Genomic DNA, 57,671 nt, shown 5'->3' on the forward strand with positions numbered 1-57,671 from the left:
CGTGATGTCATCACCTTGCCATAAATAGTGCCATATTCATCACAAATAACAGCACAAGTTTTTGTACCTCCTCCATCTATCGCTAGTACATACATCCTATTTGCTCCTTTCTATATGAAAAAGGATTAAGCACATACAATTGTCGGCTTAATCCTCCTATTAAGTTCAATTATTTTGTAAATCCGAATGACGCCCATGGTTGAATTTTCGCTAGTAAAAAGCGTTCTTCCTCAACTACTTTGGCAACTACATTTGTAGAGCCAGCATTCGGCATTTCCTTTAAAACTACTTGTAGTTCACCTTTATAGCGAACATCTAAATTATTATCGATTGTGACATCCCCTGGTTGCAATGCATGCGTATCATGAACTGGGAAATCACCATTTTTATATTTCACTCGCGATTGTGTACTACGAATAACGTAATCCGATACATCACCTCGATTAAAATGAGGCTCTTTGAATAAGACTGCTTCTTCTAACACCGTTGTTTCAGAGGATGGTACAACTTTCAGCTCCAACTTATGCCGATTTAATTGTCCTAATGCCTTTAGTTCTTCCTCTGAGGCATACATATTGCCAATAATACAATCATCGATTAAGCCTGTATGCCATAAATCTTTCGCTTGCACAGTAATCGGTAAATCGCGATGCTCTTCAAGTGTCGGTAGGCCATACTCAGTTTTTTCCCAAGGACCGTACAGTGCATGCTGCGATGAAATCATCGCAGCTGTCCTTATATGGTTGGCTTTAAAATTTTGAGAGGTTGCAAGAAAATGCTGACGTGAAAGACCTGTAAATCGTCTTGGATAGAAATTATGACAGCCTATAATATGGTCTCGGTTCGGTTGGTAGGATAGTATGTTATCCACATACTTCGTTCCATTACTTATATTGAGCTCAATTTTCAACTGACTATCATCGAATGACATTAACGCTTCCTCTTGACCTGAGAATCCCATGTCTAAACGCAATGCGGCCAGATGGTAGTGCTCTTTAAAGTAAGCAATATTTTTATACGTTAAGCCTAAATCTTCAAAAACAGCTGGTGCAATATCAGCAGAAATATCAAAGCCTAGCTGTTTTGCAAAATAATTGATTTGCTGTAATTTTAGTTTTTCTTGTTCATCGTTTAAAGACAAAAGACATGTAAAAATCCGATCAAAACCATTATCGTGTGCTAGCTGAACATATTGTTGCATTTCTTCTAGCGTGCTGTGCTGTGGATAGAGTGAAATTCCTAATCTTCTCAAAATGACAATACCTCCAATGCTAAGCTATTACACTTCTACTTTTGGATTCTCAGCTGTAATTTCAGCCTGTAGCTCTTGTGTTTGCTCTGCCTTTTTTTGGTCTTGTTTAGCGATACGGTTTGCCATCGCTAAGAATGGAAGGTAGATACAAACTGATATAACAATTAACGCAAGACTTAAAACAGCTCCAGTCCAAGATTGTGTCACTAAAAATCCGTTAATTACCGGCGGTGTAGTCCATGGGGCTGCAACAGTTGCCGCAGGAACCCAACCCCATTTTGTGACAAAGAAAGCAATTGTTACGTTTACCATTGGCGTTAAAATAAATGGAATAAATAAAATTGGATTTAAAACGATTGGTAGACCAAATAGTAACGGCTCATTAATATTAAATAGCCCTGGTGCCGCGGATAATTTTCCAACGGTATTATATTGCTTATTTTTCCGTGCAATAATGAAAATCGCGATAATAAGTGCAATTGTCGTACCCGATCCACCCATATTAACGAACGCATCAAAGAATGGCTTATTTACGATATAAGGTGCAACTTTGCCAGCAGAAATTGCTGCAACGTTTGCATCAATCGCAGGTAAATTAATCGTTTGCATAAATGGTTCGATAATGTTAGCACCATGAACACCTAGCGTCCATAAGAATGCTGGAATAAAGGCTAAAATTATGGCAGCAACCCATGTATTTGTTAAGCCCATAAACGGCTCCTGAATGGCTGAATAGAATGAACCAACAATATCCGGAATACCAAAACCTGCAGAAATAATTGTACGAACTAATGCAAAAACACCAATTGTAATAATAGCTGGCAGCAATGCTGCAAATGATTTCGAAACTGCTGGCGGTACCCCATCAGGCATTTTAATTAGTAGCTTACTATTACCTGATAACCTACAAAATACTTCAGTAGACAACAAGGACACGATAATGGCGATAAATATCCCGCCGGTTCCAGTTGTTAAACCTGATAAACCGCCTTCACCAAATGTACCGAATGTCAAATAACTTGAAAGACTAATGACCCCAGCTGAAAGACCGTCTTTGTTATAACTTTTTGCTAAATTATAAGCAATTGCGAACGCGAGTAACAGCGACAGAATACCAAATGTCGCACCCCACATATTTCCGCCCCATTGCGTCCATGTTTCATGCTTCCAAATGGAGTCCAGTGCATTTTGATAAAAGTCAATTGGTAAGTTATTAATTAATACAGCTAACGAGCCTACAATTGTCAATGGCATAATTGTAATAAAACCGTCACGAATGGCAACTAAATGACGCTGACTCCCAACTCTTGCAGCTACCGGTACAAATTTTTCTTCTAAAAATCGGAACATTCCACACACTCCCTTTGCTTTTTATTGTGACATCAAAAACTGATGTTACTCCCCTTTGATTTGTTCATATAGTTCGATCATTTCTTGCGCTAAATCACGAAACGTTATTGCATTCATTAAGTGATCCTGTGCATGAATTAATAGCATCGATACTTCGACTTTTTCTCCCCTTGCTTCCTGCGTTAACAATGCTGTTTGTGAATGATGAGCCTCGACTAGCGCTTCATTTGCTTGCTTTATTTTTTCCTTTGCTTCGTTAATTTGCCCCTTTTTGGCTAGCTGAAGTGCTTCCATACATTCACTTTTCGTATTACCACTATGGATAATTAATCCCATAATGGACTGCATCATTGCTGTTTCTTCCACTGTCTTACCTCCTCACCCAATCAGCTTTAATGCCTGTTTTAAGACATTATCACCGTTCATCATGCCGTAATCTGCCATATTGATTACATCAATTGGAAAATTCAATTCCTTAAATTTTGTTTCAAATGTTGATTTTAAGTAACGTACTTGCGGTCCAAGTAACAGTACATCCGCCTTCTTATTCGCTAAAATTTTATCTACTTCACTTTCGGCTATAGCAAAAATATCAGCCTCAATATTTTGTTCCTGAGCAGCCTTCTGCATCTTCGAAACTAGTAAACTCGTACTCATCCCTGCAACACAAACTAACATAATATTTTTCATCGTCAGCACTCCTTCATTGTCTTTTTTTAATTTAGTACCTTTTAACGATTTGACGACTATAATGAAATCGCTTTCTTATATTGAGAATAGCACCAATTGGTATATACCACAATATACTTTTTTAGTAATTTTATACCTTTTTGAAACTAATAAATAATTGGGCTATTGCTCGATACTTGCTAATAAATGGCTTTCCCTAACTGGTATAGTCCAGAAAAAAATTCAAAAATTTTTCATTTTTTTGCTGTTGCTGCCTGCACCAAGTTAAAAATATTCATAAAATGCTGCTCGCTTTGCTGGAATAGCCTGTTGCCAATAACGTACTTGTTCGTCACCTAACTCTTTATTCGCAAACGTCATTGCATCTTTTACACTAAGATAACCGACCATCATTGCAGAAAATAAATTGATTGGTAATGTAAGCATATGCTTTTCAGAGATGGAATTTTCCTCAATTATCGAGATATCGCCATCTTTATTTATCATGTAAATATGTTCATTCCACGGACAAAAGTGATCCTCTAGACGAACGTACAAAGTTTGCTGTAATTCTCCCCATGGATAGCGTTGCATAAAGGCAAAAGCATCCACGATTCTGACCATGACATCTTGTATAATCTTTTTTAGAAATTGCGGATTTTCAAAATTAAAACCAAAATGGCTATCATTTGCCGTAATTCCTTCGATCGTGTGTACACTTGCTGCATGTGATGTAATAAAGCGCCATAGTGCTTGTTCAGCTAAATGACCCTTCACAATAAAATCATGAATTGTAAAGATGCCATCTTGAATGGTATAGCGGATATACCCTACTATTTTTTGTTCCAGAAAACACGCAGCAAAATGACTTTCAGGTGACCTTCTTTCAATGCGTTTCCACCATGCTGCGTCACGTAGCATCCCACCATTTGTAACGCTTGCCTGTGCATTATGAAATTGTTGAATTGCTTCAAACAACGTACTATCCGGCCATTCAAAGCTCATACGCTTTACCACATCTAACTGTTTGCCGAAATGAGGAAACTGTGAGTTAGGAATAGCATAGTGGAGTTTGTCAAAAAATAATTCCCAGCCAAAATAACGGTAAAAAGAAACGGAAAAGGGTGCAAGTACTGAGATGGTTTGCCCATGTTGTCGCATTTCCTTTAGAGAAGCCGTCATTAGCTTTTTAATAATTCCTTGCTGACGGTACTCAGGATATGTTGCCACAAATCCAATACCACCCATTTCATAGTTTTCACCATGTATTGTCATATTAAGCGGTAATATTAATAGCTGCCCAACAACCTTATCGCCATCATAAGCGCCTAAAGTTGTACTATGCTCAATCCAATAATGAAAATCATCGCGCCGCGCACAGCTATATTTATTTGGAAAGCAATAATCTCGTAATCGATGAATTTGTTGATAATCATTTGCCGGAACGTATTGTATGTTCATGACGCCCTCCTTATTTTTCAGAATATTCAAAAATAAGAACTTAAATACCTAGATGTTTTTTACATATGCTTCAACATCAGATGCAGTTGATAGCATTAAAAGGTGCTCAATATGGTGGACTAACCGTTCCTTTGAAAGCTTTGCAATATGTGCCCTCGTTTTGAGAATGGAAGACGCATTCATGGAAAACTCATCTAAGCCTAAAGCAAGTAAAATAGGTATTGCTATTTCATCTGCTGCCATTTCACCGCACATACCTACCCATTTCCCCTGCTTATGTGCTGCATCAATAATATTTTTTATAAGTCTTAGTACTGCTGGGTGATATGGTTGATATAGATAAGAGACATTTTCATTCATACGATCTGTTGCCAAAGTATATTGAATTAAATCATTTGTACCTATCGAGAAAAAGTCTACTTCTTTTGCAAATAAATCAGCAATCATCGCGGCTGCCGGAATTTCTACCATTATTCCGAGTTCAATTGCTTCAGCTATTGCAACCCCTTGTGCTTGCAAATGTGCTTTTTCCTCAATCAACAATTGCTTTGCCATTCTCCATTCATCTAACGTTGCAATCATTGGAAACATTATTTTCAAGTTGCCATAAGCACTTGCTCTTAATAATGCACGTAGCTGTGTACGAAACATTGCTTGTTGGTCTAGGCAAATACGAATCGCTCTATAGCCTAAAAATGGATTCATTTCAGCTGGTAGCTTTAAATAAGGGAGATGCTTATCACCACCAATATCTAATGTCCGAACAATCGTTGGCTTTCCCTGCATTTTTTCAAGGACTGTGCGATACGCATGAAACTGCTCATCTTCAGTTGGGAGCTCTTGCCGTCCCATATACAAAAACTCAGTTCGAAATAAGCCAATACCATCTCCAGCTGCATCTATTACCTTTTCCACATCTTCAGGCTTGCCGATATTGCCCGCAAGCTCAACACTATGTCCGTCCGCACTTACGCTTGACATTGCTCGATATTGAAGGAGCTCGTGGCGCTGCTGCTTGAGCATCTGTTGCTGTTGCTCATAAAATGCTGACACATCTGGTGTAGCATCAATAATAATATTGCCATTTGAGCCATCCATAATAATTGGTGTGCCATGTTTAATTGTCTTTGTAGCCGTTTTTGTTCCAACGATTGCTGGTATATCTAGTGAGCGTGCGAGAATAGCAGAATGAGAAGTTTTCCCACCAATATCTGTTATAAATCCTTTGACATATTTAGTATCTAGCTGTGCCGTCATTGATGGTGTTAAATCTTCAGCTACGATGATGACATCTGTTGATAATCGGCTCATATCTAATAGTTCAACATTTAATAAATGGGCTAATAAACGCTTTGATACATCACGAATATCCGCTGCACGCTCTTGCATATAAACATTGTCCATTCCTTCAAACAGACCGATAAACATATTGGAAACTTCATGTAAGGCATATTCCGCATTACTGCCTGTTTTAATTTTCTCTTCAATAGCTGCTAACATTTCAGGGTCTTCTAGCAATAATAAATGCGCAGCAAATATAGCCGCCTTGTCCTCGCCAAATTTATTCTGAGCGAGTGTTAAAATTTCTTGTAATTCCCTCTTCGATTGCGCGAGTGCTACTTTAAAACGATCCAATTCTGCCTGTATATCTGTTATCGTTAATTTCTCAAATGATAAATCTGGTTCCACTAAACAAAAAGCATTAGCAAAGGCAATGCCTTCAGAAACGGCAATACCCTGTATTTCTAACATTCTTCACCAATTCCTTTAGTAACAATCACTTCTGTAACTGTTTGCATTAGCTGTTCTGCATCTGCTCCTTGTGCAGAAACCGTAATAGTACTTCCCGTCACGATGCCTTGCGCCATGACCCCCATGATGGACTTTAAATTGACAGACTTCTCATTGTAGGTTAACTGAACGTCACTCTCAAATGGTGTGACAGCACTTACTAATAGCGCGGTTGGCCGAGCATGTAAACCTTCTGGTGTTGTGATTTTAAATGTTTTTTTCATCGTTACCCCTCCAAATTTCACTCAAAATTAATGCGAGATTGATAGTTTGCAATCATCAATTCGTTATGATGTTTATTCGATTCAACATTGTTACTTTCAAAAACGGGCAATACTTCCTGACAATCAGCCAATGACTCAATAACATGACTGAATAGCGCTTGAAGAATTGCAGAACCAATCACCGTCGACGCAGGTGCGTATTGCATCTGTTGATGGTGCAATAGACCATCCCCTACAGGAATATGTGTGTTGATAACAACATCGACAACATCCTCTAAACGTTTTCCACTAATATGCCGTGTTGGTTGTTCACAATACTCAAGTGATTGCATAGACATAACAAGGATACCCGACTGTTTCGCTAGTAATGCCGCTTCTATTGGGGCATTATTTCGACCAGATGTGGAAATGACGATGCAAATATCATTTTCCTGAAATTGAAATTCATCTTTATGACGTACGATAATCGTTGGGTCCTTTTCATTTTTTGAAGATGTTAAAGCCCCTGCATGTAAAGTTAATGGCTCGATCGTAATTGGACGTACAGGCACAAGTCCTCCCGCACGATAAAATGCATCTTGTGCTAAAAGATGTGAATGTCCACAACCAAACAATTGGACAATTCCACCACTTTGAAGACGTGAAACAATCATTTGTGCAGCTTCTGCTAATAGCGTATTTTCCTGCTCTAGCACAAGATCTAATAGCCTTTGTAGTTCATGAAAATAAGCACGCATCATATCACCTTTTAATTTCACTTATAAATTTGTATCGATCAGCTCGATAAGTACTTCGCACAAGTTCGAATGGCACGCCATCTGCTAAATAACTTGTACGTTTAATAATTAAAACCGGTGCAGTATTATTAATTTGTAAATATTTACTATCTTCTTTTGCTACAATTGCCGCTTCCATTTGCTGAATGGCATTGCCAATTTTCTGATGGAATTTCGCTTCAATAAGCGCATACAACGAACCCATAATTTTCTTATCATCTAATTCAGGATATACTTTCACTGGAATATAGGTTCTTTCAATCGCCATTGGTTTGGAATCGGCACTTCGTATCCTTGTTACGAAAAATACTTCCTCACCCCGTTCTAACATTAAATCTCCTGCAATATCTAACGGTGGTACAATTTTTTCAAAACGTAGTACTTTACTAGTTGGTTCCATACCTCTTGCACGCATATCCTCCGTAAAACTTGTTAATCCCATTAATGGTTGTTCCAACTTTGGATTGGCAACATAAGTACCTCTGCCTTTTTCACGATACAGCAATCCACTATTTACTAAATTGGTAATCGATTGACGGACAGTCATTCGACTCACATCAAATTGAACTGAAAGCTCTCGCTCTGATGGAATATTTTCGCCAATTTTGTATTCCTCTAAATAAATCCGTTGCTTTAATACTTCTTCTATTTGTATATAGATCGGTATATGAGAATTTTTATCTAACACGCCTTGCACCATCCTATCGCATTTTTTACTATTATTTCTCAAATACAACTTTTCCCCGACAAATAGTTTTTTCAATATTTAAATGTTGATCTAACAAAATTACATCTGCATCAAAGCCTTCTGCAATACGACCTTTTGTGCGCAATTGTAATTGTTCCGCAGCATTTGTTGAGGACATTGCAACAAGCTCTGACAACGAACAATTTGTGACCGCTTTCATATTTTTCACTGCTTGTTCCATCGTCAATACACTTCCAGCTAATGCTCCATTCGGTAAATGTGCTCCGCTTTCTGTGACATGGACTGTTTGACCACCTAAATCATAATCGCCATATTGTAATCCTTTTGCACGCATAGCATCTGTAATTAAAATAATACCTGCTGCCCCTTTAACTCGGTAAGCAAGTTTTACAGACATAGGATGGCAATGCACAAAGTCTGCAATGATTTCAACTTTAACAGCATTTTCAACAAGTACTCCGCCTACAACGCCTGGATCTCGATGATGGAATGGTCGCATTTGATTGTATAAATGCGTTGCCTGTCTGACACCTAGTGCTACTGCTCTCTCTACCTCTTCAAACGTTGCATCTGAATGACCGATTGATACAATAACCCCTTGCTTGTAAAGCTCTTCAATAAAAGGAAAGCCACCTTCCAGCTCAGGTGCAATGGTTATTTGTTTAATGCGGTTGTTACTTAATGCTTGCCATTGCGCAAATTGTTCGATAGATGGCAAAATCATATAGTCGATTGGCTGCGCTCCAGCACGCTTTTTCGATACATAGGGTCCTTCTACGTGCACACCTAATAAACTGGCCTCATTGTCACCATCTTCAAACTTCGAGATTGTCTTTAAGGCATTTTCAATAGCTTCTGGCGCTTGTGTCATCGTCGTTGCAAGAAAGCCTGTGACACCTTCTTTAACTAATGACGCAGCCATATCATGAAGCGCTTGCTGTGTAGCATCCATTGCATCATTGCCTGCCGATCCATGAATATGCATATCAATATAGCCAGGAAACAGTAACAAGTCTTTCCCCTTGCCTTCAATATATTGCTCTGCCTTATCGAATAATTCTTTACCTACTTTAATTATCTTGCCATTCTCAACCAATACGTCACCTTTATAAGGTATCTCGTTATGGTTGACGATCGTTACATTGGAAATTAATAATGTACTGCTCAATTTAACACCTCCGCTGTCTATGTTTTCACGAAGCTTACTTTTTAAAGTTAGGACAAGCTATGTTATTTGGTATAGTTGTCTATACCAATTATAGTATGGAAATTCCAAAATAAAAAGTAAATTTTACAATTTTTATTATTTTTCGTTTAATTTAGTAAATAACTCCCCTATGCTTTTTAGGCGTTAAAAAGCTGGGACAAAAGAGAAAAAGTGTTAGATTGACTTTCCTCAATCTAACACTTCTTTGTTGTAAACGTTAAGGTTCGCTACGGCAGGCACTATTCGACATACCCTAGCCCTAGACTCTAGCATGCTATGTAATGGACGAATCCCGATTGTGCCGTAATGCCAATGAAACATTCGTTTTGAACCCGCAATTTGCAGGTGGGTGCCCGCTTTATAGCTTTAAACGTCCCTCTCCAAAATGGGGCTTGTTTGCCACTACAAAATTAGATGGCTCCCGACGATATAGTGTTCGGTCAAAACTGTTAAATAGAAATAGCAGTTAGACAAACACATCAGGATTCGTATTACAGTTATAATAACACCATATTTCAGATAATTCAAACGATTTATAGCGAAAAAATAAATTCTTTCAAAAAACGCAAAAAATACCTAGATTCCCAACATTTTTTGTTAGAGAATCCAGGTATTTTGCATTACTTTTATCTTTTAAATGTTTTAATCGCTAAACTTAATTCGCTTAATTGATCTGGAGACACTTCACTTGGAGCATCTGTCAACAAGCAACTTGCACTTGCTGTTTTCGGGAATGCAATTGTATCACGTAAATTATTACGACCAGCAAGTAACATGACGAAGCGGTCAAGACCAAATGCAAGACCTGCATGTGGAGGCACACCGTATTCAAACGCTTCTAATAAGAAGCCGAATTGAGCTTGTGCTTCCTCATCTGAGAAACCAAGTAATTTAAACATTTTTTCTTGTAAATCGCGCTCATAAATACGTAATGAACCACCGCCAAGCTCATAGCCGTTTAATACGATATCGTAAGCTTGTGCACGAACTGCAGCAGGGTTTGTATCCATTAATTCGATATCTTCGTCAAATGGACGAGTGAATGGATGGTGCGCTGCTTTGAATCGGCCATCTTCTTCAGAGTACTCGAATAAAGGCCAGTCCGTAATCCATAAGAAAGCAAATTGTGATTCATCGATTAAGCCTAAATCTTGACCTAATTTTGTACGAAGAGCACCTAGAGATGCTGCAACTACATCAGCTTTGTCAGCTACGAATACTAAAATATCACCAATTTCAGCACCCATACGCTCGATTAATGCAGCAGCTAAAGCTTCATCAAAGAATTTTGCGATCGGTCCATTTAATCCTTCTTCTGTTACTTTCAACCAAGCAAGACCTTTTGCGCCGTAAATACCAACGAATTTTGTAAGCTCGTCCATATCTTTACGAGAGTATTTATCAGCTGCACCTTTAATGTTGATACTTTTCACTTGCTTGCCTTGCGCTACTGTATCAGCAAATACTTTGAAATCACAGCCATCAAAAACTTCGTTTAACGCTACTAATTCTAAACCGAAGCGAACATCTGGTTTATCTGAGCCGTAACGATCCATTGCTTCTTGGTATTTCATGCGTTGGAAAGGCGCAGGAATATCGATGCCTTTTACATCTTTCATAACAGCTTGAATTAAACGTTCGTTCATTTCTAAAACTTCTTCTTGTGTTAAGAAGCTTGTTTCGATATCCACTTGTGTGAATTCAGGTTGACGGTCAGCACGTAAGTCTTCGTCACGGAAACAACGAGCAATTTGGAAATACTTTTCAAATCCAGCTACCATTAATAATTGTTTAAATAGTTGCGGAGATTGTGGTAATGCATAAAACTCGCCTTCGTGTACACGAGATGGTACTAAATAATCACGAGCACCTTCTGGCGTTGATTTTGTTAAAATAGGCGTTTCTACTTCTAGGAAGCCCTCATTTTGTAAGAAGTTACGAATTGTACGTGTTACGTCTGAACGCATTTTGAATGTATCGAACATTGCAGGACGTCGTAAGTCTAGGTAACGATATTTTAATCGTAAATCTTCTGATACATCCGTACGATCTTCAATTTGGAAAGGAGTTGTCTTTGCTGTATTAATAACAGTTAAGCTTGTCGCTTCCACTTCAATTTTACCGTTCGGCACATTTGGATTAATTTGATCTTCCGAACGAAGAATAACTTTTCCTTCAATTTCAATTACGTATTCGCTACGTACTTTATCAGCTAAAGCATGTGCTTCTGCTACATCAGGACTAAATACAACTTGTGTAATACCAGTACGGTCACGTAGGTCGATAAAGATTAATCCACCTAAATCGCGACGACGTTGTACCCAACCTTTCAATACAACGTGTTCGCCTTGTAACGTTTCAGAAAGCTCGTTACTAGCATGTGTTCTTTTTGCCATTTTGTATTTCCTCCAAAATCATTTATTTAATAAGTAGTTCACTAATTCTGAGAAGGCTACTTTTTGCTGCTCCCCAGATGCCATATGCTTTACTGTTGCTGCTTGCTCTTCTATTTCTGTTTCACCTAAAACGATTGTATATTTAGCACCTAAACGGTCTGCAGATTTCATTTGTGCTTTCATTTTACGATCTAAATAATCCATATCAGTAGAAATACCTTTTGCACGGAATGAGCTTGTTAGCTCGACTGCTTTGAGCTTCGCTTCATCACCCATAGCAATCATGTAAACTTCTAGTGCTGATTCTGTATCAAGCTCCACCGCTTCCGCTTCAAGTGCTAATAACAAACGCTCGATACTTAACGCAAAGCCAATACCCGGTACATTCGGACCACCAATTTCCTCTACAAGCCCATTATAACGACCACCACCACACAGTGTTGTGATTGCGCCAAAGCCATCAGCTGTTGACATAATTTCAAATGTCGTATGGTTGTAGTAGTCAAGGCCACGTACTAAATTCGGGTCTATTTCATATGAAATACCTAGCGTATCTAGATACGTTTTAACCTGAGCAAAATATGCCGCTGAATCCTCTGTTAAAAAATCAGTTAATGCAGGGGCAGTTGCCATTAATGGATGCTCACGGTCTACCTTACAATCTAAAATACGTAATGGGTTTTTTTGCAAACGATTTTGGCAATCAGAGCAAAACTCATGGATATGTGGCTCAAAATGATTAATTAATGCTGTGCGGTGTGCATCACGCGTTACTTTATCACCAAGTGAGTTGATGACTAATTTCAAATCCTTTAAGCCTGTTGATTCATAAATGTCCATTGCTAATGCTATCACTTCTGCATCGATTGCAGGGTCAGCAGAGCCAATAGCTTCAACACCAAATTGTACAAATTGACGGTAACGACCAGCCTGTTGACGTTCATAACGGAACATTGGTCCTAAGTAAGATAGCTTCACTGGTTGATCGGGTGCACCAAACATTTTATGTTCAACATATGCACGAACAACCCCAGCAGTATTTTCTGGACGTAATGTTAATGAACGACCACCTCGGTCTTCAAATGTATACATTTCCTTTTGCACTACATCAGTTGTTTCTCCAACACCGCGCGCAAATAAATCTGTTTGTTCAAAAATAGGTGTACGAATTTCGTTATATCGATACACACGACAAATATCACGAATAATTGCTTCGACCTTTTGCCATTTTTCTGATTGACCTGGCAATATATCTTGGGTCCCTCTTGGCACTTTAAAACTCATGTAAATACCTCCTTTTCAATTGCTTATGGCAAGCCTTCGTATGTAAAGCGCGAAACAGCAGTACAGAGCGACTTTTTTAGAGAAATCCAACAAAAAAAAGCCCTCGCCACCTTGCAAAATTGCAAGGGACGAGAGCTGTATATGCTTCCGCGGTTCCACCCTAGTTGACGCACAAACTACATTGCGTCCTCCTCATAATCGGGTAACGGCCGATTCCGTTTTTTCCTACTAAGTATTCCTTTTCAGAAAAAAGCCTCTCAAGTGTTATTCGCCTTATACTTTTTTGTAGGAAAGATTGCAGCCTAAGTCTTTCCCTCTCTTTTCCAATAGAGGTATACGCTACTTGCTTGGTCATAAGCGGTTAATCATTTTTTGATTACCCTTTATGTTAGTCACAACGCATGGTAATGTCAACTGTTTTCTTATTTTTCACAAAGTAGTTATTAAAATAATGATTTCCGTTACCTTTTTCCCTCGAATTTTAACATGAAAACATGGTAAAATAGCACAAGAAAAGGAGGGGTCCAATGACGACAAAACTTATACATAAAACCATTATCTTTGTCCTATTATTAACATTTTTGTTTCCAAGTATCAACAATAAAGAACTAGTATTTGCCGATTCGAGTGATTTAAAAGTTACTGGAACTATACTTCATTTACGCGAAGGACCTGGGCTCTCTTACCCGATTATTACAACATTAGATGAAGGTGATTTGTTAACATCCATCGGTCGCGAAGGTGATTGGATTCAAGTAAAAACAGACGATTATGAAGGATGGGTAGCGTCTTGGCTAACAGCTTCTATAAATGAGCAACAAACAATTGATAAAACGGTCATATCCCAAGTTGATCGCCTCAATATCCGTACTGAACCGGATATTTCATCACCAGTCCTTGGGCAACTGTCAACAGGCAATCAAGCAGCACTAATAACAGAAAATGGTGAATGGGCAAAAATTAATTGGAATGGACTAGTCGGTTGGGTATCTGCAGACTATGTGACAATTAATGAAACAACAGAAAAAACAACAACTGACCAAGTAGTAGAAGTATCTACGACAACCGAACCTAAAGGTACTACATTTACTATTTTAGTCGATACGTTAAATGTCCGCAAAAAGGCAGATTTAACATCAAAAAAAATAGGGACTGTTTCGAATGGACAATCTTTTAAAGTACTATCACAAGAACATAATTGGGTTCAAATTCAGTACAGTAACAAAAAAACTGGTTGGGTATACAGCTTCTACGGGACATTTTCTGATACGGTAAAAACGACTGCGAAAACTTCAACGTCATCATCACCATCATCATCCTCGCTTGAATCTGTCACAATTATTTATAATGGGACAAACTTACGTACTGACGCGACCACAACTGCGGAGGTTGTTAAACGTGTAGATGCTGGCGAAACCTATCCAATTGTAGGTGCTAAAGATGATTTTTACGAAATACAATTAGAAGATAAAACCGCATTCGTCGCAAACTGGGTAGTCTCCACTTCACAAAGCACAGCGGTAACAACTAGCTATACAAAATCTGAGCCTCGGAAAAAAGGAACTTTAAACGGGCTTACAATTGTTGTGGATGCTGGTCATGGTGGAAATGACCACGGTACAACTGGTCAGCGAGGAACTGACGAGAAAGATATAACATTGAAAACTGCGTCTCTTCTCGCATCCAAGTTAAGTGCAGCTGGTGCAAATGTTGTGATGACACGTGAATCAGATGAATATGTTGCACTTCGTAAACGTGTATCCGTTGCCCATCAGCATGATGCAGATGCTTTTATAAGTATTCACTATGACGCAACTGATAATAGTTCGGTTTCAGGTTTTACTTCCTACTATTTTAATAACAATCAAAAAGGGCTTGCTGAAGCAATACACAACGGCCTTGCTAGTAAAATTAACATTAAAGATCGTGGTACACAGGAAGGAAATTACTTAGTACTTCGTGAAAACCGACAAAAAGCAGTGCTTCTCGAGCTAGGTTTCCTAAGTAATTCCAATGAAGAACGGATCATTACAACGGCTAAATTCAGAGAACAGGCTACACTCGGCATTTATCAAGGCATTTTAGATTACTTTGATGCAAACATAATCGAATAAAAAAGAACCTTCATTTTCTTATTAGAAAATGAAGGTTCTTTTTTATTTAAAATTAATATAGAAGTGATGACTACTGCCGTTGATTTCCACTACGGGCGGGCGCTTTCCGCGGGCACATCGTAAGACGCAACCCCCGCTAACGCGCGGTCTGTTGCGTCTTACGTACTGTGCGTTCTGAGCAGGAGTCGCCCGCCCGCCCTCCGCTCCAATCACTTTATATGTATTGCTAGCAGTCTACTATAATGGCTACTTGGACATGGTCAACAGCTTCATAGAGAGGGGATGCTCGAAGCGTATGGCAAGACGAAAGTAAGAACCCATTTTTTACAATAAAAATAACAAAAGGGATTAAGAATAGAAATCTTAATCCCTTTTGTCGACAAGCTAGAACCTTCATTTTCTTATTAGAAAATGAAGGTTCTTATTTGTTTATGTTTATTTTGTTGCCAATGTAACCCATATAATTTCCTCCATACGAATAAAGAAGGGTGTATGATCAATCTCGATAACGATATGGTCAGATAATACAGAGGTTAAAATACCTTGCTGGATACTTTTCTCTGTTTGCACTACAATTATTTGGCTAATCATCAATTTAAGTGTTTCATATAAATAAGGATTCGATAACCTTCCTATTTGCGTCATCGACGATACACTTCCTTCCTACAAATTTTGCCATTCTTTTTAGTATATGTAGGAATGATAGGAAATGTACCTCTATTTGGACTCAAGTAGGATCGTGACTGGACCGTCATTCGTCAATGCAACGTCCATCATAGCACCGAAAATACCGGTCTCTACTTGTAAGCCGTATCCACGTAAAGCATCATTAAAAGCCTCCCACAACGGTGCAGCTATTTCCGGTCTTGCTGCACTTGTAAAGCTCGGACGATTGCCCTTTTTTGTATCTCCATACAATGTAAATTGAGATACAGATAAGATTGCGCCACCATGCTCTAAAATGGAATGATTCATTTTCCCTTCACTATCTTCCCATAAGCGTAGATTAGCGATTTTTTTTGCTAGGTATGCGACGTCTTCTGCTGTATCCTCATGTGTAATACCAACGAGAAGCACATAGCCTTTATCAATAGCACCTGTAACTTCCCCTTGTACCGTTACAGATGCGGCTTTACTACGCTGTAAAACTACTTTCATAATGTTTAACCCCTCAATCCATCAAAATCCGTTCCATCTGTCGTTTTAACTGAAGTGCCCTTGCCGTATGAATATTAGCACTTCTAATTAATCACACGTTGCACAGAGTAAATATCAGGTGTTTGTTTAATGCGTTCAACAACCTTATGCAAATGTGAAATATTTGAAATAGAAATTGTTAGGTGGATGGTCGCAATTTTATCACGATCTGCGCGGCCACTCACAGCTAAAATATTCGTTTTTGTTTCGCTAACGATTTGCATGACTTCATTTAATATTCCAGGTCTATCAAAGGCAGAAACTTCGATGTCGACAGGATACTCTTTTTTCTCTGGTGTAAGCCCATGCTCCCATTCAACTTCGATTATACGCTCCTGCTCATCCTCTATTAGGATATTTGGACAATCCGCACGGTGTACTGATACGCCTCGACCTTTTGTAATAAAGCCGACGATGTCATCACCAGGAACAGGTGTACAGCACCGGGATAGTCGAATAAGCATATTATCAATGCCTTTCACAATAACGCCTGACTCAGTACGCTTTTGTGGAATCGGATTTTTCATTTTTTGTTCGATTTTTTCAAGTGCTTCTTCTTGCTCACGCTCTTTACGGCGTTTTTCGGCTAAACGATTTACAACTTGTTGTGCCGTAATACCATTCATACCAACAGCCGCATATAAATCCTCTTCATTCGTGTAATTAAATTTATCGCAAACACGTTTTAAGTTTTCCGATGACATTGTTTCTTTCATATCAAAATCTTGTGAGCGTATTTCTTTTTCAATCATCTCTTTACCTTTGATGATATTTTCCTCACGCAGATGACGCTTGAAAAATTGCTTAATCTTATTTTTTGCTTGTGATGATTGCGCAATTTTAAGCCAGTCACGACTCGGACCAAATGATTGCTTTGATGTTAAAATTTCAATGATATCACCTGTTTTTAATGGTGTATCAAGCGGTACCATCTTACCATTAATTTTGGCTCCGATTGTACGATTGCCGACTTCTGAATGCACACGGTATGCGAAATCGATAGGTACAGAACCAGCAGGCAATTCAATAACATCCCCTTCAGGTGTAAATACGTACACCATATCCGAGAATAAGTCGAATTTTAATGACTCCATGAACTCTTCTGCGTTAGAAGACTCATTTTGGAATTCTAATATTTCTCTAAACCACGTTAATTTTTGATCGACATTTTGTTTTTCAATATCAATCTTTTTACCTTCTTTATATGCCCAGTGAGCTGCGATCCCGTACTCTGCAATTTTATGCATTTCTTTTGTACGAATTTGAACTTCTAACGGGTCACCATATGGCCCAATAACGGTCGTATGCAATGATTGATATAAGTTTTGCTTTGGCATTGCAATATAATCTTTAAAACGTCCAGGCATCGGTTTCCATAAAGTGTGGACTATTCCTAACACTGCATAGCAATCTTTTATGCTATCAACAAGTACACGAATCGCTAATAAATCATAAATTTCATTAAATTGCTTTTTTTGTAGCACCATTTTACGATAAATGCTGTAAATATGCTTTGGACGACCATAAACATCCGCATCAATTTCGACATCAGAAAGTTGAGATTTCATTTCCCCCATGACATTGTCTAAATAAGCCTCACGTTCATCTCGTTTCTTCTTCATCAGACTGACAATACGATAATATTGCTGTGGATTTAAATATCGAAGTGCAGTATCCTCCAGCTCCCATTTTACTGTCGAAATCCCTAGACGATGTGCAAGTGGTGCAAAAATTTCAAGCGTTTCTTTCGAAATACGACGTTGTTTTTCTGCAGGTAAATGCTTTAACGTGCGCATATTATGCAGACGGTCAGCAAGCTTAATCAAGATGACGCGAATATCTTGAGCCATTGCTACAAACATTTTGCGGTGATTTTCCGCCTGTTGTGCTTCTTTCGATAAATATTTTATTTTCCCAAGCTTCGTTACTCCGTCAACAAGTACCGCAACTTCTTCGCCAAATTCACGAACTAAATCATCTCGTGTAAATTCCGTATCTTCAACAACATCGTGTAAAAAGCCTGCTGCCACAGTTTCTGGATCCATTTGTAATTCAGCTAAAATACCGGCAACTTGCACTGGGTGAATAATATACGGTTCACCAGAGCTACGGAATTGCTCAATATGCGCATCTCTTGCCAATTCATATGCTTTTTTCACGAATGCGACATTTTCCTCATTCATGTAGGATTTGACTAAATCAAAAACGTCCTCAGGAGTCAAAATTTGCTCTTTCGCCATAACATGTCCACCTTGCTCGTCAAATTTTTCAGATTAGATATAAACTTAATTGTATAAAAAATAGAGGTCGATTGTAAAGGGACTGTGTCATATAGTTTAGATAATATCGTGAACACTTCGTATTAAAGGGTAAAAAATACATTATTATAGATAAAAAGACCCTTTGCAAGGCAGGTGTGCTTCGCAAAGAGTCTATAATTTACTAGTTAGTTTGCTTTGTTGTAGGCAACAGCAATTTTTGCACCAACTACTGCATTGTTTTTCACTAATGCGATGTTTGCATCAAGGCTCTTACCTTCAGTTAATTCTTTTACTTTGCCAAGTAAGAATGGTGTTACATTTTTACCTTGAATACCATTTTCTTCGGCTTCTTTTAACGCTTTTTCGATAATGCTAGTGATGAATTCGTGCTCAAGTGCTTCTGCTTCAGGAATAGGATTTGCAATAACTGCTCCACCTTGTAAGCCTAAATCCCATTTAGCACGTAACATTGCTGCTACTTCTTCTGGTGTATCAAGCTTAAAGTTTACATCAAATCCACTTTGACGTGTGTAGAATGCAGGAAGCTCCGGAGTGCCATAACCTACAACAGGTACACCTTTTGTTTCAAGATATTCTAGTGTTAAACCGATATCTAAAATAGATTTAGCACCTGCACAAATTACAGCTACATTTGTTTGTGCTAATTCTTCTAAGTCAGCTGAAATATCCATTGTTGTTTCAGCACCGCGGTGCACACCACCGATACCACCTGTAACGAAAATTTCAATGCCAGCAAGCTCAGCACAAATCATTGTTGCAGCAACTGTTGTCGCGCCTAATTTTTTCGTAGCTAATAAATAGCCTAGGTCACGGCGAGAAGTTTTAGCAACACCTTGTGCATTCCCAAACATTTCAAGTTCTTCGTCAGATAAACCGATTTTAATTTTACCGTCAATAAGCGCAATCGTTGCAGGTACCGCACCGTTGTCACGAATAATTTGCTCTACTTCACGTGCTGTTTGTACGTTTTGAGGATATGGCATACCATGTGAGATGATTGTTGACTCTAATGCAACAATTGGTAGTCCTTTTGCTTGTCCAGCTTTTACTTCTTCTGATAATACGATGAATTCTTTCATGTGTTATTCCTCCATTTCACTTTTTAACAATTCTTCTGATAATTCAGGTCTTACTGTGTACGGGGATGCGAGTGTATTTTTAGCATTCGTTAAACCTGCATCAATGCACACCTCAAACGATTGTCCCCTTAACCAACTATGGATGACAGCACTTACAAAAGCATCACCCGCGCCAGTTACATCTTCAATTTTAGTGATTTCCTTAGCAGCAAAATGACTTGGTGTACTAGTTGTAGATGCAGCATAGACACCTTTGCTACCTGCAGTAATAATGACATGCTCGGCCCCTAATTGAAGAAGCTTTTGAATAGCTTTTTCATAGTTTGCATCGTTTTCAATTTTATGACCAACGATTGTTTCTGCTTCATCTGTGTTACAAATAAACCATGTAACCCCTTGCAATGTATCTGGTAATCGATTCATTTTTGGCGAAGATACCGGTACAATGACAAACGGAATAGCTCGCGCAATCGCTACTTGTTGGATGTAGGCTACCGTTTCTTTCGGGCAATTTAAATCCATAATAAAGCAGCCTGCATTCATTAACATTGGCTCATATTTCTTCAATAAACTTGGCAATAATAAATCATAAACTTCCATGTTTGCAACAGCTAATGCAAGTTCACCTTGCTCGTCCATAATCGCAGTATAGGAACCAGTTGAAGCATCTGGTAACTGTTCGACATAGCGTAAATTCATAAATGATTCGGATGCTTCTTGGATTACTTGCCAATCCGCATCCTTTCCAGCTGTCGTGAGTAACGTCACCTCATGATTAAGTCGACCTAAATTTTCCGCAATATTTCGACCAACCCCACCTACACTGAATGAGGAGCTAGCAGGATTAGAAGTTCCTAATTGCACGGTCCCTCTTACATGAAATTTCCGATCGAGATTAGCTCCACCGATACAAATAATTTCATTTTCCTCAGGTAAAATATAAGCACGGCCAACAATTTTCCCTTGCTTCGTTAAGCTCGACACTAGGTTTGCAAGTACTGGACGGGACAGATTCATCTTATCTGCCATCTCTTGCTGAGACATAAACGGATTTTTACGAATTAAAGCCAGTACCGCTTGTTCTCTTTCATTCATAGCATCACCTTTTATTATATTTGTTTATATCATAAACTTTTGTTTGAATAAAGTCAAACATTTCTCTTATTTATGCATCTTACAAGGTTTTACAACAAAAAATAGCACGCTAGAATACTTCCTAGCATACTATTTGTACTTTTCATGTCGTTTATACTATTATGTTCAATCAGTTCTGTTCATTACTATAGAATTTGTTTTAATGTGCTAGTTTATTCGGAGATTGCTTTTTCACGATGATAACAAACAAACTAGCTAAAACACATAATACACCAGCTAAGAAAAACGCCCATGTGTACGAGTTGAAAAATTTATAAATGAGACCTCCACCGTATGCTGCGACTGCAGCACCTGCCTGATGGGATGCAAAAATCCAACCATAAATAATACCACTTTTTTGCGTACCAAAAATTTGTCTTGAAATACTAACAGTTGGCGGTACAGTTGCAATCCAATCTAATCCATAGAACGCGGTGAAAATAATGAGTAATGTTAGAGAACCTTGCATTAAGGCATACGGCAGTAAAACTAAAGAAGCACCTCTTAAAAGATAATACCAAAATAGTAACCAACGATTATCGAAGCGATCAGATAACCAGCCTGATAATGTTGTTCCGACTAAGTTGAATATTCCCATGAACGATAGAAACGAAGCAGCCGTTACTAACGGTACACCGAAACTAATACAATACGATACAAAATGCGTACCAATTAACCCGCTTGTTGATAATCCGCAAATAAAAAAACTACCTGCTAAAAGCCAAAATTCTTTCACTTTTATTGCAACGAATAAACCATTAAAAGCAATAATAATTGGGTTTTTCTTATTTTCTACTACACTTTCCGCTTTTTCTTCCTCAAGTCCATATGCAAGAAGCCCAACGTCCATCGGTTTATTTTTCATAAACAATAAAATAACGATAAACATAATGGAACTTAACACCATTATTAAAGCAATTGCCCATCGCCATGAAGAATTTTCGATAATCATTGCTAATATCGGGAGAAGAACTAATTGTCCTGTTGCAGTACTGGCAGTTAATATACCTAAAGCGAGTCCTCTTCTTTTTTCGAACCAATGATTCGCAACAAAAGGACTTAAAACGGTTAAAAAGAGGCTAGCCCCTAGACCAATAATAAAACCCCAAATAATCATCAATTGCCATGCTTGCTGCATTAACAATGTGAGCGATATGCCTATAATTAATATCCCCATAGCAGCTAGCATCATTTTCTTTAATCCCAGAACTTCGAGTAATGCCGCCATAAACGGACCGGAAATTCCATATAGAAAAAGACTAATGGCAAAAGCCATTGCTATTACCGAACGATCCCACCCAAATTCATGTTCAAACGGACCAATAAAAACACCTGATGAAGATAAAGTAATGCCTGCTACAATAATTGAAAAAAATGTTATCATTAAAATAAACCAACTGTAATGAATACGTTTCATAACGCCACCTACATTTCCAGAAAAATGTAAAACGATTGTTTTTATATGAAAAAAATTTAGAATACAGGTATGCTAAAAAATATATGTATATACATATATAATAATGACTCGCTATTTTAGATGTCAAGAAAATAATTCCATTTTAGTGGTACAATATAGTTTAACGAAAAACTTAAAAGGAGATCTAGTTATGGAGAGAAATTACACAGACATTGACTATACTCAAATTTGCGTATGTGCGAATCTTAGAAAAAAGACTAGGGCCGTTACGCAGCTATATGATAAAGCTCTTGAACCTACTCATTTAAAAGTTACTCAATACTCGATGCTAGCAAATATTGCCCATCATAAAGCAGTTTCAGTAAGTCAATTGGGTGATATTCTATTACTCGATCAAACAACGATAACTCGTAATGTCAATCTATTGAAGAAAAATGGCTATGTGGATGTTACGCGTGATATACAAGATGGCCGAACTAAGATAATTTCTTTAACGGCTATAGGAATTGAAAAATTAAATGAAGCAGCGCCAATTTGGATGGACATACAGGAAAAAATCATAGAAGATATTGGACTTGAAAAATATATAGACTTTTATGAAACGCTAAAAAAAATTCAAAAAGTAGTGAAATCCTACGACTAATATTGTCAGAATTGTTTGGGTGCCTGACACTTTATAAAAAAAGGCTGTCCCAAAATTCGGGACAGCCTCTTTCGTTTATTAATATTGAATTAATGTTTTCATGCTTAGATCGCCAAGTTTTGCACGACCGTTTAGTTCGATTAGCTCAATTAGGAATGCACAGCCAACAACTTCTCCACCTAATTGTTGAATTAGGCGAACTGTTGCCTCTACTGTACCACCAGTTGCAAGTAAATCGTCACAAATAAGCACTTTTTGACCTGGTTTGATGGCATCTTTATGCATTGTTAATGTATCTTTACCATATTCTAAACCGTAATCTGCACTAATTACTTCACGTGGCAATTTTCCTGGTTTACGAACTGGTGCAAAGCCAATTTCAAGCGCATAAGCAACTGGGCAGCCTATAATGAAACCACGAGCTTCAGGACCTACAATAATTTCTGCGCCAACTTCTTTAGCGTATTCAACGATTTTATCTGTTGCATATTTGTAAGCTGGACCGTTATCCATAATTGTTGTAATATCTTTGAAGCTAATGCCTTCTTTTGGCCAGTTCTCAACTGTTGTCACGTATTGCTTTAAATCCATAGTTCTTGCTCCTCCTACGAAATTGTATTCGTATATAAATTTAATCGTTCATCAAACCATTGCTTTAGCTCTATATATGGTGCATAGACAAGTTTTTGCTCTATTTCAATCTGTTCTGAACGTTGTTTGTAAGACGGCGCCTCAGTTAATGCCGTTTTCGGCGCATTCACGTTGACAGTCGTCAGTCCACTCTCCATTCTAACAAAATTGAGCTCAAAAAACACCTGTGTCATAAATTTTAATGCTTCTAACGGCCAACCCGTATGCTTTGCTAAATCCGTTAAATGCATATCTAATGGAAATGCAGGGCGTTGCTTTAGAAATTTATAGTACCAGGCAAATTGTTCACGCGTAGGCATTCCGTTGAAGTACTGGGAATCTGGCATATAAAAATGAGCATAAATACGGGAAGGTGCAGTTTTTAGTAATACATTTTCTAATAATTGAACGTTGTGTGGTAAATCAAGCAACACAATATAATTTGTTTGCTCTACATTGGACAGTTCAGCATCAACTAAGTGAATTGGCACACCTAGCAATGAGTGATAATAGCTCATCGTCTCCGGACGGAACGCATAAAAAACAGCTTCCTCTTTTGGCACTGTATGCAACCAACGAGATGTTTGACGAATTCCACGAATATCAAATAATTGCCACTCTGTGGTTTGAACATCCTCAATCATAAATTGTGGCTTTTTACGTCCTTGCCACTCATTAATTTGAAGATCGCCAATAAACGATACTTTAATGCCGTATGTCAGCTCATTATACAAATGCCCTTTATTAAAACCTACACTATCCAATTTCTCAAGGCCGTCGGTTAATTCCATTTTAATGTGATTTTCAGCAGCACCAATTTTACGCATCGAAGCAATTTCCACATCCTCAAGCACATACACTGGCTTCTGGAAATCTGTGCCGAACGGGCCGAGCGTCGCAATTTCTTCTATGGCATCCGCGGAAATCTCATCAATTTTAAGCGGAATATCAATTGAAACAACCGGCGTTAATTGCTCTTCTGTTAAGCATTCTCTTGCTTGTGCATCCAATCGCGCTCGCAGTTCATCCACATGCTCCAATGGTAACGTCATTCCCGCTGCCATCGGATGTCCGCCGAAATGTGGTAAAATATCTCTATTTTTCGCCAATTCATTATATAAATGGAACCCTTCAATACTACGTGCAGACCCTTTTGCTGTCCCTTTCTCCAAGTCCAGTGACAGTACAATTGTTGGACGATAATAAAGTTCAACAAGTCTTGATGCAACAATACCTACAACGCCAGCGTTCCAGCCTTCCCCTGCTACAACTAAAACAAGTGAATCCCCAATCTTTTCATCTGCTTCAATTAAGGCAATCGCCTCATCTGTAATACTTTTCACGATATCTTTACGTTCTGTATTACATCCATTCAGCTGTTTAGCTAGAGCTGTCGCCTTTGGTGCATCCTCTGCCATTAGTAACTCAACAGCTGGAGACGCTTCGCCAAGTCGCCCAACTGCATTTAAACGTGGCCCAAAATAAAAGCCAATCGTTTCTTCATTGATTGTGGCTTGCTCTGCACTTGCTACTTCGCACATTGCCTGTATCCACGGGCTAAGTGAACGTCTCATTTCCTCAATGCCACGTTTTACAAGATAACGGTTTTCGTCGACTAGTGGTACTAAATCGGCCACGGTACCAATTGCCACAAACTCAAATAAATGTGTTGGCAGCTCACCATATAGGGCATGCGCTAATTTAAATGCCACACCAACACCCGCCAGCTCACCAAACGGATAATGACCTTCAGGTACTCGTGGATGTAAAATGATATCCGCTTGTGGTAACTCTTCACCAGGCTCATGGTGATCTGTCACAATCACATCCATTCCAAGTTCCTTTGCTACTCGAATCGGTTCAATACCTGAGATACCATTATCCACCGTTATAATTAATTGAATGCCCTCTTCATAGGCTTCACGAAATAATGCTTCGTTCGGACCATAGCCATGTAAAAAACGATTAGGTATTTTAAATGACACATCTACTCCAAGGTCTTGTAGTACATTGAGCATGACCGTCGTACTTGTCACACCATCGGCATCATAATCTCCGTAAACTAAAATTTTCTCATTATTTTCAAGCGCTTTCTGGATGCGCTCTACCGCTTCTGCCATACCATGCATTAAAAACGGATCATGTATATTTGCTTCTGTCATATTTAATAAGCTTTCTGCATCGGCTGATGTTGAACAGCCTCGGGCCACCAAAATTTTCGCCGCAATAGCAGAAAGTTGTAAGTCATTTTGTAATGTTTGTACAAGTTGTGCGTCTGGACGCTCAACCTGCCATCTTTTTTTCGATAAAATCATATTTCTCACTTCCTCACGAAGGCTATTATACCGAAAATCGAGCATGTTCGCACTATCCACTAGCTTACTAGATTTATCCTGATTTAATAGATTGTCTATTTCTTCGTTATTTCTAACATACAGGACACTTTCCTTCCACATATTAAAAAGCCTACTCTAAGAAAGAGTAGACTTCGGAGTGGACGGCGACAAATAAAGTGCCAGGCACTCAAACAATTTCAGTTGATTAGAGCAGACGACGGCGATGAATGCACCGCAACAGACCGCCCGCAAGCGATTGTTGCGGCTTACAAGTGCGCAAGCGAAGTGCCAGGCACTCAAACAATTTCAGTTCCTTTCGAGGCAGCGACTAATGCTTCGATTTTAGCCACATTTCCTTCATGCAAAGCCGCCACTATTGTACTGCCTACAATTACGCCATTGCCAAGGGCACCCATGCTCACCACTTGTTGAGGCGTTGAAATACCAAAGCCCGCTAACACAGGTATGTGACTCATATTACGCAAACGTGTAAAATGACCTTCTAAATCATCTGCAAAGCTTGCGCGAGCCCCAGTAATACCGTTTACAGTTACTGCATAAACGAAACCTTGACTAGCCGCTGCTATACGGGCAATTCGCTCTGGTGGGCTTGTTAACGATACAAGTTGTACAATATCAACACCATGGGGATTTAAAGTTTGACGAAGTATTTCACTTTCCTCTAGTGGTACATCAGGAACGATTAATCCTTTTATCCCCCCTGCTACACAAGCAATGGCAAATTGCTCTAAACCATAAGCTAAAACGGGATTAAAATATGTCATAACGACTAATGGAACGGTAATCTCTTGACGGAATGAGGCAAGCGCCTCTAGAACTTTTCGCAATGTTACACCTTCTGCTAAAGCTCGTTCTCCTGCTTGTTCTATCGTAGGACCATCTGCAACAGGATCGGTAAACGGAATACCAACTTCAATGGATGTCACACCCATTTTTTGTAATGACAAAATAGTTGGCTTTAACGTTTCAAGCCCACCGTCTCCTGCCATAATATAGGGCACAAATGCTTTATTACCAGTATTGTTCACTTGATCAATTGCCTGCTGTAATGTTGTCATTATTTATCACCTCCAAGTACTGCACGAACAGTATGGACATCCTTATCACCGCGGCCTGATAAACAAACAACGATGATGTCATCAGCATTCATTTCTTTTGCAAGCTTTGCTGTATACGCAATAGCATGTGCACTTTCCAGAGCCGGTAAAATACCCTCTGTGCGACTTAGTAATTGTAGACCTTCAAGTGCCTCATCATCTGTAATAGAATCAAAATTTGCGCGTCCGATATCATGCAAATAACAATGCTCTGGCCCCTTCCCAGGGTAATCAAGACCTGCTGAAATGGAATGTGCCTCCTGAACAAAACCATTGTCATCTTGAAGTAAATACATGTAAGCTCCGTGAAGAACGCCTAACTGACCGCCTGCAATGGCAGCAGCGTGTTTCCCTGTATCAATACCACTTCCAGCTGCTTCTACACCATATAACGTTACCGATTCATCATCGACAAATGGATGGAACATGCCAATAGCATTACTACCACCGCCTATACAAGCGACAACGGCATCTGGTAAACGTCCTTCTTTTGCAAGGACTTGTGCTCTTGTCTCCACACCAATGATACGTTGGAAATCACGCACGATTTTCGGGAATGGATGAGGACCTAGTGCTGAGCCTAAAATATAATGTGTATCTTCGACATTCGTCACCCAATATCGAAGAGCAGCATTCACTGCATCTTTCAGCGTTTTCGAACCTGTTTCAACTGACTCTACCTTTGTGCCAAGTAGCTCCATACGGAAAACATTTAATTGTTGTCGCTTGATATCTTCAGCACCCATAAAAACAACACATTCCAAATTTAGCAATGCACATGCAGTCGCTGTCGCTACACCATGTTGTCCTGCTCCCGTCTCTGCCACTATTTTCTTTTTACCCATGCGCTTGGCAAGAAGCGCTTGACCAATAGCATTATTAATCTTATGAGCGCCTGTATGATTTAAATCTTCACGCTTCAAATAGATTTTGGCTCCACCAAGCTCTTTTGTTAAATTTTCAGCATAGTACAGCGGTGTCTCACGACCTACATATTCCTGTAAATAATAAGCTAGCTCGTTTGTGAATGTTGGATCTGCCATCGCCTCATCAAAAGATGCTTCTAATTCTATTAATGCCGTCATTAATGTTTCTGGAACATACTGGCCCCCAAATTTCCCGTAGCGCCCTTGCTTCGTCGGTACACTATTTGCGATTGAATTTGTCATTATGCTCTCCCCCTCTTACTGCTTGTAAAAATGCTTCTATTTTTTTCGAGTCTTTGCTACCCTCTGTCTCAACACCGCTTGAAACATCTACCATAGAAGGTGATACAAGTGACAGCGCCTCTTGAATATTTTCTAACTTTAAGCCACCTGCTAGTATTAGCTTGTCACGTTGGATGCCGGCTGCCTCAAGTAATGTCCAATCAAACGTATGACCACTTCCGCCTTTATAATCCGTGCCAGGAGCGTCGAATAAATAATAATCAACATCATAGTTGGTCGCCGCCTGCACGTCCTTAGCGCAATGGACAGAAAGAGCCTTAATCGAAGGATAGCCTTGCTGAACAATAAAGGCCGGCGTTTCCTCGCCATGATACTGCACATAATCCAATGGCACACTCGAGACTGCCAGTTGTAATTCCTCAGGCGTTGGATTAACAAAAACTCCTATTTTCATAATTCCTTCAGGTACATGCTGTGCCAATTGTTGCGCCTGTTCTATGGACACTTGGCGTTTACTTGGTGCAAAGACAAAACCGATGGCATCCGCTCCTGCTTGTACCGCCGCTTTCACATGTTGTACTTCTTTCAAACCGCAAATTTTCACCTTCGTCATACTGATGCCCCCACTTTATTTACCTGTAATTGTCGAAGTGCACTCCCTGCATCGCCACTGCGCATTAATGATTCTCCTACAAGAACAGCGCTTACGCCCATAGCCGCAACCTTTTTAGCATCCTCATTATTCCAAATACCACTTTCACTAATCAGCACCCGTTGCTCCCCAAATGGAAAAGCCACTGCAATTTCTTTCGTACGTGCTAAATCTACTTCAAATGTGCGTAAATCTCGATTGTTGACACCAATTAACTTTGCACCTAGAGCTACTGCCCGTTCAAGCTCTTCAACATCGTGAACTTCTACTAACACTTCTAGTCCCAAGCTTGTTGCAAAGCTAAATAATTCTTGTAACGTTGCATCGTCAAGTGCTGCAACAATGAGTAAAATAATCGATGCACCAGCAGCCTTTGCAAAGCGTATTTGCACTCGGTCAATCATAAAATCTTTACATAAAAGCGGGGTTTGAACAGACTTCGCAACCGCTGCTAAATCTTCAAACGAGCCTTGGAAAAATGCTTTGTCCGTTAAGACTGAAATAGCTGCTGCACCTGCTCCAGCATAAATTTTCGCCTGTTTTACAGGATCAGCTCCTTGTGCAATAAGTCCCTTCGACGGAGAAGCACGTTTCATTTCCGCAATGACTTGCAAAGTGTCAGCAGTGTTTAACGTTGCAAAAAGAGAGTGGCGCTTTATTTCGTTGAAATCGGCTAATGGATCTGGCTGTGTAAGTAAGTCGGCTACCTCTATTTTTTTCTGTTCTATAATTTTAGTTAATATATTCATTGCCCAATCTCCACCTCTTTAATTTTCTCACTATAAGCGGCTACTGCCTCTAATTTTTGTAATGCACGTCCACTGAAGATACTATCCCTAGCAATGGCTACACCTTCTTTGACGGTTTGCGCAATCCCATGGCTAAATAAACCAATTCCAGCATTTAGCAATACCGTATCAAAATAAGCACTTTGTTCACCTGCCAGCAATTTGCGCATAATGGCTGCATTGTCGTTAGCATTGCCACCTCGAATCGCTTCTAAAGGTGCATAGTGAAGTCCTGCGTCCTCTGCTGTTAAGGCAAACGGAATCAAATCTCCCTTATCTACTAAGACAAATGTATTTTGACCAGCAAGTGACGCTTCATCTAAACCCATCGGACCAGAAACAACTATCGCTCGCTGACGTCCGAGCATTTGTAAAACGGAAGCATATTCCATCACAAAGTTTGGGCGATTAATGCCAGTAAATTGAGTTGATAATGGCACTGGATTTGTCAGTGGCCCGACAAGATTAAATATAGTTGGCTTTCCTAAGGCACGGCGTACCTCTCCGATACGCTTCAATTTGGGATGTACATTTGGAGCATATAAAAAAGCAATACCTTCTTTTTCTAAAAGCTCTACCGTCTGCGGAATAGAAATATTTGTATGAATACCTAATGCCTCTAACACATCCGCACTACCTGATGCAGATGAAATTTTACGATTACCATGCTTAGCCATTTTGACACCTGCCCCCGCTAATACAAAGGCCGATGCAGTACTAATATTAAATGTATTTAATCCATCACCACCTGTACCACAGTTATCCATATAGACACCTGCTTTAGCTGGTACTTCCAGTGCAAATGAACGCATAACCGTTGCTAATGCCGTCACTTCATGAGCCGTTTCGCCCTTTGCCGATAAGCTTAATAGAAAATTAGCTATTTCTTCTTTCGGTGTAGTTTGTTGGAACATCCATTTTGCAGCTTCTATCATTTCCTCGTACATTAAATGCTGACGCTGCTGAACCTTTCTTTTTATCATTTCCATCATTTTATCTCACCTTCATTTTTCAAATGTTGTAAAAATAACTGTTCTTCCGCTGTTACTTGTTTCAGTACATTTTTCACATTTGAATATTTTGTTACCGTTATCGTGGATTGCATATGCATTGTGTTATTTTCAACAACAATTGACTTACCTGTTAATGCAAAATCTAAATGCCCATTAAATCCTATAAATCCTATAGCACCACCAAAAACACCTGCTGTTTGAGTTGTGTTTGCTATATTACTTTCGGTTTGTTGATTTGACATACTTGTAGATGAAAATGGCGGTATTGTCGCAGCTAAGACATCTATTGCATGTAGCATCGGTAATAGTTGCCCTTCTACATAGGATGTCATATGCAGCTTCTGCTTCGAACGCTCAATTCTCATCGCATCGATCACTTGAATGGAATCACGAAAACATACATTTGCTAGCTCTTGTTGTACAGCCGTAACAAGAACTGCATGCGATTTCCTCACTTCAGTATTTTCGTACAGCTTACGTTCATTTTCTCTATCTTCTAAGTTGGTTGTGCCGCGTGGAAAAGAGCCCTCAGTAGGTGTCGCAATAACGCGTTCCCCCTTTACTTGAACCAAACTTTCAGGCGATGTTCCCATCACAATATGATCATCAAATGTTACGTAATACATATATGGGGCAGGATTTTTCTTTCGTAATTGACGATATAATGCAAAGGCATCTCCATGCATAGTAGCCATAAAGTGTTTGGAAAGAATAACACGTGTATGCTCCTCGCTTAACGTCTCTGTTATGTTTGTAACAGATGTTGCAAATTGTTGTTCTGATAACGGCTTTAGCGCTTGATAGCTCCATGTTGTATCTTCAACTTCTTTGCCTGTTAATAACTGCTGAGCCAATTCCTCTAAATTCGGCTCTTTATTTTCTGCATCGATGTTTGTATGGATCAATGTAATTTCATCCGTTAGATGGTCAAAAACAACGATCGTTTCATAAACATGAAAATGTATATCTGGTCCCTCTAAAATTTCTTGATTTCTTGGTACGTTATTTGTAGCACTACTGCCAATAAACCCTATTGCACCACCTGAAAATGGAAATTCAGTCGTATTCGAAATACGAGGCATCAAGCGTTTCAACAATACGAAAATGTCGCCTTTATGTGTATACGTTTTTCCCGTTTTATAGGAGTATTCCGTAATCTCATCGCCTATACCTTTATATGTTTTTCGAGGATTGGCACCTATGAACGAATAGCGTCCTGCCCCTTCATGCTGTGCTGAACTTTCTAGCAAAAATTTATGTGTACCTTGCAAGCGTCTAAAAATTAATATTGGCGTTAACGAATCCCCATTTATTTTCTTCACCTTTGTTCTTGAACTGGTTGTTTGCATATCGACTAAACTCCTTTTAAACATTAATTTTACGTTTCTCGATTTAGCAAAAGCATAAAACAAAACAAAAAAAGCCCTCTGCAAAAAGGAAATTTCCTAATTACAGAGGACGATCATGACCGCGTTGCCACCTCATATTAGAGCTATAAAGCTCTCACTTATGTGCATCATTACCTATAGCAAATAAAATCTATCGCAGTGTTTTTTGTGCGAAAGATTTATAGGCATATGTCTAATAAACAGTTGTGTAGCTAACTGTTTAAGATGAAGCACCCCCGATAACGTGGGGAATCCGTTTGCTATTATACATAGCAACTCTCATAAGTCCATTCACATAAGCTACAAATCAGTTTTCACCAGCCACTGACTCTCTAAATTGCACACTTAAGCTACTACTCTTATTCAACAATTTCTCAGCTATTCTCGTCTATGCTCTGCTCATCTGTTCTAGGCTAATCTCGCTCCCGAGACCTTCTACCTTATCCGAACGAAAAGTTAGCCTTATTCTATGCCACCCTACAATAATTGTCAACCAATTCTGATTAAAAGATTACAAAGTTGCTTATTTCTTTTCACATTTGTTAGGGACTTTCATTATTTTAAGTAGATAAAATAAACCAACGAACAAAAATATAACTCCTAAAAAATTCAATACAATATTTTTAAGTAATTCATCTTTTACTGTAATATTTAAAAATAAAGAACCAACCAGCACAATAAACAAACTCAATACAATTTTCAGCAATTTCATTAATTTTCCCTCCTATAAAATCACTTGTTAGTTTAATTTATTTCCTTTTCTATATATAATTTATATATCATATTTATAGTCTTTTAAAGAAAGGAGTATAATCATGAAAAAATTTCTAAACCTTACAGCGTTAATACTACTAGTAATATTTACTCTCAATCTCCCCTCAGCTAATGCAGAAGTATCATCAAATAATAAAAGATTTATTTTAACTGACTCTGCAACAAAAGAAAGTTTCATCGTAACAATAAATACTGACAACGGCATAAAAACGGTGATTGTAGACGACGGAAACACAACTGAAAACATTGTCTACGATACTAAAAAAAATGAAATGTTTTTAAACGGTGAAAAACTTTCAGATGAAATAGTAAATTCTTTAAAAAAATTTGCTGAAATTGAAAATGAGCATACATCAATCAATAACCATCAATCTATTCACTTGCAAAACAATAATCCAACACTTTTATCAGTTGATCAAGGTGCTGGATTTGGTACAACATGGGTTTATGAATTTACAGATTATGGACAAATTAATGTTTCTGGCTTAACTAAAGCTGCACTAATAGGTGTCCTCGCAGCCATACTTACAAAAAATGTAATAGTAGGTGTTCTAGCTTCTATAGCAACTGCCATTTTTTCTTCAGTCTCTTCTGAAAGAGGCAGTGTATATTATAAGCACATCAGATATACAAAACCACACGAACAGTTTCCCTTACTATATAAAAGATATAAAGAAGAGGTATATTTTTACAAATATTCACAATATACAGGGCTAATAAGACATGAAACTATCTATCATTAACACAATAAAAGATTATTATTAGAAACACTAAAATTTTCAACAAAAATTCTCAATAATTAAGTTATTTGTAAAACACTAATCCTAACCATACAAAAAAAGAGCCATCTCAACATCAGTTGAGAACGGCTCTTTTAAATATTTTATTAAACAGTAGGTTCGTCTGTTCCCCATTTTTTTTTCTCTTTTTTGCGTAATTGTCCATCTGATTTTTTCATCTCACGCACTTTTAGTGAGTACCAGATTTGGGCTGCAATACAGATTGAAGAATACATACCTGTAATTAAACCAATTAATAACGCAATTGAGAACGTTTCAATCGACGGTGCACCGAAAATAAGAAGTGACACTACTACGATAATTACAGTTAAGACTGTATTTACCGAACGTCCCATCGTTTGACGTAACGATTTATTGACAATATTAGCTAAAACTTCTCTATCTTTAATCGTATCATACTGCTCTAAGTTTTCACGCATGCGGTCAAATGTAACAATTGTATCGTTAATGGAGTAACCAACAATTGTCAGTACGGCTGCAATAAACGTAATGTCCACCTCTAAGCGCATAAAACTAAAGACAGCAATGATAAGGAATACGTCATGCAGAAGCGATACAATCGCGCCAATACCCATGCGCCATTCAAATCGAATCGCTACATAAATGATGATTCCAAGTGCCGCAAGTGCTAATGCTTTAATCGCATTTTTCACGAGCTCTTTACCGATAGTTGGAGATACAGTACTTACCCCAGGCTCATGACCATATTTCTCCCCTACTACCTTCTTGAATTTTAAAATTTCACTTTGTGATAAGTCTTCATTATAACGGATAACCGCCATTTTATTTTTCTCACCCGAAAGCACAATATCATCAGATGGGAAACCGATGCTAGCCACATATTTTGAAACTTCTTCTTTCGTTAATGTTTGATCCGCTTCAATTTGCGCTCGCGTACCACTAGAGAAGTCAATCCCAAGATTTAAGCGGAAAATTCCAAGTACAACAATCCCTGCAACTAAAATAGCTAAAGAGAGTGTATAGAATTTTTTACGGTTGTGTACAAAGTCAAAACGATCAAATTTCGTTGATAAATCTAATGTACCGATTTTTTCATCCAAGCTATGTTGTTTAGATTTTGGTATACCAAACCATGCTGGATTATTAAAGTAACCGCTGTTTACAAGTAATCCTAGTAGCACACGAGAACCCCAAACAGCTGTTAGGAAGCTCAATAAGATACTAATGATTAATGTTGTTGCAAATCCTTTAACAGAGCTTGTACCGAAGTAGAATAATACACCTGCAGCTAATAATGTTGTGAGCTGCGCATCGATAATCGCCGATAAAGATTGTTTAGAACCAATCTGGAATGCTTGTTTTACCGAATAACCTACACGTAGCTCTTCTCGAATACGTTCTGCTGCTAGGATATTCGCATCTACTGCCATCCCTATTCCGAGCACGATAGCTGCAATACCTGGCAATGTTAACACGGCATTAATCCAATCGAACACAACAAGCACTAGGAATGTGAATATAGCAAGTGTGATAATCGAAATAAAGCCAGGTAAACGGTAGTAGAATAGCATAAATAGGAATATAACTATTACGCCGACAATACCTGCAAATACTGTACTTTTTAATGCTTGATCACCGAATTGTGCGCCAACTGATGTAGAGTAAATCTCATCAAGTTTCACAGGAAGTGCCCCTGCATTTAAAATACCTGCTAAATTTTTTGTTTCATCAACTGTAAAGCTACCACTAATCATTACATCTGTAGTATTCAACGTTTGACTAACTGTTGCTGCAGAAGAATAGCGAGGTTTCGCTTTTTGTGATTCCGCTTTATAAGAATCGACACCTTCTTCAAAGTCTAGCCATACAACAAGTAAATTTTGGCCTTGTGGTTTGGCAGCAATTTTACTCGTAATATCCGCAAATTTTTTCGCATCTTTTAACGTTAGCGAAACAATTGGACGGTTTTGTTGGTCAAAGGAAGCTGACGCACCATCAGCCTTTAAATCATCACCATCTAAAAGTAAATTATCATCGACATCACGGAATGTTAAATTCGCCGATGTAGATAGCATTTTACGAGCAGATTCTTGGTCTTCAACCCCCGCTAATTGCACGCGAATACGGTTTTTGTCTTCAACCTGTATGCTTGGTTCACTTACCCCAATTGCATTGACACGGTTACTAAGAGCTGTTGCCGTTGCCGTTACAACCTCTGGTGTGATTTCTTGTCCTTCTTTTAATTCACTGACCTCATAAAGTACCTCAAACCCGCCTTGTAAATCAAGACCAAGCTTAATGTCCTTTAAGACGCCATTTACAGTCGTACTCATGGAAGCTGCAAATAGCACCAAAAGTAGCACGAATGCAACAATTCGACTTCTTAATTTCATCTATAAATCCTCCTCGAATTGGTGCAAGGGCATCCCTTACACTGCAAACAAGTATACTAGCAATACCTTTTGAAACCTGTATTCCTCCTTTTCCTTAGAATAATTGTAGCTCGTGCTTCAAAAGGGTTGCTTTACTTATTTTAATCGTTCAATAACGCGCAAATCCCGTACTAATAGAAGATGCGTCTCCCATTTCATTATGAATAGTAAGCGGAACATTTATGTAGGGAAATCAAAATTCCTTACAACTTTTTACAGCCTTTTTTTTAATATGGCTTGTACAAAGTAAAAAAGCGCAACACACTCATTATGAAACACGTTGCGCTTGGTGTCAATTCAACACTGTAGTATTCTTATTAATCTTTTACAGAACCGACATATTCTGCTTGTGTTTTCAACGGACCAAGCAATGATTTTAGTTCCTCTGTGTTTATTTCTGCAAACCAATCATCACTTTGCAAAAACTCTACTTGGTTGAATGAGACAATATCGGACGGTGATACTGCAAAAATAGTAGCAATAATTTCATATAAGCGCAATTGCTCTACATTTTTTTTCCGCCATTTTTTTTCTACGCAAAAACGCCATAATTCTTCTGCTGTAATCGCATCATAATTATAATACTTAAATTCTGCAATCTTACTATCAATTGCCGGACGAATTTTTTCAAATAGTTGTGCATGTTGCATACTCATTTTGAATCATCTCCAATCAAAGTTGTATCGTAAGAAGTGTTTGCATACAAATAGTGTAAATGAATTTTTGCGGCTTGAGAAGGGACGGATGGCATGAGTTCTTTTGTAAGAGGTACACTATTTTTAATGTTTGTGATTTTCTTATCTAAACTCTTTGGCTTCTTTTATAGAATGCAGTTTATGCGTATCGCTGGTGAAGAGGCAGTCGGCATTTATATGACCGCCTATCCTGCATTTATTTTCTTCATCTCACTCATTCAACTTGGACTACCTATCGCTGTAGCAAAAATTGTAGCTGAATTACTAGCAAAAAATAAACGCGAAAGCATTTTTGGCGTGATGCGTACGGCAATCCTTTGGTCATTTATTGGTATGATTGTATTTATGCCACTCGTTGCACTGACAATACCTTATATCTCTACTACGCTGTTACATAATGAACAAACAACCTTTACACTTTGGATTGCACTCTTTGCTGTGCCAGTTTCGGTTGGTTCAGGATTACTCCGCGCTTATTTACAGGGCGTTGCTAAAATTACACCAACTGCATGGGCACAAATGCTTGAACAAGTTGTTCGTATCGGGTTTATTACCTTCATGTTACCATTGGTTGCTGCTTATAATAATGCTTCGATAACTGCAGCTTCTGCAATGGGTATTACACTGTTAGCTGAAGTAGTTGCTTTCTTGTATTTATGGCTACATTATACGGTATCAAAGAAAAAAATATTGCCAAGAAAAAGCAAAGTGGAGTCCTATCCTGCTTCACCTATGTTGCGGGTTGCCGTACCTTCAGCAGGAAGCAAACTATTTGGCTCTTTCACTTGGTTTTTAGAACCAATTATCTTTTTAAAGGCATTAACAATGGCAGGATTGACTGCATCTGCTGCGACTATATTATACGGAGTTATTTCAGGTGTTTTAGTGCCCCTGCTATTATTCCCAGCCTTTGTATCCACAGCACTTTCAATTGTCCTTATTCCTGCTGTTAGTGATGCAGTTGCGCGTCAGCATAACGCTCTATTACAGGAACGTATATCTGTTTCTCTACGCTTATCTTCATTGGTAGGCTGCGTCGCTGCCACATACTTTTTCGTTCATGGCGACGACTTAGCAATGAAATTATTTCACTTAGAAGAAAATAGAGGCTATGTGAAAATTTTAGCACCCATTTTTTATTTTTATTATATTCAAAGTCCATTACATTCGATTTTACAAGCTGTCGGTGAAGCTCGTGCTGCAATGATGAATTCAATATACGGTGGTCTTGGCAAATTATTCGTCATGTTTGTACTAGCCTCTCAACCTGGGATACAAGAAAAAGGTGCTGTTGTAGCAATTGGCTTCGGTGTTTTACTAACATCGTTCTTGCATATCGCTACAGTTAGACAACGCAAAAATTTACGCGCAGGCTTCCGTATGTTTGTTGTACCTTATAGCTGTTTTATTGGCGTTTGTATTGCGCAATATTTCTTCATGCAAATTATGCCATTACCATTCCTATTAAGTAGCTGTGTTACATTATTTTTACTATTTACACTGCTATTAATGACCAATCAATTACGCTTTACAGATTTCCTTTATATTCGTAAATTAGCCAAGAAGGTTTAAAATTCCTTTAATTGAATATGAAGTCGATTGTCTTCCCATATACAAAAGAACACTGTACTACTATCCTGAATATTATTTTTAGCTAGCTCAGCCATTAACCATTCTTCATCTTTATGAATAATCATTAAATGTCTATCTTGAATATCACCATCAATTATAAGGGGATAGATAAATGCCTTCTCATCCTTTTTATAAACGGAGAGGTTGCCAGAAGGCTCTAAGTAAGCATAAGCAATTTCAGTAACAGAAGCGATGCCATTTTCTCGTAGTTGCTGACATAGATCATCCAAATTATAGCGCTGCTTCCTCATTTCACTTTCTTGGATAATTCCATCCTTCACGAGCAGTGCTGGTTCACCGTCAACTAAATCACGTATCTTTTTATTTTTTAACGATAAATACGCACTCAATATTTGAATAAAGAGCAAAATAATAATTGGTAATATGGCATTAAATAAAGGATTTTCGTAATCATCAAGTGCAAAAGCAGCAACTTCCGCAATTAATACGAACACGACTAAATCGATGACAGAAAGTTCACCTACTTCACGTTTACCCATTAAACGAAAAACAATGAGTATAAACACATATAAAAAGCACGTTCTAAAAATAATTGTTAAATATTCTTCCATACAGACACCCCCACAATATCAAGGTGACCGTATTAGTTGCTTTTTATACAAAAAAGCTGTGTCAAAAATGCGCACATTTCGACAAAGCTTTTAAAATTGCAAAGGCGTTGTCCAAAAATTATTTGGGACAACGCCTTATATTATTATACTTGGTCATTTACGACACGTCCGATTGCTTGACGGTCAAATTTAACGCGAACATTATCAGCGATAACTAAAGTGATAGCAGTGTCCTCGATTGAGTCGATAACACCATGTAAGCCACCGATTGTAATAACTTTATCACCGCGCTGTAAGCTACCTTGCATATTTTGCGTCTCTTGCTGTCTCTTTTTAGCAGGACGGATTAAAATGAACCACATCGCCACGAACATCAATATAATAGGCGCAAATCCTAAAATTGATTCCATATTCATATTGTTAGCCCCCTTTCCAAATCTCACTTTTTTAGTATAGACTATTTCACCCTAAAAAAGCGATGGACAAGCCCAAAATTTTTCTATATTATCAATAGTTTTTCTATAACAGGTAAATTTTCGCTAAGATGCATTCCATTTTTAGAAGTTTTTAGCATCCGGTCCATTGAAACCGTACTTCTCGAAAAATTCTTCACGGAAATCACCAAGACGATCCTCACGAATAGCCTCACGCACTTGCTCCATTAGCTTCAGTAAAAAATGTAAGTTATGATAAGAAGTTAAACGTATACCGAATGTCTCTTCCGTACGAATTAAATGACGGACATACGCACGAGAATAATTTTTACATGTGTAGCAATCACAGTTTGGATCGATTGGACCGAAATCACGTGCATATTTCGCATTTTTAACGACTAAACGGCCTTCAGATGTCATTAATGTACCATTACGTGCAATTCGTGTTGGTAATACACAGTCAAACATATCGATCCCTCGAATAGCGCCGTCAATAAGAGAATCTGGCGAACCAACACCCATTAAATAACGCGGCTTATTGGATGGCATTAACGGTGTCGTAAACTCTAGCACTCGATTCATCACATCTTTAGGTTCGCCTACTGATAAGCCCCCTATTGCATAACCAGGAAAATCAAGCTCTACTAATGCTTCAGCAGAGCGACGACGTAATTCCTCGAATTCCCCACCTTGAATAATGCCGAATAAGCCTTGATCTTCTGGACGAGCATGCGCTTCTTTGCATCGCTTTGCCCAACGCGTCGTTCTGTCTACTGATTTCAGCATATAGTCATATGTCGCTGGGTAAGGTGGACATTCATCAAATGCCATCATAATATCTGACCCTAAATCATTTTGAATTTCCATCGCCTTTTCTGGACTTAAAAATAGCTTATCACCATTTAAATGATTACGGAAATGGACACCTTCTTCTTCGATTTTACGGAATTGGCTCAGTGAAAACACTTGGAATCCACCTGAATCCGTTAAAATCGGGCGATCCCAGTTCATAAATTTATGCAGTCCACCTGCTTCCTTCACAATATCATTGCCTGGACGAAGCCATAAGTGGTACGTATTTGAAAGAATAATGCCCGCATTCATTTCTTTTAATTCCTCAGGAGACATCGTTTTAACGGTCGCTTGAGTCCCCACAGGCATAAATGCTGGTGTTTCAAAAGAGCCATGTGGTGTATGCACGATGCCTAGTCGTGCTCCTGTTTGCTTACATGTATGAAGTAGTTCATAACGAATTGCTGGTTGTGTCATAAAATAATAAATCCTCTCTTATCTAAAGTAAAAACAGTACTCCGATTTTTTTAATTTTTCATTTGAAAAATTAATATCAACATTCAACTGTCTTAATAGAATGTTGATAAACATTATTTACGAATTGAACTCGAACGAATAAACATAGCGTCCCCGAAGCTGAAGAAGCGATATTTTTCTTCTACTGCCTGATTGTAGGCACTTAAAATCGTATTCTTCGTCGCAAGTGTACTAACGAGCATTACTAATGTCGATTTCGGTAAATGGAAGTTTGTAATTAAACCATCGACTACAGTAAATTTATAGCCTGGATAAATGAAAATAGATGTCCAACCTTGCTCTGCACGTACTTCTCCATACTTAGAGCCGATTGTTTCGAGCGTACGAGTAGATGTTGTACCAACAGCTATCACATTCCCACCATTTGCTTTCACTCGGTTAATCGTAGCAGCCGCTTCTTCTGTTACACTATAAAATTCAGCATGCATTTCGTGATTTTCTATTGAATCCACACTCACTGGACGGAATGTTCCAAGGCCAACATGCAACGTTATAAAAACAATTTCCACACCTTTTGCGCGAACTTGATCTAATAATTCTTGCGTAAAATGAAGACCTGCTGTTGGTGCTGCTGCCGAGCCGCGTTCTTTCGCATATACAGTTTGATAACGCTCACTGTCATCTAATTTTTCGCGAATATATGGAGGCAATGGCATTTCTCCAAGTTGCTCCAAAATTTCATAAAAAATACCTTCGTATTTAAATTCAAACATACGGCCACCATGGTCTAACTCAGCTGTACAAGTAGCGGTTAGTAAACCGTCACCAAATGTCACAACGGTACCCACTTTAACACGTTTTGCTGGCTTTACAAGCGTTTCCCATTCATCAGTGCCTGCTGTTTGCTTTAAAAGCAATACTTCGATATGTGCGCCTGTTTCCTCTTTCACACCCATTAAACGTGCTGGTAATACTCTTGTATCATTTAATACAAGACAGTCACCGGCATGTAGCTCATTTAATATATGGGCAAAATGATGATGCTCGACTTTTTCTGAGCCCGGTGTCACCACCATTAAACGGCTTGCCGTACGATCGACAAGTGGCGTTTGTGCAATGAGCTCCTCTGGTAATTCAAAATCAAAATCTTCTACACGCATTGAAAAAACTTCCTTCTTTTATGTTTGTTGTGGATAATCATATCCAAAATGTTCGTAAGCAAGATGCGTTGCAACACGTCCACGCGGTGTACGTTGAATAAAGCCTATTTGCATTAAATAAGGCTCGTACACATCTTCTATCGTCACTCGTTCTTCACCTATGGAGGCAGCAAGTGTATCTAAGCCTACTGGGCCACCACGGAAGCGCTCAATCATATTGGTCACAAGTTTATGGTCAATATGGTCAAGCCCTCTAGGATCAACTTGTAAAAGTTCTAGCGCTTGCTTGGCAAGGTCCTCCGTTATCATACCATCTCCAAGCACTTGTGCATAATCTCGCACTCGTTTAAGTAAGCGGTTAGCGATACGGGGCGTACCACGAGAGCGCCTTGCCATTTCACCTGCGGCTATGTGCTCAATATCGACATCAAATAAATGCGCGCTTCTAACTACTATTTCAGCTAGTGATATATCATCATAAAATTCTAAACGTAGTAGAACACCGAATCGATCTCGGAGTGGCGCTGACAACGCTCCAGCTCTTGTAGTTGCCCCAACGAGTGTAAAAGGTGGCAAATCAAGACGGACAGAACGTGCTTCAGGGCCTTTTCCAACAACGATGTCTAAACAAAAATCCTCCATTGCTGGATAAAGTACCTCTTCAATCGCACGGGGAAGGCGATGAATTTCATCTATAAATAATACATCTCCCGGCTCCAGTGAGCTTAAAATTGCGGCTAAATCTCCTGGACGTTCAATAGCAGGGCCACTCGTCATACGAACATTAACATTCATTTCATTTGCAATAATCGCGGCTAATGTCGTCTTTCCCAATCCAGGAGGACCATATAATAGTACATGATCTAAACTTTCCTGCCGAAGCTTCGCCGCTTCAATGAAAATTTGTAAGTTCTCTTTAACCTTCTGCTGCCCAATATATTGAGCTAATCTTTGTGGCCTTAGAGATAATTCAAATTGTTCATCATAACTACCTGCTTCACTTGCTATCATGCGCTCTGACATGTACCCGCCCCCCTTTCATTATTTTAACTTTAGTAGAAGCTGTAAGGCTTGCTTCATATAGGCATCTGTTGTTTCCAGCTTGTCATTATCTTCAAGAAGCGGTCGGATTTTATCGAGTTCTTTTTCCGAGTAACCAAGTGCCATTAATGCTAAAATGGCTTCTTCTAGTTCATGCTTATATGGATTGACGCCAAATAACGGTAACTCATCCTCAGAGCTAGGTAACTCAATTGTGTCAAGTAAAGAACCAAGTTTGCCTTTCAAATCTAGAATCATTTGACGTGCTGTTTTTTTACCGACACCAGGGAATTTCACTAAAAATGCTTCGTCTTCACGTTCGATGGCACTGATTACTTGTTGGGGGTTGCCTGTTGCTAAAATCGCAAGCGCACCTTTAGGTCCAATGCCCGACACTAAAATTAATTTTCGAAACAGCTCTCGTTGGTCTAAATTTGGAAAGCCATACAGCATTTGTGCATCTTCTCGAACATGTAGATGTACGTATATTTGTTGTTCTACGGCTGACGCACGAAATGCAAATGGATTAGGCGTATTCAACTGCCAGCCAATCCCTTGTTGTTCCAGAACGATATACTCAGGCGTAATACGCACTACTTGTCCTTTTAAATAATCATACATGTAAAATCCCTCACATTCATCGTCTTCGATTATAGCATATAGCGAACGAATGCTCGACTATATAAATGGCGATAGTACCGTTCACATGCAAAAATGACCGCCTCGGAGACGGTCATTTCTTTAGCACTCTATCAATATCGTACCACAATTTTGGCCAGTATGTTAGGGCTCGCTTAGTAAACGGTATTAAATAATCTAAAAATACTAGTTGTTGTTCTAGTGGCAAATCTACAGCAAATAACCACTCTCGTAATAACTCATTAGGAAACTTTAAACGATGTAACTTTCTCTTATCTAACCGTTGAAGCTCTGGTAATTCGTTCAAAATACTATCAATATTATAATCTACTGCAGGTAACACACGATGCAGCCATAGTATATATTCATCATCGGCTTCACCAAGATGTGCAAGATCAAAATCGATTAAGCGCAATTCCCCATCTGAACACCATAAGAAATTATGATGAACGACATCACCATGTAGCAATGTTATTTCTTTTTCTGGCACATTTTCTTGTTCCATTAACTGCAAAGCCTTTTCACTAAAATGAATGATTTGATCCACTTCTTCTCTCGTTAAAAATGCTCTAAATTCATTTCGTCTGCTTTTAAAACGCATATGACGCATCTGCCATTTTAATAGCTGTGAGAAGGTATACAAACCTGGCACTCGTTGCCACGCAATTTTTTGATTTGTATCATGCAGTGTGTTTAATAACTTTAAAGATTGTTCTCTATCTTTTTTATGTGCAAAATTCGCACTGTGGCTTCCCTCTTGCCACATTTGAACAATAAGTTGCTCATCATCACTTTTTACTAGAGGCAGGACGAGGGAGGGCTCTATTCGTCCAAGTTGACGATGAATTGCCCTCACCTTATCTGCTATTTCTAACTGCTTTGCTCGTTTCACGAAATAATGATTTGATCGATATTTATACTTCCAAATGTTCGGTTTTACTTCCTCAACAATGAATGCCTTTTTACCATCGATAAGGCGTCATCCCGCCTGGGAAAAAGTTCGGTGAAACCCATGGTCCAGGTGAAGGACATGGTGGCGGGCATGGTGGTGGGCAGTTATGATCAAATTGCCAATTAGGCATCATTACCGGCTGAGAGCCACATCCACAGGATTGACCCATTCCATGTTGTGAACCACATCCGCAAGATTGACCCATTCCATGCTGTGAACCACATCCGCAAGGTTGATTCATCGGCATCATCGGCATCATTGGCATCTGCTCAAATTGAGGCTGCATTTGTGGCTCATTAAAGAATGGTGATGAGCTCGATTCTAAGAAATTCGCACCTTCTACATATGTTGGCATTGGTTGTTGTGGCATAGCATATTGCATTTGTTGCTGTGGCATTGTATATGCCTCTACTTGTGGATGCATTGGCATATGCCACCACATTTGATGATGCATTGGCTGATGGCAGCTAGAGCAATGAGGTACCATTGGCATATGTGGTACCATATGAACCGGCGGCGGTGCTGGTGCTGGTGGTGGCGGTGGTGGTGGCGGCGGTGCTGGCTGTGCTACTGGTGGCGGTGGTGGTGCTGGTTGTTGCACTTGCGGCATTACTAATTGTTGATTCCAGCTAAGTTCTACTGGCTGAGGCACCCACATCGGTTGCTGTTGTTGTGGCATCGGCATTGGCATTGGCATTGGAAACGGTATTGGAATCATCTGTGGTTCTGGCATAGGCATCGGTGCTGGTGGTTGAATAACAATAGGTGGTGGTACCGGCATCGGTCTTTGCACCTCTTTTTTAACACTTTCCTTAGGCTTTGTTTGAGTTGGCATCTCTTTATGCATTTGTGTTTCTTTATGTGTTTCTTTATGTGTTTCCTTATGCGATCCTTTATGTGGCTCCATGTTTATTTTTTCAGGCAAAATAATTTCCATGCCCGGAACAATATAATCAGGGTTGGCAAGATGAGCATTGAGTCGCTTTAAATCCTCAAACGAAATACCGTACTCTTTCGCAATCTTCCACAACGTATCTCCCTTTTGAACAATATGAATACGCAATTTTTTCCTCCCTTCCTCTCTACGTATCATATGTTCAATGTTTCATTTGGATACAAAAAATTACGCATGGTGGAAATGCTTCATGGTACACTAATGCTTAAGGAATAACACTTCCTTTATTACATGGCAGAGGTGATCTTTTATGAAAAAAATGTTAGGCGAGGAACGCCGACTGCAACTTTTAGAACTGCTAAAAAAAAGCAACACACCTATAACTGGGACAGACTTCGCTAAATTTGCAAACGTTTCTAGACAGGTCATTGTTAACGATATGACATTATTAAAGGCTAGAAATGAACCTATCATTGCAACAAGCCAAGGTTATATTTATATGCACCAAGAGCAACTCAGTCAAACTGTTGAACGGACAATCCCATGTTTCCACAAACCCGAAGACGCTAAAGACGAATTGTTAACAATTGTGGACTGTGGTGGAACGGTTAAAAATGTAATTGTCGAGCATCCCATTTACGGAGAGCTTACCGCTTCGTTCATGGTCTCCAATCGTCATGAAGTTGAAAAATTTGTACAACGTGTAAACGACACACAAGCAAGCTACTTATCTGCACTTACAGGCGGCACTCATCTTCATGTTATATCAGCACCTTCCGTTGAAGTTTTAGACTTAATTGAGCAATCGTTGCAAAAAAAGGGCTATCTCGTTTCAGATCAATAATGTATGGCGACGGACGGAAATTAGAGCCGAGAGCCAGCTCATAGATTTTCTTGTGCATAATACCAGGCTTTCTATAAGAAACGTAAAAAATCCACTTCGCTTTCCGCGGGCACGATGTAAGCCGCAGAAATCTTCGTGGATTTTTACTTGGTTAGTAATAAAATTTTCAAAATTGTTTATGTGCCTGACACTTTAAAGAAAACGTTGTCGTTGTGAGGGTGTTGGTAATAGACAAGTTTGCTTTTTACCGAAAAGACGATAACGTTTTTTTGCAAAAAGTTTATATGCTGTATTTCGTATACATTGTGGTATAACAATTAGCACGTAGCAAGCAGGCCATAAGCCATCTAAACGTCGACTAATTTTAAGCGCTGCTGTTGATTCAAAATAAATATTATCTTGTTCAATGTAAATCACACTATCAATATTTGCTGGTACTTTGTATTGCGCAAGAAGCGCTTGCCCAACCTCACTTTGAATCGAAGCAAACTTGAAAAACGCAGCTTGATCGCGTTTGATAATAAATTGCACACTGCTATTACAGAAATTACAAATTCCATCAAACAATATTATACCACCCATTTTTGACACCCCTAAACCTGTTAGTCCTCGTCAGATGTTAAATACGTAAAGTATGTACCAAGAGATTTCACCTTGCAGCCAAGTGCCGCTAGCTCCTCCATAGCCCCCCGCATCATTGGTTGTTTTTCATCTGCTAAAACATCAATCATAAAGAAATAATCCCCAAGACCTGTTTTTAATGGTCGTGATTCAATTTTACTTAAATTTAATTGTCGCCACGCAAAGACAGAAAGAACTTGGTGTAAAGCACCTGAACGATCTGTCGGTAACGTAATCATGAAGGTTGTTTTCGCTTGTCCTTCTGATAATTCCTGAGGTAGACGTTTATTTTGCTTGGATAATACAAAGAAACGAGTATGATTAAAATGAAAATCATGTATATTGTCTTGCACGATATCTAGTCCGTACTTCGCTGCAGCGGCTGCATTACCTACTGCTGCAATACATTCATCTGGATTTTCAGAAACAAATTTAGCTGCGGCCGCTGTTGATGTTGTTTGATGTAAAGGCACATCACTGAAGCGATAAAATAAATATTTATGACATTGTGCTAAAGCATGCGGATGTGAATATACTCCTTTGATAGATTCCCAATTGTCCTTTTGCGCCTTATTGACCATTAAATGTTGTTGAATTTTTAATTGTAGCTCACCTGTCACATAAAGCGTTGCCTCATGGAATAAATAATCGAGCGTCAATGGTACTGAGCCCTCTAATGCATTTTCTAATGGTACAACCGCTAAATCAACTTTGCCCTCTGCTACTGCCTCAATGCATTCAGGTATCGTTGTACATGGTACAAGGCTATCAGTTGGGAAGATTGATTTTGTTGCTAAATATGTAAATGATGCTTCCGGTCCTAAATATGCAATTCGTTTCTCCCACTGTCGCTCTGTCATCAAAATGACCTCCTTCTACAATTCATAGTATCTTAAACATTTTTAATGTTTGGAAAACTCTTTATAAAAAGAAAAGGCTATGTAACACAGCCTCCCCTAAAAAGAGTAAATGTGAAAATATGTACTGCTTTTGCTAGCCGTATAAATAAAATTGCTTATATCAAATGCAGTTTTTACACACTATGTTTGGGTATTTTAAAAAAATTTCGCAGTATTTCTGCAGGATAGCGACTTAAGCGCAACCTCACAGAGGCTATTTTTAGCTTCAGAGAGGCTTGCTCATCGCATGCGGAAAGGGAGCGAAATTTTGTATCAACAGCTACCAGCATTAACTAATAAAAGGCAAGGGGCTTTTTCAAATAGCCCCTTACAATGCACCAGAACTAATTACCTCAGCAGATTCAACAAAATCTAATCGTTTTAGCTGGTGTATTAAGTCATCAAGTTCTGAAGTCATGCTCGTTACATCTAATGACAACGTCACATTAGCACGCCCTTGAATTGGAATTGTTTGATGAATTGTCAGTACATTACAATGTGAATTAGTCACAGTTTCTAATAGCTTTGCCAATGTTCCTTTTCGATCCTGAAGCTGTAAAAAGACTGTTAAAATGCGCTCCTGTACAATAGAGTGAAAAGGAAATACAGCATCACGATATTTGTAAAACGCACTGCGCGATAAATCCACTTGCTTTACCGCATCCCAGATGGAGGATACTGAACCACTTGAAAGTAATTGCTTCGCCTCCAATGTTTTTTGCATAGCATCCGTCAATACATCTTCACGAACTAAATAATATCGCTGATTCGCAACATTCTTCATACGCTTCCCCCTAAAACTCCTGTCTTAATCTACAAATTCGAACTCAAACTCTTGCAGACGAACTGTATCACCATTTTGTGCACCACGCTCACGCAATGCCTCGTCCACGCCCATCCCACGCAATTGGCGTGCGAAACGGCGAATACCGTCTTCACGACTAAAGTCTGTCATTTTAAATAGACGTTCAATCGAGTAGCCACTAATGATAAATGTACCGTCATCATCACGTGTAATTTCGAAACCTTCACCTTGTGATTCATGCTTGTACATAACTGTAGCATCTGATTGTTCCTCTACATCTTCAAATAGAGGGAACTCAGGCGTTACTTCAAGCAAATCTGCTATAGCAAATAATAATTCTTTTAAGCCTTGGCGTGAAATTGCTGAGATTGGGAAGATTTGTACATCTTCGTCCAACTTTTTGCGGAATTCCACTAAGTTCTCTTCTGCTTCTGGCATATCCATTTTATTCGCTACAATAATTTGAGGACGCTCTGTTAAACGAAGATTATATTGCTTTAACTCATCATTAATAGTTAAATAATCATCGTACGGGTCGCGGCCTTCCATTCCTGACATATCGATAACATGCACAATTACACGTGTACGCTCGATATGACGTAAAAATTGATGACCTAAACCTACCCCTTCATGCGCACCTTCAATAAGCCCTGGTAAATCTGCCATCGCAAAGCTTCGGTGATCCTCTGTTTCAATCATTCCTAGATTCGGCACGATTGTCGTAAAATGATAAGCGCCAATCTTTGGTTTTGCTGCAGAAACAACAGATAATAGTGTTGATTTTCCTACACTTGGGAAACCAACTAAACCAACATCTGCTAATACTTTTAACTCTAATATAACAGTTAATTCTTGTCCTGGCTCACCTTTTTCAGAAAGCTCTGGCGCAGGATTGGCCGGGGTTGCAAAGCGGGAATTCCCACGTCCACCTCGACCAGATTTAGCGATAATCGCTTGTTGGCCATGCTCAACTAAATCTGCGATGACAACTCCTGTTTCCTCATTCATCACAACTGTACCTGGTGGCACTTTGACAATTAAATCTTCAGCGCGTTTTCCGTGCATCCCTTTACTCATCCCGTGTTCACCACGATCCGCTTTGAAGTGGCGTTTATAACGGAAATCCATTAATGTACGCAAGCCTTCTTCTACTTCAAAGACAACGTTACCTCCGTGACCGCCATCACCACCAGCTGGACCACCATTTGGTACAAATTTTTCACGACGAAAGGCTACCATGCCATCGCCGCCATCGCCACCTTTTACATATATCTTTACGTGATCGACAAACATTTATTTCACTCCCTATTTGCACTCAACACATATTGCCAGCACGTATTTGTCTGCACAATTGTTTGAATGTCGAATTGTTTCAAACCTCTTTCGGTGAATGCGTCTGCACTCCACAGTCCATTTAGCGTAAACGCCAAAACAAATGTATGATCGTCAACACGTACATCAAGCACTAAGCTCTGTTCCGTAAATGGATCTAATGTATCATAAACATGCATAACTGTTTTGTTTAAATACTCTACAACATCCTTGTCAATATTATTAGTGACTGGTTTTTTGATCTCAACATTAAGCTCCAGCGGTAAAGATGGATAACGCCATCCTGCTGTTTGTAGCCACTCCATTGTTTGTGGTAATTGTAGACGATTCATGATAGACAATACTCGTAGCTGTTCCGAATAATGTTGAATAAGTTCTTTTGATTCATCAATTCTACCTAAATCTAAATTCATGCGAATAAGTTGAAGTTGATTCACATAATCATGATTTGCAAAACGTAATACCTCACTAATGGTTAGTGATTGATTGTTCATCCCATTCACTCCAATAAAGTTATCTTAACTAGTATAACAAGTTTTGATGTATTTTTCCCTTAATTCTTCATTGAAATTTAGCCAAAAAAAGGACTGCAATAAATGCAGTCCTCCGCTTTATGTCTACTTTATTAAAATTAAGCTTCTTGTGTAGCTGGGTATACAGATACTTGTTTGCGATCGCGACCTAAGCGTTCGAATTTAACAACGCCATCAACTTTAGCAAATAGCGTATCATCACCACCACGACCTACGTTTGTACCTGGGTAAATTTTTGTACCGCGTTGACGGTAAAGAATAGAACCACCAGTTACAAATTGGCCATCAGCACGTTTAGCGCCAAGACGTTTAGACTCAGAGTCACGTCCGTTTTTTGTAGAACCTACCCCTTTTTTCGATGCAAAAAGTTGAAGGTCTAATGCTAATAACAATTTCATTCTGTTCCACCTCCTACTTGGTTGTAGTTGATTTGGATATATTGTCCGTAATTTTGCACCATAGAATACACTTGAGCAGTCATTACTTGGACAATTAATTGTAGTTTTGTATCGATTTCAGGTTCTAAATCTGTTGGTAAAGATACCTTAAGAAAGCCTCCACCTTCAGCCGCTTGTTCAACTTCTGGTTGTAATTGTAGTAATGCATAAATCGCATTCACCGTACCAATGGCAATGGTAGATGCGCCTGCACACACTAAATCTTTACCAGATTCGTCGTACTCAGCATGTCCTGAAAATTCAAATGCAGACACATGTCTGTTTTCATCATGATGTATCGTAACTTTTATCAAATGTTACACCTCACAATTAAGCATTGATTGATTCAACAACTAATTTTGTATAAGGTTGACGGTGACCTTGTTTACGACGGTAGTTCTTTTTAGCTTTCAATTTGAAAACAACGATTTTCTTTTGACGGCCTTCTTTAACAGCTTTAGCTGTTACTGTAGCGCCTTCTACGAATGGAGCTCCAACTTTTACGTTTTCGCCACCTACGAATAGAACTTTATCGAAAGTTACAACCTCGTCAGCTTCTACGCCTAATTTCTCAACATAGATTTCTTGACCAGCTTCTACTTTGATTTGTTTACCACCAGTTTCAATAATTGCGTACATTTTACTGCACCTCCTCTTAGACTCAGACTCGCCTGTATATGAAGGTGATCCAAAGATACTTAAACCTTCCCAGAGCGGTTGTAGTAGCACGGGTGCTACAAACAATAACATTAAAATACTACCACACGAATTCTATCAAGTCAACCTGTTCATTACATATTTCTCAAATGCTAAACGATACTTTCGATAATTCCATTCTTTTAGTACTTGCAACCATATAAATAGGCAAAGGACAGTCAAAAAAATGGATTGTGGCAAATTCACTAAGGTTACAATGAATAGCATAGTGGCAAAAATCAGTGAGAGGGAATAATAATATTCAAATACTCGTACACTTGGATAAAATAAAAATAAACATGCTAAGAGTATCCTTCCACCGTCCAGTGGAATAATTGGGATTAGATTAATTACTAGTAACACTAGCTGTACATTGACTAGTCGAATTGCAATTAAATCCGGCATGAAAAAAGCAAGACCAATCCCCAGTATAGTGGCGATTGGACCTCCTAGTGCAATCCAAAGTAGTGAAGATGCCTGCACAGCTGCTGGATTTTCAAATTCAATTTCCCCTCCATATGGTGCGATAACGCATGATTTTATCTTCACGCCACAAAGCACCGCGGCCAATATATGACCAGCTTCATGCCATAGCAACGAAGTTAAAATAATTGCATAATAGGCAATCTGTCCAGTGAAAATCATTAACAGAATCAGAGGGATACATAGTAAATGCAATTTAACTTTCATCGTTCTCCGTTGTTTCAAGCCACTGCACTATTTGTTCTAAATCAAAATGAGTTTTGTCTTTCTCAATTGAAATATAGAGTTGTCCAGTCTGCTTCATACCGATTAAGTCATTGGCCTGTATAGTCGTGTATGGTAACTGCGCTAAACTATCAAGCATCCCATAGGATACCGTTGTGCCATCCTCATAGCTAACAGTCATCGTTTTACCGGTATATTTTGTATGGCCTGTAAAAACAACGAGCCCACTTTGCCCTGCATACACAGGAAGACCCACATCATATTGTAATAAAAACCCTTCTTTAAAAACTTGCGCATTCGTGAACGTTAATAGTTCAGTTTGCCCTACATCACTTGAAACCATTATCGTTTCTTCCTCTTTTTTTAGCAGACTTTTTCCGAGCTCACTTAAATATGTTAAATCTGCTGATGTCGTTACAAGCTTTCGCACAGGTGTTTCCATTACGCCTTGATCTTCTAATCGAATCATAAGCATAATTGCAGCCACAAGTAATATCATGACAATCCATTTCCATTTTTTAAACAAGCTCTCATCCTCTTTTTTCACACTATATGAGGCAGCATGTCCATTCATGCACGTAAAAAATGTGCCAGTCACTCACACAATTCTCACACAATTTGCTTTCAATAAAAAAACCTTTCCGCGCACATGCACGAAAAGGTTTTGATTATCTTGAAAATAATGCTTTAAGTTTTGAAAACATTCCTCGGTGCTCGTCCTCGATGGCCATCAATGGCACAGATTCACCTAATATGCGACGGGCAATATTACGGTAACCTAAAGATGCTTTATTAGTCGGATCCATAACGACCGGCTCACCTTTATTTGATGACGAGATAACACCTTCGCTATCGACAATAATGCCTAAAAGATCAATTGACAAATGTGTTGTAATTTCATTGACATCCAGTGTATCTCCGTTTTTCATCATATGCTGACGAATACGATTAATAATTAGTTTAGGAGCAGTTATTTCTTCTTGTTCAAGCAGTCCAATAATTCGATCTGCATCCCGTACAGCTGAAATTTCTGGTGTCGTTACAACGATTGCATGGTCTGCACCTGCTACTGCATTGCGATAGCCTTGCTCAATGCCAGCGGGACAATCAATTAAAACATAATCATAGTCTCTCTTTAATTCCTCTACTAAGCTCTCCATTTGCTCAGGTGTGACAGCATTTTTATCTGTCGTTTGAGCAGCAGGTAATAAAAATAGTTTATCATCTACACGTTTATCTTTAATTAATGCTTGATGGATCTTGCATCGTCCTTCAACAACATCAACTAAATCATAAATAATACGGTTTTCGAGACCTAGAATAACATCTAAATTTCTTAAGCCAATATCTGTATCTACTAAACATACTTTTTTCCCTTGTAGAGCCAATGCAGTCCCGAGGTTAGCCGTTGTTGTCGTTTTACCGACACCACCCTTACCTGAAGTTATGACGATCGCTTCTCCCACACTAGCTTCCTCCCTTAGACACATTCAATAATGGTCGAATATTTTTTAACGCATGAATTTGATCGTACGCAATACGCCCATCATAGCCAATAAATGCACAAGCCATGTCTGCTTGATTGATAGCTTTCACATGTTCATCTGACATCGCCTCAACCTGATCCGCAATCATAATATGCGTGGCTTCTAAACGAGAGGCAGCAATAATTGCTTCCTTATTCCCATGTACACCTGCATGTACAATTCCCTTTAGTTTGCCAAGGACGTAAACATTACCACCAGCTTCTACACGTCCATTCGGATTCACATTCCCCACAATTACTATATCCCCAGAGGCACGTAGAATTTGTCCCGATCTGACCACTCCTACATATGTATCTTGTTGGCTTTCTATCATTTTCTGGTTGCTTTCATGGACAGTCAGTACATCACTTTGCACCTTTGCTACAATTAACTGTTCTGATTCTTGAACAATTTTCACTAGCTCTTTTACTTGTTCATCAGAACAGTATCGATAGCCTAAATGTAATTGTACATCTACTTTACCATCGATACCGCCTTCTGAAACTTTTCGTTTTAGCTCATCTACTAAATCGGCATACGAACATTGATCGTCTAAACGAAGAACAAAACCATCCTTTGTTCCCTTCATATTAACTAATTGTTTTTTCATGAATGCCTCACCTCACGTTGCTCTTGATATTAAGAAACTTCACGTGCTCTCTGTAAGACACGCGCATTAATTAGATACTTGAAGGCCCAACCAAGAATCATTAAAAATAACGTATTAGCAATGATTGTTGGTAGTAGTCGTGATTGTAAGAAATCCGTTAACGGTATCGTTGTAAAAGCGATTAGGTAGAAGAATTGATAAAGTACGAATTCTAAAATTGCTACTAAAACAACTGAAATAGTCGTTGTCACAACTAAGTGCTGATGAATTATTTTTACGATAGACCCTGCTAAAAAACAAATAAGCGGATATAGTACCGAATATAATCCAATAATATCAATGTAAAACACATCATACAAGACACCAAAAAAAAGTCCATACATTACCGCTCGTTGACGGCTGTAATAGATGGATATAAATATTAAGTATAAAATTAAAAATCGAGGTACTAGATAATAGATATGCCCTCCCACTTCAATTGGTGAGAGCATAGCAAACACTGGTTCTAGTAAAAATAGCAATACTGCAACAGAGGGAATAAGAAATCGAACCATTACTTTTCCCCCTCTTCAGTAACCTTTTGTGGATTTGTTAAATCTTCATTTGTTGCATTACCGTCAGAACCATCAATAACGGTTACTGATCGTTTTGCGATTACAACATTTTCTAAAATAGAAAAATCAGCAGATGGTTTTACATAAGCCATTTTCGTTAAGCCAAAATCATCTGTGCTAACTTCCGTAATTTCTCCGATTGGTACTCCTTTAGGGAAAATACCACCAAGACCTGAAGAAACTACTTTTTCGCCTACTTTTACATTTAAGCTAGAATCGATTCGCTTCATAATGAGTTCATTTCGTTCTTTATCAAAGCCCTCGATTAAACCGTATGCCTCTTTTTCTCCTAAAACCATCGCTGAAACACGATAGTTAGGATTATTTGTATATAAAAGCTCAACCTCAGAGGTGAAAGGGGTCACTAACGTAATTTTACCGACTAGCCCTTTCGCTGTCATAACTGCCATATTTTTTTCTACACCATGAGATGAACCTTTATTTAAAATAATTTTTTCTTCCCATTGGTCAGGATTTCTAGCAATAACCGTTGCTTGAATAGGATTAAACGCCTTTAAACTTTCTGACTTTGTAAGTTCTAGTAGTTTTTCATTTTCAGATTTTAATACCAATGCTTCGGCTTGTACAGCTGCAAAATCTTCTAAGCGTGCTTTTAAACGTTTATTTTCTTCGTACGTGTTTAAGAGGGAGTCAATATTATTAAAAATACCAGTTATGTAATTCGCCGGCTTCGCAACAATAGATTGTGCGACGCCGACAGTATCTTTAATAATTTGCTCTGGTAAAGTTGCGTTCGTCCGATCTCGTAATGAGAAGCTAATCAATGCCACAAGAAAAACCATGCCCACAAGTAGCAGTATTACTTTCTTATTGAAAAAAAAATGTGGCATTGCCTAAACCTCCTTACCCTTTTACTTGTTGTTGACGAATTAAATCAATATGATCTAAAGCTTTACCTGTCCCAATAGCTACACAGTCTAATGGATCCTCAGCAATAAATACAGGCATATTTGTTTCACGGCTAATAACTTTGTCTAAATTCGTTAATAACGCGCCACCACCAGTTAAAACAATACCTCGCTCCATCACGTCAGCAGATAATTCTGGAGGTGTTTGTTCCAACGTTTTTCGTACACCGTCAATAATTGATGATACCGCTTCACGCAATGATTCTGAAATTTCCTGAGACGAAATTTCAATCGTTTTTGGTAAACCAGTTAACAGGTCACGACCTCTAATTTCCATTTTCTCATCAGGTCCTTCAGCAAACGCTGTACCAATTTCCATTTTCACTGCTTCCGCTGTACGTTCACCAATTGTTAAGTTATACGATTTACGGATATATGAAATGATCGATTGATCCATCGCATCCCCACCGATACGTACAGACTCACTTGTAACGATACCACCTAAAGAAATAACTGCTACTTCCGTAGTACCACCACCGATATCAACAACCATCGACCCTGTTGGATCCCAAACTGGTAGGTTCGCTCCAATAGCTGCTGCAAATGGCTCTTCGATTGTAAATGCTTCTTTTGCGCCTGCTTGACGAGATGCATCGATAACTGCACGTTGTTCAACCGAAGTAATACCGTATGGCACACAAATCATTACATTCGGTTTTTTCCAATTACCGCCAGAATTCTTACAAGCTTCTTTTAAATAATATTCAATCATCGCTGTTGTAATATCATAATCAGCAATAACGCCATCTTTCATCGGACGAATCGCCACGATTGACCCAGGTGTACGGCCAATCATATTTTTCGCATCATTACCAACTGCAACGATGTCTCCTGTTTTTGTGTTTTTCGCTACTACAGAAGGCTCGCGTAAAACGATCCCCTTCCCTTTAATAAAAACTAATGTATTCGCTGTGCCAAGGTCAATCCCGACATCTTTACTACCTAATCCAAACAAATTGTGTACTCCCTTTCTATTTAAGCCATACTATCGTTGACATAAAATCATACCGTTCATTATAACGGATAAATGCAAGAATTTGTAGTGCCACATACCTCATCTTGCAGAAAACTTACTATTTTAATTCCCTCTTAAACTAAAAATAGTACGTATAGATTAGCATATTATTTTTTTTCATGTAAAACAACGCATTATAGGCTACCAATTTTTGTGAATGCTATAGATATTTCTACGAATACAATAACGTCATTCAATCAAAAAGGTTCATTTTTTTATTAAAGTGCTTAAAATCGCTCAAACTATACTGAAGCTAAAATATACTAGAAAAATTTTTTCTCCTGAAAAATGCGCTAGGGAGTCCCTTAGTAATATTAACAGAAGTTTCAATTTAAAGAGCACTGCAAAATATTTGCAGTGCTCAGCTTGTCGACAAAGCTATTTAATTTACAAAAGCTGTTCTGTAGTAAAACTAACAAGCTCCACTACTGCGTATTCCATGCGTGAGCATCATGCTCCTTACTATTACGCGCATTTGGCAGACAAGGAGCTAAGTTAATTGTACGACTTCTAACAGCCCTTGCTTGTCCCGTAAAGGTCGTGCGTCCTATGCAAGACTTATTTAGATAACCTCTAATCGTATAGTGCTAAAAATAACCTTTTTCTTTTAAGCTAATAAATTGATGGTCACCGATGATGACGTGATCAAGTAATTCAATACCAATGATAAAACCAGCTTCCTGAATTCTTTTCGTTACCTCTATATCTTCTGGACTCGGTGTCGGCACACCACTTGGATGATTATGAGCACAAATGATAGAGGCAGC

The 57,671-nt window shown here is 38.7% G+C and carries 59 protein-coding genes, 1 other RNA gene and 3 other annotated features (2 of these 63 cut by a window edge); of the genes, 5 read left to right on the forward strand and 55 right to left on the reverse strand.

Translation table 11 applies throughout. From position 1 onward, the window contains the following. From ACQKNX_RS10625 to hisS, 14 genes are all read right to left on the reverse strand, one after another. Positions 1-95: the 5' portion of an N-acetylglucosamine kinase gene (locus ACQKNX_RS10625; RefSeq protein ID WP_427428845.1), read on the reverse strand. The gene continues 895 nt to the left of window position 1, outside the view; only the first 95 of its 990 coding nucleotides appear in the window; its start codon is at positions 93-95; the stop codon falls past the left edge of the window. Between the two features lie 74 nt (positions 96-169). Continuing rightward, positions 170-1,252, reverse strand: coding sequence for a DUF871 domain-containing protein (locus ACQKNX_RS10630; RefSeq protein WP_427428846.1), 1,083 nt, complete (start codon positions 1,250-1,252; stop codon positions 170-172). 27 nt (positions 1,253-1,279) lie between these two features. Beyond that, positions 1,280-2,611, reverse strand: a complete 1,332-nt coding sequence (locus ACQKNX_RS10635) for a PTS sugar transporter subunit IIC (protein WP_427428847.1) — start codon at positions 2,609-2,611, stop codon at positions 1,280-1,282. Positions 2,612-2,647: 36 nt separating this feature from the next. Continuing rightward, positions 2,648-2,953, reverse strand: a complete 306-nt coding sequence (locus ACQKNX_RS10640; protein WP_427429186.1) for a PTS lactose/cellobiose transporter subunit IIA — start codon at positions 2,951-2,953, stop codon at positions 2,648-2,650. 27 nt (positions 2,954-2,980) lie between these two features. Further along, positions 2,981-3,292, reverse strand: coding sequence for a PTS sugar transporter subunit IIB (locus tag ACQKNX_RS10645; protein WP_427428848.1), 312 nt, complete (start codon positions 3,290-3,292; stop codon positions 2,981-2,983). A 264-nt stretch (positions 3,293-3,556) separates the two neighbouring features. Beyond that, positions 3,557-4,732, reverse strand: coding sequence for a GNAT family N-acetyltransferase (locus ACQKNX_RS10650; RefSeq protein WP_427428849.1), 1,176 nt, complete (start codon positions 4,730-4,732; stop codon positions 3,557-3,559). A gap of 48 nt (positions 4,733-4,780) precedes the next feature. After that, positions 4,781-6,484 (reverse strand): phosphoenolpyruvate--protein phosphotransferase, encoded by a 1,704-nt coding sequence (gene ptsP, locus ACQKNX_RS10655; protein WP_427428850.1) that lies wholly within the window; start codon positions 6,482-6,484, stop codon positions 4,781-4,783. After that, positions 6,478-6,747, reverse strand: a complete 270-nt coding sequence (locus ACQKNX_RS10660) for an HPr family phosphocarrier protein (RefSeq protein ID WP_427428851.1) — start codon at positions 6,745-6,747, stop codon at positions 6,478-6,480. Before ACQKNX_RS10660 ends, ptsP begins: the two co-directional genes overlap by 7 nt. 17 nt (positions 6,748-6,764) lie before the next feature. Then, positions 6,765-7,487: a sugar isomerase domain-containing protein gene (locus ACQKNX_RS10665; RefSeq protein WP_427428852.1), complete on the reverse strand. Its 723-nt coding sequence runs from the start codon at positions 7,485-7,487 to the stop codon at positions 6,765-6,767. A 1-nt stretch (position 7,488) separates the two neighbouring features. Continuing rightward, positions 7,489-8,211 (reverse strand): GntR family transcriptional regulator, encoded by a 723-nt coding sequence (locus tag ACQKNX_RS10670; protein WP_427428853.1) that lies wholly within the window; start codon positions 8,209-8,211, stop codon positions 7,489-7,491. A gap of 31 nt (positions 8,212-8,242) precedes the next feature. Then, positions 8,243-9,400, reverse strand: a complete 1,158-nt coding sequence (gene nagA, locus ACQKNX_RS10675; RefSeq protein ID WP_427428854.1) for an N-acetylglucosamine-6-phosphate deacetylase — start codon at positions 9,398-9,400, stop codon at positions 8,243-8,245. A gap of 324 nt (positions 9,401-9,724) precedes the next feature. Beyond that, positions 9,725-9,928: non-coding RNA, 6S RNA (gene ssrS / locus ACQKNX_RS10680), on the reverse strand. A gap of 137 nt (positions 9,929-10,065) precedes the next feature. Then, positions 10,066-11,835 (reverse strand): aspartate--tRNA ligase, encoded by a 1,770-nt coding sequence (gene aspS / locus ACQKNX_RS10685; RefSeq protein WP_427428855.1) that lies wholly within the window; start codon positions 11,833-11,835, stop codon positions 10,066-10,068. An 18-nt stretch (positions 11,836-11,853) separates the two neighbouring features. Beyond that, positions 11,854-13,119: a histidine--tRNA ligase gene (gene hisS / locus ACQKNX_RS10690; RefSeq protein ID WP_427428856.1), complete on the reverse strand. Its 1,266-nt coding sequence runs from the start codon at positions 13,117-13,119 to the stop codon at positions 11,854-11,856. Positions 13,120-13,240: 121 nt separating this feature from the next. Next, positions 13,241-13,483: a binding site (T-box leader), on the reverse strand. A 163-nt stretch (positions 13,484-13,646) separates the two neighbouring features. Between hisS and ACQKNX_RS10695 the strand changes: the two genes are divergently transcribed. Then, entirely contained in the window at positions 13,647-15,233 is a 1,587-nt protein-coding gene (locus tag ACQKNX_RS10695; protein WP_427428857.1) for an N-acetylmuramoyl-L-alanine amidase, read from the forward strand. 435 nt (positions 15,234-15,668) lie between these two features. Here ACQKNX_RS10695 and ACQKNX_RS10700 read toward each other — a convergent pair whose 3' ends face one another. The 6 genes from ACQKNX_RS10700 to ACQKNX_RS10725 all read right to left on the reverse strand — a co-directional run bounded on the left by ACQKNX_RS10700 (position 15,669) and on the right by ACQKNX_RS10725 (position 22,342). Further along, a complete protein-coding gene (locus tag ACQKNX_RS10700) occupies positions 15,669-15,878 on the reverse strand; it encodes a DUF2642 domain-containing protein (protein ID WP_427428858.1) in 210 nt (69 codons plus the stop codon). 72 nt (positions 15,879-15,950) lie between these two features. Then, entirely contained in the window at positions 15,951-16,391 is a 441-nt protein-coding gene (gene dtd, locus ACQKNX_RS10705) for a D-aminoacyl-tRNA deacylase (RefSeq protein ID WP_401018019.1), read from the reverse strand. Between the two features lie 83 nt (positions 16,392-16,474). Beyond that, complete coding sequence (locus ACQKNX_RS10710; protein WP_427428859.1) at positions 16,475-18,670, reverse strand: RelA/SpoT family protein; 2,196 nt, start codon at positions 18,668-18,670, stop codon at positions 16,475-16,477. Between the two features lie 206 nt (positions 18,671-18,876). Next, the gene (locus ACQKNX_RS10715; RefSeq protein ID WP_427428860.1) at positions 18,877-19,791 is read right to left on the reverse strand and encodes a pseudouridine-5'-phosphate glycosidase; all 915 of its coding nucleotides are present in this window, start codon (positions 19,789-19,791) and stop codon (positions 18,877-18,879) included. Positions 19,792-19,794: 3 nt separating this feature from the next. Next, positions 19,795-20,886 (reverse strand): carbohydrate kinase, encoded by a 1,092-nt coding sequence (locus ACQKNX_RS10720; protein WP_427428861.1) that lies wholly within the window; start codon positions 20,884-20,886, stop codon positions 19,795-19,797. 199 nt (positions 20,887-21,085) lie between these two features. Further along, positions 21,086-22,342, reverse strand: coding sequence for an MFS transporter (locus tag ACQKNX_RS10725; RefSeq protein WP_427428862.1), 1,257 nt, complete (start codon positions 22,340-22,342; stop codon positions 21,086-21,088). Positions 22,343-22,532: 190 nt separating this feature from the next. Here ACQKNX_RS10725 and ACQKNX_RS10730 point away from each other — a divergent pair, with 190 nt between their 5' ends. Further along, on the forward strand, positions 22,533-22,985 hold the full coding sequence (locus ACQKNX_RS10730; RefSeq protein WP_427428863.1) for a MarR family winged helix-turn-helix transcriptional regulator: 453 nt from the start codon (positions 22,533-22,535) through the stop codon (positions 22,983-22,985). A gap of 78 nt (positions 22,986-23,063) precedes the next feature. Here the strand turns inward: ACQKNX_RS10730 and ACQKNX_RS10735 are convergent, their stop codons facing one another. The 9 genes from ACQKNX_RS10735 to ACQKNX_RS10775 form a co-directional block, all read right to left on the reverse strand. Further along, complete coding sequence (locus tag ACQKNX_RS10735) at positions 23,064-23,576, reverse strand: adenine phosphoribosyltransferase (protein ID WP_427428864.1); 513 nt, start codon at positions 23,574-23,576, stop codon at positions 23,064-23,066. A gap of 14 nt (positions 23,577-23,590) precedes the next feature. Then, positions 23,591-25,930 (reverse strand): single-stranded-DNA-specific exonuclease RecJ, encoded by a 2,340-nt coding sequence (gene recJ, locus ACQKNX_RS10740; RefSeq protein ID WP_427429187.1) that lies wholly within the window; start codon positions 25,928-25,930, stop codon positions 23,591-23,593. A gap of 317 nt (positions 25,931-26,247) precedes the next feature. Next, positions 26,248-27,030, reverse strand: coding sequence for a tryptophan synthase subunit alpha (gene trpA / locus ACQKNX_RS10745; RefSeq protein WP_427428865.1), 783 nt, complete (start codon positions 27,028-27,030; stop codon positions 26,248-26,250). After that, complete coding sequence (gene trpB, locus ACQKNX_RS10750) at positions 27,030-28,238, reverse strand: tryptophan synthase subunit beta (protein WP_427428866.1); 1,209 nt, start codon at positions 28,236-28,238, stop codon at positions 27,030-27,032. Before trpB ends, trpA begins: the two co-directional genes overlap by 1 nt. After that, complete coding sequence (locus ACQKNX_RS10755) at positions 28,216-28,851, reverse strand: phosphoribosylanthranilate isomerase (protein ID WP_427428867.1); 636 nt, start codon at positions 28,849-28,851, stop codon at positions 28,216-28,218. Before ACQKNX_RS10755 ends, trpB begins: the two co-directional genes overlap by 23 nt. Beyond that, complete coding sequence (trpC, locus tag ACQKNX_RS10760; protein ID WP_427428868.1) at positions 28,848-29,639, reverse strand: indole-3-glycerol phosphate synthase TrpC; 792 nt, start codon at positions 29,637-29,639, stop codon at positions 28,848-28,850. The genes ACQKNX_RS10755 and trpC overlap by 4 nt, the downstream gene beginning before the upstream one ends. Further along, positions 29,636-30,667, reverse strand: a complete 1,032-nt coding sequence (trpD, locus tag ACQKNX_RS10765; RefSeq protein ID WP_427429188.1) for an anthranilate phosphoribosyltransferase — start codon at positions 30,665-30,667, stop codon at positions 29,636-29,638. Before trpD ends, trpC begins: the two co-directional genes overlap by 4 nt. Beyond that, complete coding sequence (locus ACQKNX_RS10770; protein ID WP_427428869.1) at positions 30,667-32,040, reverse strand: chorismate-binding protein; 1,374 nt, start codon at positions 32,038-32,040, stop codon at positions 30,667-30,669. Before ACQKNX_RS10770 ends, trpD begins: the two co-directional genes overlap by 1 nt. Before the next feature lie 102 nt (positions 32,041-32,142). Then, positions 32,143-32,455: a binding site (T-box leader), on the reverse strand. 147 nt (positions 32,456-32,602) lie between these two features. Then, positions 32,603-32,791 (reverse strand): hypothetical protein, encoded by a 189-nt coding sequence (locus ACQKNX_RS10775; protein ID WP_427428870.1) that lies wholly within the window; start codon positions 32,789-32,791, stop codon positions 32,603-32,605. Positions 32,792-32,894: 103 nt separating this feature from the next. Between ACQKNX_RS10775 and ACQKNX_RS10780 the strand changes: the two genes are divergently transcribed. Continuing rightward, a complete protein-coding gene (locus ACQKNX_RS10780) occupies positions 32,895-33,596 on the forward strand; it encodes a hypothetical protein (RefSeq protein ID WP_427428871.1) in 702 nt (233 codons plus the stop codon). Between the two features lie 143 nt (positions 33,597-33,739). Here the strand turns inward: ACQKNX_RS10780 and secDF are convergent, their stop codons facing one another. Together secDF and ACQKNX_RS10790 are read right to left on the reverse strand one after the other, a co-directional pair. Beyond that, positions 33,740-36,007 carry a protein translocase subunit SecDF gene (gene secDF / locus ACQKNX_RS10785; protein ID WP_427428872.1) on the reverse strand — a complete coding sequence of 756 codons (2,268 nt, stop codon included), beginning with the start codon at positions 36,005-36,007 and terminating at the stop codon, positions 33,740-33,742. Positions 36,008-36,363: 356 nt separating this feature from the next. Continuing rightward, positions 36,364-36,702, reverse strand: a complete 339-nt coding sequence (locus ACQKNX_RS10790) for a post-transcriptional regulator (protein WP_427428873.1) — start codon at positions 36,700-36,702, stop codon at positions 36,364-36,366. Between the two features lie 93 nt (positions 36,703-36,795). Here ACQKNX_RS10790 and ACQKNX_RS10795 point away from each other — a divergent pair, with 93 nt between their 5' ends. Beyond that, positions 36,796-38,313: a putative polysaccharide biosynthesis protein gene (locus ACQKNX_RS10795; RefSeq protein ID WP_427428874.1), complete on the forward strand. Its 1,518-nt coding sequence runs from the start codon at positions 36,796-36,798 to the stop codon at positions 38,311-38,313. On the opposite strand, the gene ACQKNX_RS10800 is transcribed toward ACQKNX_RS10795, so the two are convergent. The 8 genes from ACQKNX_RS10800 to ACQKNX_RS10835 all read right to left on the reverse strand — a co-directional run bounded on the left by ACQKNX_RS10800 (position 38,310) and on the right by ACQKNX_RS10835 (position 45,503). Then, positions 38,310-38,945 (reverse strand): DUF421 domain-containing protein, encoded by a 636-nt coding sequence (locus tag ACQKNX_RS10800; RefSeq protein WP_427428875.1) that lies wholly within the window; start codon positions 38,943-38,945, stop codon positions 38,310-38,312. The two genes, ACQKNX_RS10795 and ACQKNX_RS10800, sit on opposite strands and share 4 nt — an antisense overlap. A 143-nt stretch (positions 38,946-39,088) precedes the next feature. Further along, positions 39,089-39,355, reverse strand: coding sequence for a preprotein translocase subunit YajC (gene yajC, locus ACQKNX_RS10805; protein ID WP_340826447.1), 267 nt, complete (start codon positions 39,353-39,355; stop codon positions 39,089-39,091). A gap of 147 nt (positions 39,356-39,502) precedes the next feature. Then, complete coding sequence (tgt, locus tag ACQKNX_RS10810; protein ID WP_340823429.1) at positions 39,503-40,648, reverse strand: tRNA guanosine(34) transglycosylase Tgt; 1,146 nt, start codon at positions 40,646-40,648, stop codon at positions 39,503-39,505. A 113-nt stretch (positions 40,649-40,761) separates the two neighbouring features. Continuing rightward, on the reverse strand, positions 40,762-41,808 hold the full coding sequence (queA, locus tag ACQKNX_RS10815; RefSeq protein ID WP_427428876.1) for a tRNA preQ1(34) S-adenosylmethionine ribosyltransferase-isomerase QueA: 1,047 nt from the start codon (positions 41,806-41,808) through the stop codon (positions 40,762-40,764). Positions 41,809-41,826: 18 nt separating this feature from the next. Then, complete coding sequence (gene ruvB, locus ACQKNX_RS10820; RefSeq protein ID WP_427428877.1) at positions 41,827-42,831, reverse strand: Holliday junction branch migration DNA helicase RuvB; 1,005 nt, start codon at positions 42,829-42,831, stop codon at positions 41,827-41,829. A gap of 18 nt (positions 42,832-42,849) precedes the next feature. After that, positions 42,850-43,470 carry a Holliday junction branch migration protein RuvA gene (gene ruvA, locus ACQKNX_RS10825; RefSeq protein WP_340823426.1) on the reverse strand — a complete coding sequence of 207 codons (621 nt, stop codon included), beginning with the start codon at positions 43,468-43,470 and terminating at the stop codon, positions 42,850-42,852. Positions 43,471-43,582: 112 nt separating this feature from the next. Further along, a complete protein-coding gene (locus ACQKNX_RS10830; protein WP_427428878.1) occupies positions 43,583-44,380 on the reverse strand; it encodes a phosphotransferase in 798 nt (265 codons plus the stop codon). A gap of 70 nt (positions 44,381-44,450) precedes the next feature. Next, positions 44,451-45,503, reverse strand: coding sequence for a LysM peptidoglycan-binding domain-containing protein (locus tag ACQKNX_RS10835; protein ID WP_427428879.1), 1,053 nt, complete (start codon positions 45,501-45,503; stop codon positions 44,451-44,453). 142 nt (positions 45,504-45,645) lie between these two features. On the opposite strand from ACQKNX_RS10835, the gene ACQKNX_RS10840 reads away from it, so the two are divergent. After that, a complete protein-coding gene (locus tag ACQKNX_RS10840) occupies positions 45,646-46,179 on the forward strand; it encodes a transcription repressor NadR (RefSeq protein ID WP_403049499.1) in 534 nt (177 codons plus the stop codon). Between the two features lie 192 nt (positions 46,180-46,371). Here ACQKNX_RS10840 and ACQKNX_RS10845 read toward each other — a convergent pair whose 3' ends face one another. The 16 genes from ACQKNX_RS10845 to radC form a co-directional block, all read right to left on the reverse strand. Next, positions 46,372-46,761 (reverse strand): thiol-disulfide oxidoreductase DCC family protein, encoded by a 390-nt coding sequence (locus tag ACQKNX_RS10845; protein WP_427428880.1) that lies wholly within the window; start codon positions 46,759-46,761, stop codon positions 46,372-46,374. A 20-nt stretch (positions 46,762-46,781) separates the two neighbouring features. Continuing rightward, complete coding sequence (gene pheA / locus ACQKNX_RS10850) at positions 46,782-47,660, reverse strand: prephenate dehydratase (RefSeq protein WP_427428881.1); 879 nt, start codon at positions 47,658-47,660, stop codon at positions 46,782-46,784. A gap of 367 nt (positions 47,661-48,027) precedes the next feature. After that, complete coding sequence (locus ACQKNX_RS10855) at positions 48,028-48,483, reverse strand: ACT domain-containing protein (RefSeq protein WP_427428882.1); 456 nt, start codon at positions 48,481-48,483, stop codon at positions 48,028-48,030. A 24-nt stretch (positions 48,484-48,507) separates the two neighbouring features. Beyond that, a complete protein-coding gene (gene obgE, locus ACQKNX_RS10860) occupies positions 48,508-49,797 on the reverse strand; it encodes a GTPase ObgE (protein ID WP_427428883.1) in 1,290 nt (429 codons plus the stop codon). Between the two features lie 5 nt (positions 49,798-49,802). Further along, positions 49,803-50,330, reverse strand: coding sequence for a Spo0B domain-containing protein (locus ACQKNX_RS10865; RefSeq protein WP_427428884.1), 528 nt, complete (start codon positions 50,328-50,330; stop codon positions 49,803-49,805). Positions 50,331-50,467: 137 nt separating this feature from the next. Then, positions 50,468-50,767 carry a 50S ribosomal protein L27 gene (gene rpmA / locus ACQKNX_RS10870; protein WP_024363181.1) on the reverse strand — a complete coding sequence of 100 codons (300 nt, stop codon included), beginning with the start codon at positions 50,765-50,767 and terminating at the stop codon, positions 50,468-50,470. Next, positions 50,764-51,120 carry a ribosomal-processing cysteine protease Prp gene (locus ACQKNX_RS10875; RefSeq protein ID WP_340823413.1) on the reverse strand — a complete coding sequence of 119 codons (357 nt, stop codon included), beginning with the start codon at positions 51,118-51,120 and terminating at the stop codon, positions 50,764-50,766. The genes rpmA and ACQKNX_RS10875 overlap by 4 nt, the downstream gene beginning before the upstream one ends. A 16-nt stretch (positions 51,121-51,136) precedes the next feature. Beyond that, on the reverse strand, positions 51,137-51,445 hold the full coding sequence (rplU, locus tag ACQKNX_RS10880) for a 50S ribosomal protein L21 (protein ID WP_010860053.1): 309 nt from the start codon (positions 51,443-51,445) through the stop codon (positions 51,137-51,139). A gap of 14 nt (positions 51,446-51,459) precedes the next feature. Next, positions 51,460-51,535: a sequence feature (ribosomal protein L21 leader region), on the reverse strand. Between the two features lie 45 nt (positions 51,536-51,580). Further along, positions 51,581-52,192 (reverse strand): stage IV sporulation protein FB, encoded by a 612-nt coding sequence (locus ACQKNX_RS10885; protein WP_427428885.1) that lies wholly within the window; start codon positions 52,190-52,192, stop codon positions 51,581-51,583. Further along, a complete protein-coding gene (locus ACQKNX_RS10890) occupies positions 52,182-52,736 on the reverse strand; it encodes a peptidoglycan DD-metalloendopeptidase family protein (protein ID WP_427428886.1) in 555 nt (184 codons plus the stop codon). The genes ACQKNX_RS10885 and ACQKNX_RS10890 overlap by 11 nt, the downstream gene beginning before the upstream one ends. A gap of 142 nt (positions 52,737-52,878) precedes the next feature. Continuing rightward, positions 52,879-53,676 carry a septum site-determining protein MinD gene (gene minD, locus ACQKNX_RS10895; protein WP_172772210.1) on the reverse strand — a complete coding sequence of 266 codons (798 nt, stop codon included), beginning with the start codon at positions 53,674-53,676 and terminating at the stop codon, positions 52,879-52,881. A 1-nt stretch (position 53,677) separates the two neighbouring features. After that, a complete protein-coding gene (gene minC, locus ACQKNX_RS10900) occupies positions 53,678-54,346 on the reverse strand; it encodes a septum site-determining protein MinC (RefSeq protein ID WP_427428887.1) in 669 nt (222 codons plus the stop codon). 29 nt (positions 54,347-54,375) lie between these two features. After that, complete coding sequence (mreD, locus tag ACQKNX_RS10905) at positions 54,376-54,900, reverse strand: rod shape-determining protein MreD (RefSeq protein WP_427428888.1); 525 nt, start codon at positions 54,898-54,900, stop codon at positions 54,376-54,378. Then, on the reverse strand, positions 54,900-55,811 hold the full coding sequence (gene mreC / locus ACQKNX_RS10910; protein WP_427428889.1) for a rod shape-determining protein MreC: 912 nt from the start codon (positions 55,809-55,811) through the stop codon (positions 54,900-54,902). The genes mreD and mreC overlap by 1 nt, the downstream gene beginning before the upstream one ends. A gap of 13 nt (positions 55,812-55,824) precedes the next feature. Next, complete coding sequence (locus ACQKNX_RS10915; RefSeq protein ID WP_340823403.1) at positions 55,825-56,844, reverse strand: rod shape-determining protein; 1,020 nt, start codon at positions 56,842-56,844, stop codon at positions 55,825-55,827. Positions 56,845-57,491: 647 nt separating this feature from the next. Next, positions 57,492-57,671, reverse strand: the 3' end of a protein-coding gene (gene radC, locus ACQKNX_RS10920; RefSeq protein WP_401009863.1) for a RadC family protein. It continues 492 nt past the right edge of the window; 180 of the gene's 672 nt are visible here — the last part of the coding sequence; the start codon falls outside the window, past its right edge; it ends in the stop codon at positions 57,492-57,494.

This window comes from Lysinibacillus sp. NPDC093712, from assembly GCF_050280025.1.
GTDB lineage: Bacteria > Bacillota > Bacilli > Bacillales_A > Planococcaceae > Lysinibacillus.

Coding starts and splice junctions, on each gene's coding strand:
- ACQKNX_RS10790 (WP_427428873.1), bottom strand. CDS start 36,702: ATGAGTATGCAACATGCACAACTATTTGAAAAAATTCGTCCGGCAATT.
- ruvA (WP_340823426.1), bottom strand. CDS start 43,470: ATGTATGATTATTTAAAAGGACAAGTAGTGCGTATTACGCCTGAGTAT.
- ACQKNX_RS10660 (WP_427428851.1), bottom strand. CDS start 6,747: ATGAAAAAAACATTTAAAATCACAACACCAGAAGGTTTACATGCTCGG.
- ACQKNX_RS10855 (WP_427428882.1), bottom strand. CDS start 48,483: ATGAAGAATGTTGCGAATCAGCGATATTATTTAGTTCGTGAAGATGTA.
- ACQKNX_RS10885 (WP_427428885.1), bottom strand. CDS start 52,192: ATGAAAGTTAAATTGCATTTACTATGTATCCCTCTGATTCTGTTAATG.
- queA (WP_427428876.1), bottom strand. CDS start 41,808: ATGCGTGTAGAAGATTTTGATTTTGAATTACCAGAGGAGCTCATTGCA.
- mreD (WP_427428888.1), bottom strand. CDS start 54,900: ATGGTTCGATTTCTTATTCCCTCTGTTGCAGTATTGCTATTTTTACTA.
- tgt (WP_340823429.1), bottom strand. CDS start 40,648: ATGACACAACCAGCAATTCGTTATGAACTACTTCATACATGTAAGCAA.
- ACQKNX_RS10840 (WP_403049499.1), top strand. CDS start 45,646: ATGAAAAAAATGTTAGGCGAGGAACGCCGACTGCAACTTTTAGAACTG.
- ACQKNX_RS10800 (WP_427428875.1), bottom strand. CDS start 38,945: ATGGAAGAATATTTAACAATTATTTTTAGAACGTGCTTTTTATATGTG.
- trpC (WP_427428868.1), bottom strand. CDS start 29,639: ATGAATATATTAACTAAAATTATAGAACAGAAAAAAATAGAGGTAGCC.
- recJ (WP_427429187.1), bottom strand. CDS start 25,930: ATGATTTTATCGAAAAAAAGATGGCAGGTTGAGCGTCCAGACGCACAA.
- minC (WP_427428887.1), bottom strand. CDS start 54,346: ATGAAAAAACAATTAGTTAATATGAAGGGAACAAAGGATGGTTTTGTT.
- trpA (WP_427428865.1), bottom strand. CDS start 27,030: ATGACAACATTACAGCAGGCAATTGATCAAGTGAACAATACTGGTAAT.
- ACQKNX_RS10775 (WP_427428870.1), bottom strand. CDS start 32,791: ATGAAATTGCTGAAAATTGTATTGAGTTTGTTTATTGTGCTGGTTGGT.
- ACQKNX_RS10695 (WP_427428857.1), top strand. CDS start 13,647: ATGACGACAAAACTTATACATAAAACCATTATCTTTGTCCTATTATTA.
- ACQKNX_RS10720 (WP_427428861.1), bottom strand. CDS start 20,886: ATGAATGAAAGAGAACAAGCGGTACTGGCTTTAATTCGTAAAAATCCG.
- rplU (WP_010860053.1), bottom strand. CDS start 51,445: ATGTACGCAATTATTGAAACTGGTGGTAAACAAATCAAAGTAGAAGCT.
- dtd (WP_401018019.1), bottom strand. CDS start 16,391: ATGAAAGTAGTTTTACAGCGTAGTAAAGCCGCATCTGTAACGGTACAA.
- ACQKNX_RS10645 (WP_427428848.1), bottom strand. CDS start 3,292: ATGAAAAATATTATGTTAGTTTGTGTTGCAGGGATGAGTACGAGTTTA.
- ACQKNX_RS10735 (WP_427428864.1), bottom strand. CDS start 23,576: ATGGATTTAAAGCAATACGTGACAACAGTTGAGAACTGGCCAAAAGAA.
- obgE (WP_427428883.1), bottom strand. CDS start 49,797: ATGTTTGTCGATCACGTAAAGATATATGTAAAAGGTGGCGATGGCGGC.
- trpD (WP_427429188.1), bottom strand. CDS start 30,667: ATGGAAATGATAAAAAGAAAGGTTCAGCAGCGTCAGCATTTAATGTAC.
- rpmA (WP_024363181.1), bottom strand. CDS start 50,767: ATGAAATTGTTATTAGCATTAGACCTTCAACTTTTTGCATCGAAAAAA.
- secDF (WP_427428872.1), bottom strand. CDS start 36,007: ATGAAATTAAGAAGTCGAATTGTTGCATTCGTGCTACTTTTGGTGCTA.
- aspS (WP_427428855.1), bottom strand. CDS start 11,835: ATGGCAAAAAGAACACATGCTAGTAACGAGCTTTCTGAAACGTTACAA.
- ptsP (WP_427428850.1), bottom strand. CDS start 6,484: ATGTTAGAAATACAGGGTATTGCCGTTTCTGAAGGCATTGCCTTTGCT.
- ACQKNX_RS10845 (WP_427428880.1), bottom strand. CDS start 46,761: ATGGGTGGTATAATATTGTTTGATGGAATTTGTAATTTCTGTAATAGC.
- ACQKNX_RS10795 (WP_427428874.1), top strand. CDS start 36,796: ATGAGTTCTTTTGTAAGAGGTACACTATTTTTAATGTTTGTGATTTTC.
- ACQKNX_RS10770 (WP_427428869.1), bottom strand. CDS start 32,040: ATGCAAACAACCAGTTCAAGAACAAAGGTGAAGAAAATAAATGGGGAT.
- mreC (WP_427428889.1), bottom strand. CDS start 55,811: ATGCCACATTTTTTTTTCAATAAGAAAGTAATACTGCTACTTGTGGGC.
- ACQKNX_RS10710 (WP_427428859.1), bottom strand. CDS start 18,670: ATGGCGAAAGAGCAAATTTTGACTCCTGAGGACGTTTTTGATTTAGTC.
- hisS (WP_427428856.1), bottom strand. CDS start 13,119: ATGAGTTTTAAAGTGCCAAGAGGGACCCAAGATATATTGCCAGGTCAA.
- pheA (WP_427428881.1), bottom strand. CDS start 47,660: ATGACAGAGCGACAGTGGGAGAAACGAATTGCATATTTAGGACCGGAA.
- yajC (WP_340826447.1), bottom strand. CDS start 39,355: ATGGAATCAATTTTAGGATTTGCGCCTATTATATTGATGTTCGTGGCG.
- ACQKNX_RS10715 (WP_427428860.1), bottom strand. CDS start 19,791: ATGAAAGAATTCATCGTATTATCAGAAGAAGTAAAAGCTGGACAAGCA.
- ACQKNX_RS10700 (WP_427428858.1), bottom strand. CDS start 15,878: ATGACGCAAATAGGAAGGTTATCGAATCCTTATTTATATGAAACACTT.
- ruvB (WP_427428877.1), bottom strand. CDS start 42,831: ATGTCAGAGCGCATGATAGCAAGTGAAGCAGGTAGTTATGATGAACAA.
- trpB (WP_427428866.1), bottom strand. CDS start 28,238: ATGACAAATTCAATCGCAAATAGTGTACCGACGAAGCAAGGGCGCTAC.
- ACQKNX_RS10865 (WP_427428884.1), bottom strand. CDS start 50,330: ATGAACAATCAATCACTAACCATTAGTGAGGTATTACGTTTTGCAAAT.
- ACQKNX_RS10650 (WP_427428849.1), bottom strand. CDS start 4,732: ATGAACATACAATACGTTCCGGCAAATGATTATCAACAAATTCATCGA.
- ACQKNX_RS10640 (WP_427429186.1), bottom strand. CDS start 2,953: ATGATGCAGTCCATTATGGGATTAATTATCCATAGTGGTAATACGAAA.
- ACQKNX_RS10780 (WP_427428871.1), top strand. CDS start 32,895: ATGAAAAAATTTCTAAACCTTACAGCGTTAATACTACTAGTAATATTT.
- ACQKNX_RS10665 (WP_427428852.1), bottom strand. CDS start 7,487: ATGATGCGTGCTTATTTTCATGAACTACAAAGGCTATTAGATCTTGTG.
- ACQKNX_RS10755 (WP_427428867.1), bottom strand. CDS start 28,851: ATGACGAAGGTGAAAATTTGCGGTTTGAAAGAAGTACAACATGTGAAA.
- ACQKNX_RS10725 (WP_427428862.1), bottom strand. CDS start 22,342: ATGAAACGTATTCATTACAGTTGGTTTATTTTAATGATAACATTTTTT.
- ACQKNX_RS10730 (WP_427428863.1), top strand. CDS start 22,533: ATGGAGAGAAATTACACAGACATTGACTATACTCAAATTTGCGTATGT.